This window comes from Microbacterium sp. bgisy207 (genome assembly GCF_965345035.1).
Classification (GTDB): domain Bacteria; phylum Actinomycetota; class Actinomycetes; order Actinomycetales; family Microbacteriaceae; genus Microbacterium.
This window is the reverse complement of the sequence record NZ_CBDRMG010000018.1, coordinates 1-44658: the sequence shown is the minus strand read 5'-3', so window position 1 is coordinate 44658 and position 44658 is coordinate 1. Positions and strand designations below refer to the sequence as shown.

Sequence of the window (44658 nt, the reverse complement as noted above, 5' to 3'; positions counted from 1 at the left end):
AGCCGTTCTTGATCGTCAGTACCGACCCAGTGGGGGTGGTCACCCGGTGGGCGCTCGAGGTCGCGCGCTCCTCTTCAGCGGCTAGAGACGCAGACAGTGACGCGTCTGATACCCGACCCATCTCGGCTCCTACGTTGAGGTTTGTGCTTGCGCTGGCGTTGCGGAGCCGACGGTACCACGGGGATGTTTCTCACTTGAGTCACGTCCGTTCACGGGTCAGGTAGAGCTTGAGCGACTCGTGCCAGTTGGGTGTGGTGAATCCGGTGGTTTCGAGTTTGGTGAGGTTGAGGGTGCTGTGCGCGGGGCGAGGCGCGACGGGCCCGGCGGCGTTCGCGTAGTACTGATCGGTGGTGACGGGGGTGATGCGTGCGGGGTCGTGGCCGGTGTGTTGGTAGACGGCGCGGGCGATGTCGTACCAGGTGGTGGGTTGGCCGGTTCCGGTGATGTTGTAGGTGCCGTGGGGGGCGCGGGTGTCGAGGAGGTGTTGGATGCCGGCGGCGATGGTGGTGGTGAAGGTGGGGCGTCCGGTTTGGTCGGCGACGACGGTGGGGTTGATGCCGCGTTCGGCGAGGGTGGCCATGGTGCGGACGAAGTTGTGGCCGTCGCCGATGACCCAGCTGGTGCGGATGATGTAGTGGCGGGGGACGGTGGCGACGATGGCGTCGCCGGCGGCTTTGGTTTGGCCGTAGACGCCGAGTGGGGCGATGGGGTCGGTCTCGGTGTAGGGGGTGTCGGAGGTGCCGTCGAAAACGTAGTCGCTGGAGATGTGGACGAGGGTGATGCCGTTGTCGGTGGCGATGCGCGCGAGGGCGGTCACGGCGGTGACGTTCGCGGCCCACGCGTCGCGACGGCCGGTGGGGGTTTCGGCGGTGTCGACGGCGGTGTATGCGGCGGCGTTGATGATGGTGCCGTAGTCCCGCCACCGGCGTGCGGTGGCCAGGTCGGGGCTGGTGAGGTCGAGGTTCTCGCGGGTGGCGTACTCGATGTGGTCTGCGTCGCCGAACTGGTCGCGCAGGGCGCGGCCGAGTTGCCCGTTCGCGCCGGTGACGAGGATCCGTTTCGGCCCGATGGGGGTGACGTCTGCGAGGCGGGGGTGGTTCTTGTCTTTCTCGCTGATCTGCACCTGCTCGAGAGGGATGGGCCAGTCGATCGCGGCGGTCTCGTCGGCGAGGTTCAGGAACGAGTACTCGGCGGTGGGGGACCAGTGGTCGTTGACCAGGTAGGTGTAGGCGGTGTCAGGTGCGAGGGTTTGGTACGAGTTCCCGACCCCGCGGGGGACGAAGATCGCTTTGGACGGGTCGAGTTCGGTCGTGTAGACGGCGCCGAATGTGGGGCCCTCGCGCAGGTCGACCCAGGCGCCGAAGATCCGCCCGGTCGCGACCGAGACCCACTTGTCCCACGGTTCGGCGTGGATGCCGCGGGTGGTGCCAACGGCGTCGTTGAACGAGATGTTGTTCTGCACCGGGCCGAAATCGGGAAGACCCAGGCCGGTCATCTTCTCGCGCTGCCAGTTCTCCTTGAACCAGCCCCGCGCGTCGCCATGGACGGGAAGGTCGAACACCACCAGCCCCGGGATCGGCGTCTCGGTCACCGACAACGCCTTGCCGTACTCCGTCACGGTCACTGCCCCTTCGCGGCGTAGAACGCCTCGACACCGTCTTTGGACGGCGCCCACCATGCCTCGTTCGCGCGGTACCAGTCGATGGTCGCGGCAAGACCCGCCTCGAAGTCCTGGAACCTGGGGGTCCACCCCAGCTCGGTGCGCAGCTTGGTGGAATCGATCGCGTACCGCAGGTCGTGACCTGCCCGGTCGGTGACGTGATCGTACGCATCCTGCGGCTGCCCCATCAGGGTGAGGATCAACTCGACCACCGTCTTATTGTTCTTCTCCCCGTCGGCGCCGATCAGGTACGTCTGCCCGATCTCACCCTTCTCGAGGATGGTCAGCACCGCCGAGGAGTGGTCGTCGGCGTGGATCCAGTCCCGCACGTTCTCGCCGGCGCCGTAGAGCTTGGGACGGATCCCGCGGATCACGTTCGTGATCTGCCGAGGGATGAACTTCTCCACATGCTGGAACGGCCCATAGTTGTTCGAACAGTTCGAGATCGTCGCCTGCACCCCGAAACTGCGCACCCACGCCCGCACCAGCAGATCACTCCCGGCCTTCGTCGACGAATACGGCGACGACGGGTTATACGGGGTGCTCTCGGTGAACCGGTCCGGGTCATCAAGCTCCAGATCGCCGTACACCTCATCGGTGGAAATGTGATGAAACCGCGTCCCGTACTTCCGGGCCGCCTCCAACAGCGTGTACGTCCCGACGATGTTCGTATCCAAGAACGGACGCGGATCATGCAGGCTGTTGTCGTTATGAGACTCCGCCGCGTAATGCACGACGGCATCAGCATCCGCCACCAGCGGGTCCACGACGGCGGCGTCAGCGATGTCGCCGACGACCAGCCGCACGCGGTCGGCAGGCAGCCCCTCCAGCGATGCGCGGTTGCCCGCGTACGTCAACTTGTCCAGCACCACCACGGAGTCATCGGTGTGCTCCACCACATGATGCACAAAATTCGACCCGATAAACCCCGCACCACCAGTCACCAGAAGCGTGCGTGCCATTACTTGCCCCTCTGCAGCAGGTCGAGCAGGTAGCTGCCGTATCCGGACTTCTTCAGCGCGTGAGCGCGGGCCTCGAGCTCGGCATCCGTCAAGAAGCCCTGGCGCCAGCCGATCTCTTCAGGCGCGCCGATCTTCATACCCGTGCGCCGTTCGATGGTGCGGACGTACTCGGCAGCGTCAAGCATCTGGTCGAACGTGCCGGTGTCGAGCCACGCCGTGCCGCGCGGAAGGACCTCGACCTGCAATGCGCCGCGTTCCAGGTACACGAGGTTCACATCCGTGATCTCGTACTCACCCCGGGCCGACGGCTTCAAGTCCCGCGCGATCGCGACCACATCATTGTCGTAGAAGTACAACCCTGGAATGGCGTAGTTGCTTTTCGGCTCAACCGGCTTTTCCTCGATCGAGATGGCGCGCCCGGTTGCGTCGAACTCAACCACGCCGTAAGCCTGAGGCTCAGCCACCCAGTACGCGAACACAGCCGCGCCGTCGACGTCCGCGTAGCGAGTCAGCTGCGATCCTAGACCTGGCCCGTAGAGAAGATTGTCGCCCAGAACGAGAGCGACCTTGTCGTCGCCGATGAAGTCGGCACCGATCGTAAACGCCTGAGCGAGCCCGTCAGGCGACGCTTGGATTGCGAAGGTCAGGTTGACGCCGAACTGCGAGCCGTTACCGAGTAGGCGTGCGAAATGCTCTGCATCGTGTGGAGTCGTGATGATGAGGATGTCGCGGACTCCTGCCAGCATCAGTGTGGACAGCGGGTAGTAGACCATCGGCTTGTCATAGACCGGAACGAGCTGCTTGGACACACCCAAAGTGATCGGATGCAGCCGGGTGCCGGAGCCGCCAGCAAGAATGATGCCCTTCACGTCTTCCTCTTCTCGGTTGGGGACGGGGGAGCGCCACCCAAGTTTCTACCTGCTACTGGTTGCTGGCATGTAAACAAGCGGAGGCGATAGATGCCTGCGCAGGGGATCGGGGGCGTGAGGAACGGATCGGTGACAGCTGATCGTTAGTGCCGGGAGGCGCTGGCGGGGAGGATGTCGTCATGCCCGGTCCCTATCCCAGAGAGTTCCGCGAGGATGTCGTCGCGGTCGCTCGTAGCCGTGAGAGCGGCGTCACCATCAAACGGATCGCCGCCGACTTCGGGATCAGCGAAGCGACCCTGCAGAACTGGCTCCGCCAAGCCGATGTCGAGGAGGGCAATCGTCCTGGTCAGACCGCGGCGGACGCCGCGGAGGCGCGGGAGCTGAAGAAGCGGATCCGGTTGCTCGAGCAGGAGAACGAGGTCCTTCGGCGGGCGGCGGCGTATCTGTCGCAGGCGAACCTGAAGCTCGGTGGCTCCCCAAAATGACGTACCCGCTCGTATCTGAGCTCGCCGACGCGGGGATCCCCGTGACGGTGTCGTGCCGGGTTCTCAAGCTCGCCCGCCAGCCCTACTACCGGTGGAGAGGCGACCCGGTCCGCGACGCTGACGTGCTCCGCGCGCATCGGATCAACGCGCTCCACGACGCCCACCACGACGACCCGACCTTCGGATACCGATACCTCGCCGACGAAGCCCGCCGAGCGGGGTGGCGGATGAGCCGTCGAACGGCGTGGAAGCTGTGCTCACAGGCCGGGATCCTCTCGTCCGCGCAACGCCGCCGGCGCGGGAAGGGCAAGAAAGCCGGCCCTCCTGTGTTCGACGACCACGTGCAGCGGGTGTTCCGCGCCGACGCGCCGAACCGGGTCTGGCTCACGGACATCACCGAGCATCGCACTACCGAGGGCAAGCTGTACTGCTGTGCCATCAAAGACGTGTTCTCCAACCGCATCGTCGGGTACTCGATCTCGGACCGGATGACCGCGAAGCTCGCCGTCGACGCCGTCCGAAACGCTGTCGCCCGCCGCGGCGAGGTCGCCGGATGCATCCTGCACGCCGACAGCGGCAGCCAGTTCCGCAGCCGGGCCATGGCCCGCGAGCTGCGCCGCCACGACATGGTCGGATCGATGGGCCGCGTCGGCGCCTCCCTCTTAACCGGCTATTCCATCCTGGATCCCTTGCGGCGACACGCCGAGCGCGATGAGGTGCGTGGGTCTTCTGGGTCGCGGGTGCAACATGTGTCGCATGACGGACAAGGAGGTCCTGCGGCTCGAGCAGCGTGACGGCGAGTGGGTGCTCGCCGGTGAGCACGCACCGCGGTTCGGGTTGGTGGAGGAGTACCTCGCGCATCTGCTGGATCGGAACTACTCGCCGGCGACGGTGAGGTCGTACGGGTATGACCTGCTCGCATTCTGCCGCTGGCTGACCGGGCAGGACCGCCTGCTGGAGGAGGTCACGACCGATGACCTCCTCGGGTTCCTCCGCGCATGTCGCGAGGCGACGCTGCCCGGCAGGCCGGGACCGAACGTCGTGGGGATGGACGGCCGCCCCCTGGATCGTTACGCGGCGACGACGATCAACCGCCGGCTCGCGGCGATCTCAGGGCTGTTCACGTATGCGGGACTGCGGGACCCTGCCAGACGCAACCCGGTCCCGCGGGGCAGGGAAGCGCGTTGGCGGACCAGCGGGGAGCGGTCGGGGATGCTCGCTCACATGGTCCGCCGCCCCGCAGCACGGTCCGCGTTGCGGTTGCGGGAGCCGCGACGGCTGCCGGTCGCGCTGTCGCCGCAGGACGCGGCGACGCTGGTGGGGAGTCTGAGGACTTGGCGGGATCGGGCGATCGCGGGGCTGATGCTGTGGTGCGGGCTGCGGTCGATGGAGGTCCTCGGCCTGCACGTGAAGGACGTCGATATCGGCGGCCGCTGGATCACTGTCACCGGGAAGGGCGCGAAGCAGCGTCGTGTCCCGCTGGATGCGGATGTCGCGTCAGTGATCGATGTCTACCTCCTCGCCGAGCGGCCCGAATCGGGCTCCGAGATCCTGTTCCTGGTCGGGAAGGGCCCGCATCGGGGCGGCCCGTTGACGGCGGCGGGGTTGCGGACGGTGTTCCGCTATCACCGGGGTCTGACCGGGGTGACCGGCGGGCACCCGCACGCGCTGCGTCACACGTTCGGCACCGTCCTCGCCGAGGCCGGTGTCGATCTCGCGGTGATGCAGGCGCTCCTCGGTCACGCGCACGTCGATACCACCGCCCGTTACGTCCACCTCGCTCCTGCTCATGTGAAGGCCCAGTTCGATGCGGCACGCGAACGCATCCGCGCTCAGCAGCGGTGACGCCCCGATCGCGTCGCTGCGAGGCTCCGATCTCCGGGACGCGTATCTGCGTCATCTGACGGCGACGGGCCGAGGAAATCTCCCCTACGAGCGGGCGGCGCGACGGTTCTTCGAGACCTGGTCGGACCCGCAGGACTGGGCCGCGACGCCGCTTGCGGAGCGGTTGTCGGCGGGGTCGGCGACGCGTCCGGTGATCACGTTCCTGATGCTGCACGGCGGGTTGCGGCCAGGCTACGACTATCTGCTGTCACGGAAGCTGTCACCGCTCTGGCGGGAGATCCAGACCAGCCCGCTGCGGGCCGAGATCGACGGGTTCCTTCACGAGGCCGAGCAGCTCGGGTTCACCGCTCGCACCCGGCTCGCGACCGGCTCCCAGGCCCCGATCCGGCTGCTGATCCAGACCGGGAAGCCGATGCGGCAACTCACCACCTTCGACCTGCACGAGTTCGCCGCGGCCTGCCGGGAACGGGAGCTGGCGACGGGGATCTCGCATCGCCACTACTTCTCGGCGATCAGCATGGCGCACATGGTGCTGTTCCACCTCGGTGTCCTCGACTCCCCGCCCCGCACCGGCGGCCCGGTCCCTTACGAGGAGCGGCTCGCCGAGGTCTCCGCGCCGTTGCGAGCGGAGCTGGTCGGCTACCTGGAACGCAAACGCGCGACCTGCGACCGAAAGACGGTATCGGCGACGGCGACCCGGCTGAAGCACTTCGGGGTCTTCCTCACCGACACCGACCCCGCGTTGACTTCCGTGCGGGATCTGGATCGGCGCCGTCACATCGAGCCGTTCCTCGCGTCGCTGGTCGACACGGTCAGCGACAAGGACGGGGCCCCGATCAGCATCGGGGACCGCAACCGGCGGGTCGTCGCGGTCGCGACGTTCCTGCGCGACATCACCGAATGGGGCTGGGACGCCGCGCCACCGCGGAAGGTGCTGTTCCGCGACGACATCCCGAAGCTCCCGCAAGTGCTGCCCCGCTACCTTCCGATCGACGCCGACCGGCGCCTCACCGCCGCTTTGACGGAGCATCCCGATAACGAGCTGGCCGCACTGGCGCTGCGATTGCAGCGGGCCTGCGGGCTGCGGATCGGGGAACTGCTTGATCTCGAGTTGGACTGCGTTCACGAGCTCGACGGGAACGGGGCATGGCTCAAGGTCCCGCTCGGCAAGGTCGCTACCGAACGCATGGTCCCGCTCGATCCCGAGACGCTCGCAGTGATCGACCGGGTCGCCCAGATCCGCTCCCACGGCAGACCACTCCCGCATCCGCGCTACCGGCGGCCCGCGCAGTTCCTGTTCACCTACCTCGGCCGCCGGCTCACACAGCAAGGCGTCCGTCGCGAGCTCGATCACGCCGCCGAGACCGCGGGCCTCGGGCACGTCACCTCCCACCAGCTGCGACACACCTACGCGACCGCGCTGGTCAATGCTGGCGTCTCCCTGCAAGCCCTCATGGCCCTCCTCGGCCACCAGTCCGCGGAGATGAGCCTCCGCTACGGGCGGTTGTTCGACGCGACGGTCCGAACCGAATACGAACGAGCCCTCGACCTCGCGAAACAGAACACCACCGCCGCTGCTGCCGGAGACACGGCCGGGCGCACCCAGTTGCCGCTGACGGTCATCACTGGCGGGCGCGACTGGAAAGACACCCCGCTGCTGAAGTCGCGGATGGCCGGCGGGTTCTGCCTCCGCGCCCCAGCGCAGGGAGCATGCAGCTACGCGAACATCTGCGAGCACTGCCCGTCCTACCGGTCAGAACCCTCATCGCTGCCGATTCTCGCCGCGCAACGCGTCGACGCCGACGCTCTCGCCCGCGACGCGGAACAGCGAGGATGGATCGACGAGGCAGACCGCCACCACAAGCTCATCGCCCGCCTCGACGCGCTCATCGCCGACACGGAGACACAGACCGGATGACCAGTCCCACGCTGAACCAGATCGAACGCGCCTGCGCCGACCTCGCCCGAAACGGGCATCCCATCACAATCGCCAAGGTCGCCGAACACGCCGGGATCTCCAGGTCCACGATCTACCGCAATCCCGAACTCCGCACCATCATCGAACACCACCAGGAAGCCGCCGCTGACGGCAGCATCACCGCGATCACCGACGAACTAACCACCCTCCGCCAAGCCGTCCAGACTCTCGCCGACACCGTCCGCCACCACGACGCGCAACTCCGACGTCTCACCCGAGACTGATCGCGTTACCCGGCCAAACCCAGACCCGAGGCCGATTAGCCGGATAAGCCGGGGACAACGCGGCGATGGAGAGCTTCTGGTCACTTCTTCAAACGAACGTGCTCAACCAGCAGCGCTGGGCCACCAGGCAGGAGCTGCGCCTCGCCATCGTCGTCTGGATCGAACGGAAGTACCACCGCCAGCGAGCACAGGACACCCTCGGCGGCTTGACGCCCATCGAGTTTGAAGCCAAGCTAACCGAGCCGCTCACACTCGCGGCCTAAACCAAACCTGTCACCAGTTCGTTCCTCACGCCCCTCCGCGGAGACCAGTCGTCACCGTAACACCAAGGTCATCGGGACGCGCTAGCATCACGGGCGCAGATCGAAGGGAGAGCTCGTTTGGACGTTGCGGCAGACTGGACGGTGATAACAGTCACCTTTGACAGTAGGGATGACCTACTGGCCAATTGGCCAGCAGATCCGAGATCACGCAATTTTCGATGGATCGTGGTTGACAACGGGTCCACCGATGGAACAGTCGACCTCGCACGGGTGCGCGCCGACCTGGTGATTGCGAACGAGGACAACCGAGGGTTCAGCGCAGGAAACAACTGCGCTCTGCCTCATGTGACCACGAGATTCGTCGCCTTTGCGAACCCCGACGTCAGGATTGATCAGAGTGCATGGGGAGAGCTCACTCGTGTTGCATCCTCCACTGGAGGGCTCGTCGCGCCACAGCTTGTGAACCCCGACGGAAGTCTGCAGCCCAACGCGCGAGGTCTACCCTATCTATCATCGAAGATTCTCAATCGTTTGTCGCCGCGAGGCGCTCGTTCCGCAGGGTATGTCGCCCCTCAGCAACTCGCGGAGCCGACCTATTGTGCGTGGGTTATGGGAGCCGCAGTAGGCGGCCGTACCGAACTACTCCGAGAGCTCGGTGGCTGGGACGAGCGGTACTTTCTCTATTACGAGGATCACGATCTGGGTCTTCGCGCTTGGCGGTGCGGCTACCCAGTTGTGATCGCCCCAGCCGCGCGATGGACCCATGGTTGGGCCCGGGCGACGGCCAGCGCCAACATGAGAGCCTGGGGGTGGGAACTGCGGTCGATGCGCCAGTTCTATTTCACCTATCCCTTCCTTCTCGCGCCGATCTCGCCTTGGAAGTCGAAATGGATGTCAATGATGGCTAGGAGAACCTGGCGGAGAGTCGAAGCAGGATGAAGGTCCGGACGATAGCGTTTTATCTGCCGCAGTACCACAGGATTCCCGAGAATGACGAGTGGTGGGGGGAAGGATTCACCGAATGGACCAACGTTCTCGCGTCGCGGCCACAGTTCGAGGGGCACGTTCAACCCGTTGAACCGGGAGAATTGGGTTTTTATTCGCTTGACGATCAATCCACGCGTGCGCAGCAGTCCAAGCTCGCTCGCGACCACGGCATCGACGGATTCTGTATTTACTTTTATTGGTTCGGTGGCCGTCGACTTCTTGAGCGACCGCTAGAGGATTGGAGGCGCGACGACACCGCTCTTCCCTACTGTCTTTCGTGGGCGAATGAAAGCTGGACCCGCCGCTGGGATGGGAAGAGCCGAGAAGTGCTCATGGAGCAGTCATATGTGGAGGGGTTCGAGGAGGCGCTTTATCGTGATTTGGAGCCACACTTCCTGGCTCCTCACTACATGAAGATGGACGGTCGACCGATTCTGGTCGTGCATCGTGTCGACCTCATCCCGAATCCTGTCCGAACTGCGAATGCGCTGCGCGCCCTCGCTCGGAGCAGTGGTATTGACGACCTCTATCTAATAGCGGCGGAGACACGGCATGGCATTCGACCGGGCGACTACGGGTTTGATGCAGTCGTCGAGTTCCCACCTGTCGGTGCGAACACGCTTGGCTCTGCCCTTATCAAGCCGCTCAAGGGCGTTAGCCCGGAATTCCGAGGGCGACTGATGAGCTATGTTCGCACTGCGAAGAGGTTCATGCGCAGGCGAGACCCTATGTCATTCACGAGGCACCGGGGTGTCATGCCTGCGTGGGATAATACGCCTCGGCGCAAGTCGCGATCCACCATCTACGTTGGATCGAACTCCACTACGTTCGGGGAGTGGTACCGCGCATCCCGACGCGTCGAGGAAGCCCGTGGAGGGAGGGGATTGGTTTTCGTCAACGCATGGAACGAATGGGCTGAGGGGGCACACCTCGAGCCAGACAGCGCGCGAGGGGTCTCCTATCTGCTCGAGTTGGCGGGAGTGTCTGGTGAGAGCGTATCGGACCCGCTGGGCACTCAAGAGTCATATGGTCGCGTCTGGAGCGCGCCGCAGCTGAGAAGTATCGTCATCGCGGCCGCCGGGTCGACATTGGCGGTAACGCGGCGGGCGAAGGACGCAGTCGCCAGAGTGTGGCGCCCTTGAGCCTCCGCGTCGCCGCCCCAGAGATAGGCCGCTTGAGGAGCCGACGTCGGACTCCGAGGCGGCACCTGCCGCCACTCGGAGAGATCATGCGGTCCCCGTTCACAGCTATGGTGGCATGGGTCGTAGTCGCGACCTCGCTCTACGGACTCGGTTGGACCCGCCTGTTTGGACCTCTCCGGGGCGACACCGCGCTTTTCTTGTCCTTCGTGGGGTTGCTGTTTCTTGTACTGGCGACGGCAGTGCCAACGACAAGGTCTGCGGACCCTGCGGCCCCCGTGCGTGCAGTCACAGTATTCGCGATCACGGCTTACTATTTCGTCGCATACGCGGCGAGCGGTGGCGTACCCTTACTTTTGGTAATGAGCGGAGGCGCCTACGATATATATGGGTTTGGCATTGAGGGCTTGCATATATTCGCGCTTTGTCTTACAGGATACTACGCAGTCAGGCTCTTTCGTGCCGCCATCACACGAGGTGGAAAGTGGGTATGGATAGGCTGGATTTGGCTCACTCTACTTGTAACTTCCATAGGCAATCGTAGTGCTCTATCCTTCCTCGTCTTCGCCTGTGCATTCTTGCTTCTGCGGCGGTACAAACTAAACGCAGCGAGCATGGTTTTCGCCTTGGCTTTCGCTATCGCATTCATGCTGTTCTTCGGAGGCTTCGGGGATGTGCGGCTCAGCTTTCAGATTGAGCAGGCCACGTCTCAGCAGGGTTCGTCGAGCGCGATCCTCAACTTATCCGGTGCTACACAGCGCTTCTCAGAGACAGGGTTGCCTCCCTCGTCTCTTTGGCTATATATGTATTTCGTCTCGCCTGTTGCGAACCTAAATCAGGCATTCGCATACGCGGGCGGAGGTCTGTGTGGTCAGAGTTGCGACCTCGCGGGACTCTTGGTGCACGGATTCGTCCCGGACGCGGTCGGTCAGCGATTCGCGGAGTTGTTCAGCGTGCCACGATTCGATAAGTCGGCGTTTCTAATTGCGCCAAATCTGACGGCATCGACGCTTTTCGGTAGCGCGGTAGGTTACGCAGGTCTCTTGGGGGGAGTGCTACTTCTCATGTGGGTCGCGGTCGTCTGTATTCTGGTGATGCGCCTCCTTGCAGGGACGGACGTGTACGAGGAGGGTGTAGCGATTCTCGCAACGGTTGTCTTCTTCTCCTTCTTCGAGAACATGATTGCGTATTCGGCGCTGTCGCTCCAGCTCGTTTTAGTCCTTCTCCGCGGTAGGCTACGGATTCGGTGGTTGTAACGACGATCCAGCGCGGCAGGTTTCGCCGGCAGGAGGCAATGAATTGAGACGGCCATCGAACCTAGGTGTCTCTTTGCTTGGTAGTGCACTGCCAGCCATGATCGGTGCCCTAGCGACGGTCTGGCTGGCGAGGGCATCGGCGCCACAACTTGCGATTTCCGTCCTTGGCATTTGGACGGTTCTCGGGCTGCTAACACTGACGGATTTCGGACTCACACGAACTGCGTCAAAGCTGGCGGCGTCCGGAATCTCTCCATTGGTTGTTTCCCGAACTCTGCGCTCTGCGAGTGTGATTGCAGGCACGGCTACAACGGCTGTGCTCGCGGCGGGTCTCACGCTCGTCGGAGCCGACGCGTTCTTCTGGCTGCTCCTGGTGCTCCCGGTTCTAGCGACGCTGCAGTTCCCGTTAGTGGGGGCGCTTGAAGCGCAAGGAGCTTTCGGTGTTGTCGCAGGTCTGAAGACGCTCAATGCAGTTGTTGTGTACGCCGTACCAACTGCTATTGTCATCCTGATCCCGACTCGGGTCGGCCTTGCGCTCGCGGTTTTGGCGATCATTGTTGGGAGGGTGACGCTGTTCTTGCTGCTGGCAGCCAGTGTCTCCCGGTACCGTCCCGCCACCCAACGCGAGGGTCTGGGGAGACGCGAGCACTTTCGGGTGGACAAGGCCTACTTGTGGATTGCTCTGTCGAGTCTTCTTGGACCCGCGCTCCTCTACGCGGACCGCCTCGCTCTGACCATAGGCGGCGTCCCCGATAATGTTTGGATTTCCTACGTTGCCTTATCTGAGTTGCTGATGAAGACCTACATTTTGCCGAGCTCGGTGATGGCGGTGGTATTCCCCTGGCTAGTTAGGAACATGCAGACAGAGATTCGGCGCATTCGTTCTTGGTATGCTTGGCGGCTTCCGGCAGTCACCCTAGCTTTTGCGGTGCCGGTAGCTTGTTTGACTGTGCTACTCCCAGACGCACTCTTTGACATTCTCGGGATCGACGCCTTTGCTGGAGACCTGCGGGCTGTGGCGCTCGCGCTTGGTGCGTCGACTGTCATCAACTGGTCTTCCCAGGCGTACATCGGCCTACTGCAAGCAACTCATTTCGAGTTTGCTCCCGCACTTGTGCAATTCGCGCTCGCTGTCCCCTACGCCATTGTCCTTGTCGCTGCCGCGGCGTCGGGGAGCGTGGTGCTGGTGGCGTTCGCGGTCTTCGCTCGAGTATTGGTGACGTGGGCGACTTTGGTGCTCGTAGCGGCTCGGGTGCTACGCGGTTCGGCCCCGTGAAGCCGAGGTCACCGCGACCGACGCATGCCGCTTCGCCGGGAAGTTCCGGTTGGAGAACCTCCCACAGGGACCGCGCTGGACGACTTCGTACTCGACGCCGCCAGCGGCATCGACAAGTCACTGCTCGCTGAGCTCGGCACCTGCCGATTCCAAAGGGGGGATCGCGCGGTCGGCTTCTCGCCAGAACGCCGCGCCGATGAGAAGCGCGGCGGATCGCCCGACGGGTGCTTCTCGTCGCGCGACGGCGGCGAAGGTGTTGGATAGCAACTGGGGTGTGATATGACCTTTGCTGAAAAGGTCTAGTTGTTCGTTGCTTACTCCGAGCCGATGGCGTGCCCATGTCGCCATCGTTACGCGCCAGTTCCAACGGTGGGTAGCGAGATGCCTTGGACCGACGCGGCGCCGAACGTTGCCCAGAAGTCGGCCGAGCAGGCTTCGTCGCCCATGTTCTCCGAGCACGTTGGAGTCGTGCTGCACGTAGTCCTGCATGCGCTCATCCAGCATCTCAATTGATCCCAGCACCAGGGCTAGCACCGCGAGCCAGTGATCGTGATAGGCGGCATCGGTCGGAGGCGGAAACGGAACGCTGGCGGATATCACTTCACCGGCGACTACAGCCAGGCTTCCCGTCAATTGATTGTCAATCATCGTTCCCCGTAGCCCGGTTGATCGTCGAGTCGTGCTCGCCAGCTCGCGCCCAGATTCGTCAATCACACGCGCTTGTGCCGATACCGCCAGCACGCCTCCGCGACCTAGCCGGGAAACAAGCGTCGAGAGCTTGTCGGGATACCAGTAATCGTCCTGATCGGCCAAGGCCACCCAGCTCGCGCCCACTGCCATCGCCACGATCCGCTCGAAATTTCGGTAGAAGCCGACGTTATGCTCAAACTCAATGAGCTTGAACCGCTTATCCTCCCGAACGAACTCTTGGAGCAGCCTGAAGACGGTTGGATCGCGACCGTCGATCCCAACGATGCAAGTCCAGTCCTGGAGGGTCTGTGACTGGAGGGATTGAAGTTGACGTCTAAGCAGCGAGGGGTCTGGCCGGTACACAGCCATGCAGATCACGCCTTGCGTCAACTCGGCACTTCCTCGGACTCGTGAGATTCGCGCAGCACGTCGGCGAAGATTGGAAGCAGCGGGAGCGAGGCAATCCGTCGCAAAGTGGGCACCCGCCCATCGAGAATTTTCCTCCAATGATCGCGGTTCGTCACGGCGTCTTCCAAGGCTCTGGTGATCCCATCGGATGACGCCACGTTCACGGAGAGGGCGAGAGGAAGTAGGCCTAGGTAACTTGCCGCTTCGCTCATCTTGTTTTCGTAGGCGAGACTGATACAGGGGACCTTCTCGAGGCCGGCCAGCACGAGGCCGTGATAACGCATGGACACTACGGCCAGAGAACGAGCAATGACTCCCCGGTAGTCACCTAGCGACTCAATAGAGGCGATCTCGGAGTTGCAGCCTGCCTCCGTCAAACCCGAATGGAACCTAAGCAAGAAGGGCTCCTCCGAATGACGGCCATAAAGATGCGGGAGTATCTTCACTGGGATACCTTGCTCATTGGAGAACCGAGCGATCCCGGTTATGATCTCGTCGAGATAGCTGGCGCGCTTGTCGGCCTGGAAGTCTCTGTGCCAGTTGCTCAGTTGCGTTGGAACTACGGCTACGTACTTTTCCTCGTTGGTCGTGAAGTTGTGCGCTTCGGGGAGGAGGAACGCAGTGTCCACCCCGAGCACGGACGTGATGCCTTTCGACGCGAGATATTCTTGGGACCTCTGCTCTCGGACGAAGACGAGCGATCGCTTCAGGACATACCTTGCGAGAGCATTGAACAGGCGGGAGTTGCTGGGCCCGACCGTATTCTGGACGAATATCGGCCGGGTACCATCTAGCACCAGGATCAGTAGTACGAACAGGTACATCCAGTCTTTGTAGATACCGAGGTTCGACCCCGCGGGAGAGACAAGCACCGCCTCAGCGGAGCGCGTCTTCTCGAGCAGTAGGTCAACCTCGCGTGAGGGGGCGAGTCGAGCGAAACGACGGAAGACCTGCCACGCGAGGTGGCGGCGGGTATCGCTGATCCCCGAAGTCACGTCAGGCGCGTGGTTGGCTTGGATCGCCAAGTACTTCGGAAGCGTCTTGCTATTCGCGTGCCAAATATAGAACACGTCTATCTTGCTCGGGTTGAGTGCGGCTAGTCCCTCGATCAGGGCTCGGCCAGCTGCGTCATCACCGAAATTGTTCGTGTGCTGGTTGACGATCACAATCGATGGGCCGGATGTCATGAGGCCTCCAGATCCTGCGGTGTGACGGTTGGTGGTAATCCTGGGGCAGGAGTCATCCTGTAGCTTTCTGAGCTCGGAACCGCGTGATTTGGCCGTTTGGCCAAGCGCACGATGACATGCGATCACTCAAGTTGTGACTCATTGATTCCTTCCGTATCCATATCCGTATCCGTATCCGTATCCGTACATGTAAGAGTCCGGTCCTTTCGTCGGCGCCATCGTCATTACGAGGCCCGCGACCTTCGCACCCACGGTCTCGAGCGCCTCGAGAGCGCCGTCGAGCTGGTGGGTGGTCGTGCGGCCGGCGGCGGTGACGACGATTGCGCCGGCGGTGAGGCGCGACAGCACTGCAGCATCCGTCACGGGAAGCAGCGGCGGTGCATCGCAGATCACCACGTCGAAGGTCTTCGCGAAGTCGTCGAGGAGCGCCTTCATCTGCGACGACCCCAGCAGCTCGGACGGGTTCGGCGGCACCTTGCCGGCGGGGAGCACGTAGAGCGGGCGACGACCCCACGGGAGCATGACGTCGGTGATGTTTGCCCGTCCGATGAGAACGTCCGTGAGCCCCACCGCACCTTCGATGCCGAGGTAGTCGGCGACCTTGGGCTTGCGCAGGTCGGTGTCGATGAGGGCGACGCGCTTGCCGGCATCCGCCAGGGCGATCGCAAGGTTCACCGCCGTTGTCGACTTGCCCTCGCTCGGGATGCTCGAGGTCATCACGAAGCTCGTGCCGCCATCCATCTCGATGAACTGCAGGTTTGTGCGCAAGGCTCGGAAGGACTCCGCGCGTTGGTTCGTCGGGTCGGCCTCGAGGATGATCGGCCGCTCTGCCGCCTTCGGGTCGAAGGGGATCACACCGATCAGTGGGCGATCCGAGAGCTGTGCGATATCGCGCGCGGTGCGGACCTTCGTGTCGAGCACCGTGCGCAGGATCGCGATCGCCACACCAAGCGCCAGACCGATCAGGCCGCCGAGCGCGAGGTTCAGAGGAACATTCGGGCTTACTGGAACCATCGCGGGCAGGGCCGGACGAATTACCGTGGTCTTCACCGGACTTGCGGTGAGCCCCGCTGTTGTCTCGATATCTTCGACAGCGTCGCCGAGGCTTGCTGCGGTGGCGTTAGCGACGTCTGCCGCAAGCTGAGGGTCGGCATCCTGCACGGAGATGTTGATAGCCGTGGTGTTGAGCGGCGCAGAGACCGTCGTGATCTCGGCCAGTTCTTCGGCTGTCATGTCCAGGCCGAGCTCGTTGATGACGGGGTCGAGGACGAGAGGTGACTCTGCGACGACGACGTACGTCGCAACGCGCGCCTGCGTAAACGAGGAGCCCTGCTGCAGCTCCTGGATCGCCCCGGACGTCTGGGTCGACACTGCTACGGTGCTCGTCGACTCATACAGCGGCGTGCGTGTGAGGGAATATGCGGCGGCGGCACCGACACCGACCAGTGTCAGCGCAAGAATGATGAGCCAGTTCTTGCGCAGGATGTGCAGGTAGTCGCGGAGCTCCATGGTGCCTCTCGGTTGGGGTTCCTGCCGACTATCCTCACACACCCGGTATTTCGTGCTGGTATCCAGTCGGTATCGGGGAGGAGAGGGGCTCGCTCAACGGGTGGGTGGTGGGGGCGTTTCGACTCGACTTGCTCGGGAGGCGATCGAGGCGCTGTCAAGGCGTGCTGCGCCGTCCCCGTACCCCGCGTAGGGCAGCCGTCGAGAGCTCAGTCCTCGTCCTGGAGTCGGATCGTCGCGGACGGGCACAGCTCTTCGGCCTCCCGCGCGGCGGCCCATTCGGTCTCCGGGGGATTCTCGTTGAGAACGCTGACGAATCCGCCGTCCTCGTCGCGGTTCGCGGACACCCTCGGCGCCAGACGCCCACAGGTGCCGGAGGCGATGCACGTGGTCGGGTTGATCGTGACCTTCATGGGCTCTCCTGGGTGTGGCGCGGCTCAGCCGCGGTACTGCCGGACGAGGGGGCAGGTGTACGGGTCGCGATTCTTGAGCCCGACCTGGTTGAGGTAGGCGATGATCGTTCGGCACGCCTCGCCAAGCGTCGTCTCGGCGTAAGGGATCCCGTGCTCGGCGCAGTGCGCTCGCACCAGCTTCTGGAGGGCGGGGAGGTTCGGGCGCGGCGCCCGAGGGAAGAGGTGATGCTCGATCTGGTACTCGAGACCCCCCATGAGGACATGCACGTGAGGTCCTCCCCGGACGTTGCGCGACATGTACACCTGGCGTCGCAGGAAGTCGATATCGGCGTCGTGCGGAACGGTCGGCATCCCGATGTGATTCGGTGAGAACGCCCCGCCGAGCAGAAGGCCGAACACGGCGACCTGCACCAGCACGAACGAGATGGCCATCAGCGGCGGGAGCACGACGAACAGCAGCGCCAGGTAGCCGAACACGCGGATGCCGACGAAAAGGATCTCCGTCCAGCGGAACCTCACGTTCTTGCCGGTGAGGATCGTCCGGAACGAGTCCGCGTGCAGGGTGAGGCCCTCGAAAAGGAGAAGCGGCAGGAAGTAGTAGCCCTGATAACGGCCGAGCGTGGCCGCGAGTCCGGTGCGCTGGTCGGTGCCTCCCGGGGTGAATGACAGGACGCCGGGCTCGGCATCCGGGTCCGCCCGCTCCTTATTGGGGTTGGCGTGATGACGGCTGTGCTTGTCGACCCACCAGCCGTAGCTGAGGCCGGTGAACAGTCCGGCCAGCACGCGGGATACCCATTCGTTCCGGCCCCGGGAGATGAAGATCTGCTGGTGCGCGGCCTCGTGGCCCAGGAACCCCAACTGCGCCATCACGATCCCGAGCAGCGCGGCCAGGATCAGCTGAAACCAGGTTGCGCCGAGCAGGACGACGCCGACCAGGATTGCGACGGTGGCCGTCGTGCACACGAGCAGCATCGTCCAGTAGAAGCCGTACCTGCGACGCATCAGCCCGGCATCGCGTGCCTTCATCGAGAGCTGACGAAACGCCTCCACATAGCGATCACCACCCACTGCCGTCTCCCATCCGATCTCGCTGGGCCGCTGGTCGTGACACTACGAGGTCGCTCGGCATCGCCCCGAGGGTCTTGTGCGAAGCGCGTGTGCTCGTTAGGGCACGTGGATGGGCGACGCCGGGCTGGCGGTCATCAGCGCGGCCGAACGCGGCTTAGTCGAGGATTCGCGATCGCCAACTCGCGGATTCGCGATCGCCAACTCGCGGATTCGCGCTCGCATGAGCCGTGCGGAAGATCGCGTCGGCGCTCTTCGTTGGGGAGGGGGACAAGTGGCTCAGATCGCGGCGGCGATGTCGGTCTGCGCGAAATCCTCACCCTTGAACAGCAGTGCGGCGTTCAGGCTCCGCGCGAGAGCATAGGAGTAGCAGTCGCCCATGTTCAGCGAGGCGGCGTGGCGACCCTTGCCGAATCGTCGCCACGCTGCCGTGGCGATCGCGGACTGTGTGGCGTCGAAGGGCGCGACCGTGACGCGAGCACGAGAAATGAGTGCTTCGAGGTCCTGCGTAGCCGCCGGCCCCTGACGCGATTCGGCCACGATCGTCGCCTCCACGAATGTCGCTGCGCTCACGTGCAGATCGCCGGCATTCGCGGCGATTACGCGGGCGAAATGTGACGCATCCTCTTCGCCGAGGACGATCGCCATCAACGCCGAGGTGTCGAGGGCGATCGTCATCGTGGAAGCCCTGCCTCGTCGTAGCCGATGATCTCGTCGGCAGAGCGCGCATCCAGCGTCGTCCGATCGCGCCCTCGGGAGATGATCGCCTCGAGGTCGGCCTGCACGTCAGGTGTCGTGCTCTGTGCCCTGACTCGATCGAGGCGCTCTGCGAACGCCCGTCGCGCGGCAACCGTAATGCTCTCCCCTGTTGCGGCGGCGAGAGCCCGCACGAGGCGATCCGCTTCGGGGTCCTTAATGTTCAGCGCCATAGGCGGATTCTACCAAGTGAGGAAGAAAGGAAGATAGTTAGGAATACCGAGCCAGGCGATCCGCGCTTCTCCTTCTCGGTCGATTCTTGATTCCACTAGTAGGTAGATTCTTGATTCCACCAGTGAGTAGAATCAGCGGGGAAGGAAAGTGATGCGCGAAACGGATGCCGTCTGGCGGACCTTGGTTGATGCTGCCCTCGCCGGGCGGAGGCAATGGAAGAACGCCGGTGATCTCGCGTGGGAAGCCGGCGTCGGGGAAAAGATCACCTACAAGGCACTGTCTCGTCCGGCTGCGATCGGTGCAGTGACGAAACACCCCGGTGGAGGCTTCAGTGTGTCGGATCCGGAACGGGTTCTCATGCTGCTCGCGGCAGCTCGAACACTCGCGGGCACACGCGGAACCGGGTTCGCCGCGGCCCAAGACCTCGTCGCGCGTACGCCTGAATATGCGATTGGGGGTACTCGTGCAGCGGCTCATCACCTCGGTGGTCGCAATCTCATCGCGAATCACGGAATCGCAATGGTCTACGTGCCCTTCAATACGGATCTCGATGGACTTCCTCCCGGCGACGATGCGCTCGTGATCACGGTCGACCAGCACACGCTTGCGAGGTGGAACGACGGGTTCACCAGTCCTGCACAGACCTACGCGGATCTCTTCGCCCAGCCGGGATGGCAGGCCAGCGAGTTCCGTCGTGCCCTGTGGCGTGAATGGTTCGCGATTGACGATTGGGCGCGGGCGGAGGAACGCGTTGGCTGAGGTGCCTCTCGATGACGAGGGACATCTGAGGTTCGTCCTCGACTACCTGGGCCACGAACTCGAGCCGTCGATCCTTATCGGAGGGTGGGCGACGTTCGCTCGCGTCGGCGGTGACATCAGCCGTGACATCGACCTGATCATCGGCTCACATGAGGTGCGGGAGAAGGTCAGAGGCGCCTTGTCGGAGCTGTCGGAGTCCAGCCATCTGCAAGGAACAAAGTGGCGCGGTGAAGTCGAGGGTGTCCACGTCGATGTGTACATTCCACACCAGTCCGAGCTCGGCGGAAAGCTCCGTCTACGGGTTGAGGTTCTCGCTGACCACACGGAAGACCTCGGCCAAGGCAAATGGCGACTGCTCACGATCGACGCTCACACGGTCTCGAAGATGGCCGCACTGCTGGATAGGCCCGACACCGAAAAGGGATTCAAGGATGCAAGGGAGATCCTGCGCCTTCTCGAGACAGGCGTCGACGCGTCGTTGGCGTGTCGCATACTCGCGCGTGCGTCGGCCAGCCCAAAGTTGGAGCTCGTGAGCCACGTCGACGCGGCTTTCGATCTGCTGGGCGCCCGCTCTGGTGCGAACAAGGCACAACGCGAACGCATTCGTCGCTGGCGCAGGGAATGGGTGGCTGCCATCGCGAGAGAAGTGGAGTCCGCCCCGCAGCGTGGCAGGCCGGCCCTCGACTGAGCGCCCGACGCCCGCGAAGGCCGCGATCGCCGCAGGCATCCTGGCTGCGGAACCGATGGACGTTCCTGATCCAGAGACCTGCGCGCCGAACTCGAACTCATCCGCGGATATGCGCCCTTCTCTGGCGCACACTGGAGAACATGGAGGTCGGCGTGGGGATGGACACACTTGCCGTGATCGTCGCGCTCGCAGTTGGCATCGTGGGCCTCGCGACAACCGTAGCGGCGTCTGCGCGACGCACCCGCGTCGAGTTGAAAGCCGAGTTCGCGACGGAGATTTCTCGCCTCGGCGACCGCCTCTCGCGGCTTGACGACCGGGTGTCTCGGTTGGATGACCGTATCTACGCACTCGCGGCGGGTCTCGCACCGCGTCTTGCTCCCGCGGGTGACGCTCCGCACGACGAGTAATCGGCGTTCGTCGCTCCCATCAACAGGATGTCGGTGGCGGCGGCAATCTCGGGGTGTCGCGACCGGGCTGTGCGACATAGATCGCGAGAGCGGCGGCGGCGTCGGCTTGCCGGTAGTCATAGGTGACGACCGCGCGAAGATCATCGCCGAGCTCCAAAGCGGACGCGAGATGCACGGCATCCAATGATCGAAGAGCAGCCGGCTGGAGGGTTGCCGCGCGCTCGAAGATCGCGGTGCTCAGCTGCAGCACCGTGAGCGAGTCCAGCACCTCCCGCGCCCGCACGATGCGCTCGGGCGCGCCACCGCGCACTGCGCGCAGCAGTTCGGTGCGGCAGAGGTCACTTGTCACGGGCACGCGATCCGGTGCCTGAAGCCATGTCAGCAACGCCGCCGACTCGGTCTCAGCGACCACGAGCTTGACCACTGCCGAGGTGTCGAGGTAGCACGCCATCTCAGAAGCGCTCGTCGTCGCGCGTGTCCGCCAGGTCTGCGGACAGGGGTTCGCCGGGAGCCGGCGGCTGCAGGGCGCTGAGGGAGCGGCTCGGAACGCGCGCCCTGCCCGCGTTGATCAGACGCTGCAGCCCCGACTCTGGGATCGGTGAAAGCTGAGCTACCGGACGACCGCGATCGGTGATCCACAGCGTCTCGCCCGCCGCCGCTGCCGCGACCACGGCCGACGCATTCTGCTTGAGTGCTCGAATCCCCACCTCGTCCACGTGCTTCATTGTAGAACGTTGGGCGGTCGGTTGGTGGGTCGCCGGGCATCCCCACGGCGGCGATGCAGCGATGTCGGTGGAGTCTGCGACGATGGACGCATGGACTACTGGCATGAGGTTGCTCGCGCGGTCGGGGGAGCAAACTACGATCGCGCCTGGAGTCTGAATGCGGCCGGTCGGGTCACGCTCGTCGAGCTGGATGCAGGCAGCGCCGAGACCTCGGTCGACGCGGTCGTGCGCGATCTTACGTCGCACGGGGATGACGTGCTGGTGGTCTCGCTCGAGATCGAGCCGGCTCGCGGAACGCTGAGCGCCTACTGCAGCTGTGAGCACGCTCCCGGGTGCACGCATGTCTGCGCCGTGCTGCTGGCGCTTTCGGATGCCGACCCCGGCACGAGCACGGGGGCCTTCGGGCCTGCGGCGGGCGGGCGCGGGGGATCCGGGCCCCGTCAGACCGTGCCGCCGTGGCAGCGCGCCCTCGACGGTTTGCTGCCGGCATCCGACGAGAACGCCGTCGAGCTCTGCGTCTTCATCACGGTCCAGACGCCGCCGACGACGCGCTGGAACAGAACGCCCCCCAGCCCGAGCCTGGTCGCCCGGCCCGGGATGCGCGGCACGCGGGGTGCCTGGATCAAGGGCCAGGCGCGCTGGGGGCACCTCGACGGGCTGCGAGCAGATCCCGGTGCGCTCGCGCTGCTGCGCGAACTCGACATGCTCGACGCCGACTCCTACTCGTGGGGCTACAACTACCGCGATCAGGAGTGGATGCACCTCGACCGGCTTCCCTCACGGACCCTGTGGTCGCTGCTGACCGATCTGCAGGCCGCCGGCGTTGCGCTCGTGTCGCCGGGCAAGGCGCAGCATCCGGTCCGCCTCGACGGTGAGCCCATGACCCCGCGCATCACGGTCGCCGAGAACCGCAAGCGCCTCTCGGTGCGCGGCGAGCTGGTGGGTGCGGGCGGTGCCGACGGCGAGTCAGGTGCTGGTGGTGCGGAGGGTGAGTCGGGTTCGGGAGGCGAGTCGGGTGCGGGCGGTACGGATGCCGACACCTCGGGCGGCGAGCTGCTGTTCGTCGGTGCGCCACCGATCGCCATCGCTCGCGTCGCCGGGGCCGGAACTGCGGGCGAACGCATCGTGCTGCATCCGATCGACCCGCCGCTGTCGGAGCCGATGCGCGAGCTGCTGACCGCCGCGAAGCCCATCTCGATCGACACCGACGGCCGGGATCGGTTCGAGAGCGACTACCTCCCGCGGCTGCACGCGATCGCACCGGTCACCTCGCCCGACGGCAGCTACGCCGTACCCGCGCCGCCGCGTGCCGTGCTCGAACTTCGCGTCGACCACGGCGACGGCCAGGCGCACCTCACCTGGCGCTGGGACAGGCTGGGCGGCAGCATCCGCCCCGATCCGATTCGCGAGTCCGGCATCCTCGAGGCCGTGCGACGCGCGGCCGGCGCGCACGCCGAGACCGTCGTGCAGGCCGCGGGCACGGATGCCTCCCGCTCCGCCGCCCCGCCCGACCAGACTCTACGCGGCGCTGCCGCCGTGCTCTTCGTCGCCGAAGTGCTGCCGGGACTCCGCACGCTCGACGGGCTGCACGTCATCGAAGACGTCGAGGCCCCGAGCTTCCGAGCCGCAGCGCAGGCGCCGGATGTCTCGGTCACCGCCCAGCCCGGCACCAACGACTGGTTCGACCTCAGCGTGCAGGTGAGCATCGAGGGCGAAGAGGTCGACTTTGCGACACTGTTCCGCGCGCTCAGCGACAACGAGCCGATCCTCGTGCTGCCCAGCGGCACCTACTTTCCCCTCGACACCCCCGAACTGCAGCGGCTGCGCGATATCATCGCCGAAGCGAGCGCGCTCTCGGATCGCCCCATCACCTCGGCGCGCGTCAGCCGCTACCAGGCAGACCTCTGGGAAGAGCTCGTCGAACTCGGCGTCGTCGCCAGGCAAGAGATCGAATGGTGGATGCGGGTGCGTGGCCTCAACAACCACGACCAGCTCACCGCCATCGAGCCGCCCCACACCCTTCGCGCGGATCTGCGCGACTATCAGCGCACCGGACTGTCGTGGCTGCACTTCCTGCGTACGCACCAGCTCGGCGGGGTCCTCGCCGACGACATGGGCCTCGGCAAGACCCTGCAGACTATCGCGATGATCGAGAAAGCCCGCGTCGATGCGCTCGAGACGGGCGACGCGCAGCATCCGCCGTTTCTCATCGTCGCCCCCACCAGCGTCGTCGGCAACTGGGCTGCCGAATGCGCCCGCTTCGCCCCCGACCTGCGCGTCGCCACGATCACCGCGACGGGAAACAAGCGCGGCGCGGCGCTTGGCGACGAGGTCGCCGGAGCGCATGTCGTCGTCACGAGCTACGCCCTCTTCCGACTCGAATTCGACGCCTACGCCGCGCTCGACTGGCAGGGACTCATCCTCGACGAGGCGCAGCAGATCAAGAACCCGTCATCCCAGGGCTACAAGTGCGCGCGGATGCTCGACGCACCCTTCACGCTCGTCATCACCGGGACACCGCTCGAAAACAACCTCCTCGAACTCTGGGCGCTCGTCTCGCTCGCGTGCCCGGGACTTCTCGGCGGCCGTCGCACCTTCACCGAACACTTCCGCACCCCCATCGAGCGGGAGCGCGACAATGAACGGCTGCGGACGCTGCAGCGCCGCATCCGTCCCTTCCTGCTGCGCCGCACAAAGGAGCTCGTCGTCGCCGAACTCCCGCCCAAGCAGGAACAGGAACTCGTGCTCGACCTGCACCCCACCCATCGGCGACTCTACGATCGGCGGCTCGCTCGCGAACGCCAGAAAGTGCTCGGGCTGGTCGACGACGTCGAGGCGAACCGGTTCCAGATCTTCCGCTCGCTCACCCTGCTTCGTCAACTTTCGCTCGCCCCCGACCTCGTCGACGAGGGCGACGCCCCATCCGCGAAGCTCGACGCGCTCGTGGGTCTGCTGCGCGAAGCATCCGCCGAAGGGCACCGGGCGCTCGTGCTCAGCCAGTTCACCCGCTTCCTCACTCGCGCGCGGGATGCCGCGACGGATGCCGGCATCGCCTCGCTCTACCTCGACGGGTCGACCACCAACCGTCCGGCGGTCATCGACCAGTTCCGCACCGGCGACGCGCCAGCCTTCTTCGTCTCACTCAAAGCCGGAGGCGTCGGACTCAACCTCGTCGAGGCCGACTACGTCATCCTGCTCGACCCGTGGTGGAACCCGGCCGTCGAGGCGCAGGCCATCGACCGCTCACACCGCATCGGTCAGACACGGCCCGTCATCGTGTACCGGCTCATTTCCAAAGGCACGATCGAAGAGAAGGTCATGGCGCTCAAGACCAGCAAAGCCCAGCTGTTCGACCGGGTGCTCGACACCGACGGCGACGCCATCGGCGGCGGGCTCTCTGCTGACGACATCCGCAGCCTCGTCGACTAACCCGCGGGCCGCCAATCGCCGTCTCGTGGTCAGGAGAGCGCGGCACGGATGACGCGGGCTACCTCTTCCACGGCCGGGAGCAGTTGGCTCATCGAGGTCTCGTAGGTGCTCCAGCTGCGGCCCGCGGGATCGAGGACGTCGTCCTCTGCCGGATCGCCGGGGGCATCCACGGTGCCGCGCACGCTCAGCACGCGGGCCAGGGCGGCACGGAAGCGGGCCTGGGGATCGTCACCGGCATCCGTCGCGGCGTCGCGGATCTCGGCATCCGTCACGTGACGGGACAGGCGAGTGAACTCGAGGATGGTGAAGGTCTTGCGCAGCAGCGACGGATCGAGTTCGACGACGGCCTTGCGGTGTGCGCGGGTCATCGCGAGCACCAGGTCACGACCGGCGAGCACCGGCTCGGTGACCCGCTGTGCCGCATGGGCGTCGACCTGCGCCGCCGGGATGCCGAGCTCAGTCGCGATCTCGCATGCCTGCTCGGTCATCGCCTCGCCGGGGCGCGGCTGGGTTCCGGCGCTCGCGACCTCGACCGGGAGGTCGGCCAGCAGCAGACGCAGGTACAGCTCCGAGAGCGGGGAGCGGACGATGTTGCCGGTGCAGACGGTGAGGATCTCGATCGGCATGAGGTGAGGATACCTGGGGTGTCGTTTCCTCCCCAGGCGAGCATCCTGGCCGAGTGCATGAGTCGTATATTTGTACTTATCTCAATGTCGGAGGGTGGTTATAGTGTCGTATACATGAACGATCCGCTGGTCACTCTTCTCGACGCCATCGCCGGCGTCGGCGACGCGTGGCCGGTCTCTGCGAGCGGGCAGCGCCTGGCGGTGGAGTCGCTCGACCAGGCGCAGTTGGTGGCGGCGAACGAGAGCCTTGGTCGTCTGCGTCGACACCTGGATGCCGTGCATTCCCGTGTCGCATCCGAGATCGCCCGGCAATCGCGCCCCGAGCTTGGACCCGACGGGCTCGCGAAGAAGCACGGCTATCGCAATCCGATCGCGCTCGTCGCTGCCACCACGGGAACCACGAACGGGGATGCTGCGCGCCTGGTTGCGGTCGGGGAGGCCACGACGCCCCGGCGGACCTTCAGTGGCGAGGACGCGCCGGCTCGGCATCCGCATGTTGCCGCGGGGCTCGCCTCCGGCAGCATCGGAATGCCCGCTGCGTCGGCGATCATCGCGATGCTCGACCGGGTCGCGTTCCGGTGCGACCGCGAGACGCTGGATGCCGCCGAGCAGACCCTCGTGCAGCAGGCCGCTGGACTCACCCTCGACCAGCTCGCGAAGGTCATCGCGCGCGCTGAGGCGCACCTCGACCCTGACGGGCTCGAGCCCAAGGAGTCCGAACTCCGCGCCGACCGATCGGTGCACATGTTCGAACGCGCCGGGATGCTCCACCTGCGCGCGACCCTCGACCCCGAAACCGCCGCCCCGGTGAAGACCGCCATCGAAGCACTCGTGTCGGCGGAGTTTCGCGCGCAGACCGACGCGCAGCGCGGGAGTGGCGCCGGGGCCCGTGCAGCGGGCGCGGGGGTCGGTACAGCGGGCGAAGGCGCAGGGCCTGGCGGCCAGTCAGCGCTCGCTCCCACCGACCCGGATGCGCCGCGGCGTACGGTGCCGCAGATGCAGGCCGACGCGCTCGCGCTGATCGCGTCCCACTTCCTCGGATGCGACACTAACGACGCGCCCGTCCACGGGGCCACCGTCATCGTGCGCATGACCCTTGACCAGCTCACCACCGGTGCGGGGGCGGCGCTCATCGATGGAATCGACCAGCCCGTCACCGTCGCCACCGCCCGGCGGATGGCAGCGGGCGGGGGAATCATCCCCTGCGTCCTCGGCTCCCGCGGCGAGATCCTCGATTGGGGTCGCGAGAAGCGGCTCTTCACCAGAGCGCAGAAGCTCGCGCTCGCCGAACGCGACGGGGGATGCGCTGGATGCGGACTCCCACCAGGAATGACCAAGGTCCATCACATCCGATGGTGGGCCAGAGACGCCGGGCCCACCGATCTCGACAACGGGGTCCTGCTCTGCGACAGCTGCCACCATCGCATCCATGACAACGGCTGGGATATCCGGATCGACGGCACCGGCATCACGGCGCGGGTTTGGTTCATCCCGCCCGCACACGTTGACCCCTGCCGCGCGCCCAGACTGGGCGGCCGAGCGCGCTACGACTACGCCGCATGACGGCCGGACTACGCGGCATGAAGGCCGCACGAAGGCCGCGCGTACGCCGCACGAAGGCCGCGGGTGCGCCGCACGAAGGCCGCGGGCACGCGTCGGTGCCAGGGAGCTAGCTCTCTGCGTGGGTGGCTTTGCTCAGCGGGACGGGACCATCTGACTGACCAGATCGGCGTAGGCCACAAGCGCATCCAACGCGGGGACCATTTCGTCGACCGCGCGGGCGTAGTGAGCACGGCGGCGGGACAGTTCGGGGTCGAACACGTCATCTGCCGTAGGGTCACCCGGCGGGTTCGTCGTCCCGCGGATCTCGCGCACCTGCTCGATCGCGGCGCGGACACGCGCATCCGTATCGTCGCCGGCCCGCGCGAGCGCGTTCGCGAGAGACCCGGCATCCACCGCGGCCGAAAGCCTCGCGAACTCGCGCATCGTGAACGACCGCCCCAACGCGCTCAGATCGAGCCGCACACACGCGCTGCGGTGCACACGGGAGGCCCCGAGGATGATGTCAGCCTGCTCGACGAGCTCGCGCGTGAGCCGCTGCGGTCGGTGCGCCTCGGCATCCGTCATCGACAGACCGAGGTCTCGCGCGGCGTCGCGGGCTCGCCGGGTCATGCCATCGCCAGGGCCCGGATGCGTGCCGGCGCTGCGGACGGTGACGGGCAGGTGCGCGAGCCTGTCGCGCAGGTACAACTCAGCCAGGGGCGACCGGATCATATTCGCGGTGCACACCACAAGGACATCGACCATTGATTCCCAGATCTCTTTGGTCAACTAACTTCGGGTATCGACGTCCCCGTCCCCACGCGTGTCGACAGAACTAACACTAGGGGGTGAAATGTGAACGGTGGGTTTCGTGGCCGGTGTCGAGGTGCGTCACCCGTTCGAGTGGTCCCGCTCAGCGGGCCGGGGTGAAGGCGTCGCCTGCCCACACCCACGGCACGCCGTCACCGTCGAGGGTGATCGCGACAGCGGCATCGGTCGGCAGGCCCGGGACGCAGGATGCGGCATCCGGCTCCGCGACGACCAGCCCGTCACAGGATGCGGCATCCGCTCGCGCGGTCGTGATCTGGCCATCGCCGGCGACGGTCAGCGCGAGCACGCCCGGCTGATCAAGAGGCGACCATGTCGTGGCATCCGTCGACTGGGAGGCAGCCGACCCGCAGATCACCGCCGTCGTGTCGCCGCCCGCGCGCACACCGGTCGGGGTCGCGCAGGGGGCGTCGAGCGTTCCCGCGGGGGTCACGACCGCGACGGGATTCGCGGGGTCCACATACGTCGACGAGGCGAGGATTTCATCGTTGGGTTCCCAGAACTGCCCGTCGGTGAAGGTGCGCATGCCCTGCAGGGTGCAGTCCGCGCCCATCAGGGCGACCATCTGCGCCTGATCGCCCGTGTACGGCGAGAGCGAGAGCACCTGACCGATGCCCAGATACCGCGGCGTCACATCCGACCACGTCGCACCGGCATCCGTCGAACGCTCCAGCAGCGGCTCGACCGACCCGCATGCCCCCGCGGTCGCGCGCCACAAGACGCCCTCGGATGTCGCCAGGAACCGTTCGGCGGCGCCGGCCGCGGCCTCCACCGTCGGCGTCGGCGTCGGGGTGGGCGTCGCACTCGGGGTCGTCACACCCATCGTCGGGGTGATGCGTGGCGCCTCCGTCGGGGGAGGGGTCTGCGTGCGCGTGATCGCGAGCCAGCTGAGCCCGCCGACCGCGATGATCAGCACCGCGACGATCGCGACCGACACCCAGGTGGGCACACTGCCCCGTGAGCGGCGTCTCGGCGTGCTCGAGCGGTAGGCCACGGCGGTCCTCGCGTGTCGGCTGATGCGGCGGGCGAAACAGGATCCGCTCGCGTCGGCAAAGCGGATGGAAGCGTGTGGTTCCGGCGCCGAACCGGCGAGGACGTCCCCCGACAGGTACCCTGGCGCCTATGACGGAGTCTAGCGCGGGGACGATACGTTCGCGGGATCGCAGCTCGTCGCGGGGGTCTTCCGGGGGCGCATCCCGGGGGTCCGAGCGGCGCTCCTCCCGGGGCTCGGGGCGGCGCGAGAGCGCCCGTCACACCTGGCGGTCGGGCGGGTCATCCGTCGCCCGCTGGGACTGGGAACTCGTCGGCTGGGCAGTGCTGCTGCTGGGCGCCGGCATCCTGCTGTCGACCCTCGCCGACCGGCTCCTGGGCGGGACGCTCGGCTCCGGGCTCTCCCTCGCCGCACTCTGGGGCGGGATGCTTGCCGCGATCATGCTCGCCTTCGTGCGCTCGCGGCCCCGGACGCTGCTGCGCTTCCACCCGTTCGACCTGCTGTACGGACTGGTTCTGGGTGTCCTCCTGCGTCTCGTGCAGGGCTTCTTGGAGATCGCCGGCACCGGAACGGCGGCGTGGCCCTCGATCGCCACGGTCGATGGCCGGCTCCCGGCATCCTTCTGGTTCGACGGTGTGCTCGCGCCGATCGTGATCTCGCCCCTGCTCGAGGAGTTCTTCTTCCGGGCGGTGCTGCTGGTGGCGATCTTCACGGCAGTGAGACGGATGACGGACTCGCGCTCCTGGGCCGGGTTCGCTGCGATCGCCGCGACGACCGTGCTGTTCGTCGGCCTGCACCTCGTGTTCGAGGTCTACGCGTGGTGGTCCCTCGTCTCGATCGCGCTCGTCGGTCTCGTCTGCGGCGGACTCGTCATTGCGACCTCCCGCATCTGGGGCGCCGTGCTCACGCACGTCGTCTTCAACGCCGTGTTCGTCGGCATGCTCGTCATCGGAACCGTCGGCGCCTAGCCGCCTCTCCTCGCTCACGCGCGGTGCCCCTCACGCGTCCACAATCGCCTCGAGACGCCTGTGCTACACGTGCTACAGATGATAGATTCGGCGTATGCCGACGATCAGCCACCGCGAGATGCGCAACAACAGCGCCAGCGTGCTGCGCGGCGTGCAAGACGGCGAGACGTACGTCGTCACCAATGACGGGGTGGCCGTCGCCGCTATTGTGCCCAGCGGCGAGCACGTTGCCGAACTGCCCGTCGTCCGCCGTGCGACAGCCTCGCGCGACATTCGGTTGCTCGCGCGTCACGGCATCCGAGGTGACGTTCGCGAGACCCTCGACCAGCTGAGATCCGAGCGGTGACCCGCGCATACCTCGACACCTCCGCTGCCGCGAAGCTCATGATCGAGGAGCCCGAGTCAGCTGCGCTTGCTTCCTGGGTCGACGAGGGCGCGGTGGAACTCGTTGCCGGGCTGTTGCTCGAGACCGAATTGCGCCGTGTTGCGGTGCGCCACGATATCCCCCAGCTGGACATCTCCGCCCTGCTCGATCATGTCACTCTCTACGGACTCACCCCCACGGTCTACCGGGACGCAGGTCTGCTGCTCGGCACGGCGCTGCGCACGCTCGATGCTCTCCATCTGGCATGCGCACTCCGCCTCGGCGTCGACACCGTCGTCACGTATGACGAGAGGTTCGCGGACGCGGCGAGGGGTGTGGGCATCCCGGTCGTCGCGCCCGCGTAGCAGACCGTCTCCCCGCGGTGTGCGGCTAGAGCGCCGGGGGGAGCGAGACGAGGCCGAGCCGGGTCGCCTCCGCGATCGCCTCGTGACGCGAGGAGACCCCCATGCGCCGGTAGAGCGAACGCACCTGCGACTTCACCGTGTTCACCGACACGTGCAGGCGCCGCGCGATCTGCGCGAGTGACTCCGTACCCGTCAGCGCCGCCAGCACCTCCCGCTCGCGCGGGGTCAGCACGACCGCAGGCGGCGGGGTCGGGACCACAGCCTGACCGACATGCGGCGGGAGGGTGAGGGGCAGCTCGTCGCGCACGGATGCCGGCACCACGGCAAGCGGCCGCCACAGCCCCTCGTCGCGTGCCAGAGCCGCCGCTGCGGCACCGACCCGGTCGTCTGCGGGAAGTCCCGCCCGCTGGAGCGCCAGAGAGGTCAGCAACAGCGCCTCCAGTCGCACCGACGGCCCGACACCGCGCCGGTGCGCGAGGAAGCGCGCCGCGTGCACCGCCACGAGCGGGTCGGCCCGGGTGATCAGTGCGCGCACCGCTCCGAGTGCGCACAGCCACGGGAGAGAGTCCGGGTCGCGGACCGCTTGCGCCGGGGGCATCCCGAGCGTCTCGCCCGCCTGCTCGCGCAGGAACGTCGCGACGCACAGCCCGAGCGACCCCTCCGGGAGCGGGCGGCTCTCGGTGGCGGCGTCGACGAGATCGAGCACGCCCGCCGGGTTCCCGGACGCGAGACGCCAGCGGCCCTCCGCGAGCAGCACGAGCGGCCAGTACTCGAAGAGCAGGTCGCGATCGAGGCTCGCGAGCAGGTCGGGCGCGCGCTCGTCCATCCGCTCGACGGCGACGAGAGCACGAGCGAGACGGATGCGGGCCCGGATGCGCTCCGCATACGCGTTGTTGGGCAGCCGATGGGTGTCAGCGCGCGTCAGCATCGTCTCGGCCTCGCGCAGCCTGCCCTCCATCGCGAGAACGCACGCCTGCTTGACCAGTGCGTCGCGGCGGATGCCGAGATCTTCGTCACCGTCGGCCGCTGCCAGTGCCCGGCGGTAGTGGGACAGCGCCGCTGCCGTGTCACCGGCGAGCAGCTCCGTCGTGCCCATCTGCGAGTACGCGGCGGCGAGGAACTGGGGAAGCTGCGCAGGTTCCCGCGCGGCCTCGGTCTCAATGTGCTGACGCAGTCGCTGGGCCACATCGCGTGCCTCGTCGAACTCCCCGCGCAGGCGGTGAGCGAGCATGCGCTGCGCGATACGCCATCCCTGGTCGGCGTGGGTATCGAGGCTCGCGGCGGGTGCGGCATCCAAGGGACGGGTGCTGAGCAGGCGGATGCGTTCTGGGCTATCGAGCACGGGGAGAGCGAATCGTTTGGCCAACAGGAGGGCCGGTGGTGCGGCATCCTCGGGCACGGGGATGAGCAGTCGACGCAGCTCGCTCGGACGGTCGAGAAACAGCGGCCACAGCCCGACCGTCAGCAGCCGGATCGCGGTCGCGGCGTCGTCACGTGCCCACGCGGCATCCACCTGGTCGATCAGTGCCGTCAGCACTTCGGGGGCGGTGGTCGGCGGGGCCTGCCCCGCTGCCGGGGGAGCGAGGCTCGCGGCGACCACCTCCGTCGAGGGGATCTCGTAGGGCACCTCTGTCGAGGGGATTTCGGGGGGCACCTCTGTGCCGCGCAGGGCATCGGCCGACGGCGCGGCGCCAGTCGAGTGGGGACCGTGGGTCTGTCGGTTCGGCATGAACATCGAAATCCTTCCCGTCACCACCACAGATGGCGGGGAGAGGAAATCGTGACGCGGAATCGAAGAATCCCGTGCGGCTCCCGGGCGCGTGCCCACCTCGGCGCGACCGAACGGTGCGGTGCGGTGGCGCGCTACCCGGCGGTGAACGTCACGAACGACGCGACGCCGTGGCGACCTGTCGCCGGGTCGATGTAGCGGATGCCGATCGTCACCGTCGTGTCGGAGGCGGGCAGCGTGAACTCCTGCGCATACGAGCCGGAGGCATCCAGCACCATCGGTGTCGGTCGGCAGGGCGAGGGATCGGGAAGCTTGATGCGCTGGACGGATGCGGTCGGCGTCCCCGTGATCGACAGCAGGAATCCCGAGCGCGACACGACCTCGCCCTCACCCGGCGAGACGAAGGCGGGCGGTTCGGTCACGGATACTGTCACGCCGGTCGACAGCGGAGACGTGCGGCCATCGATGGTCTGCCGGGCGGTGAGCACATGATCACCCGCGGGGAGATAGGCCGACGCATCCGTCGTGCATGCGCCGCCCGACAGATCCGTCACCGTCCACGCACCCGCATCGTCGGCGATCACCGTTGCGCGGACGACATCCGCCTCATCGAGCACCTCGACGGTCGCACCGGGTTCGGCATCCGTTCCCGACAGCTCGGGATACACGTGCGTTCCCGCGCTCGCGTCGACGACGAACTGGGGCGCCGGCAACGGCGGGTCGGTCGGCGTGGGACTGGGCGTCGGGGTCGGGGTGGCCGTCGGAGTGGGACTGGGCGTCGGGGTCGGGCTGGGAGTGGGGTGTGCGGTCGGCGAGGCGCTGGGGCTCGGTGCGGGGAGGGGAGGCACGACCGCACCCGGGTGCGCGGAGGTCACGGGCGCCGGTGTCCGTTCCGGGCGGGCAGGTCGGGGCGGTCCGTTCTCGTCAGCGCCCGCATCGTCGGCCTCGGGCGCGGGAGGCTCCATCGACGGCGCGGGGGCATCGGGGATGTCGACGCCCCCTGCCTGGTCGTCGGCCGACGGCGGGGGAGCGGCGTCCGCGGCAGGCGGATGCGCGGCTGTCGGTGCGCCGAGCCCCGTGCCCACCGCGGCCCACACACCCGCGCCCAGCGCGAGGGCGGCGATCGCTGCCGCCGCCACGACTCCCGCCTGCGCCGAGCGGGACAGGCGGGAGGTGCGCGGCCGCACCCTCGTGGCGGTCGCACCGGCTGCGGTCGTGCCGGCCGCGATCGTGGCTACGCCGGCGGCAGCGCTGGACTGCAACCAGGCACCGTAGGCAGCGGCAGCGGGAACACCGACGACGACCGGCAGCAGGGCGAGGGCGAGCCGGCTCGAGACCTGCTGCGCTTCCTCCCACGCCAGCGCGCACCTCGCGCACGTCGCGATATGCGCCTCGGCGGTCCGGGCGTCCCGGCTGCTCAGGGCTCCGCGGGTGTGCGCGCCGAGCATCGACAGCACCCCGCGGCACTCGTCGCTGTCGGCGGCGAGCAGTTGCCCGTTCACCCACGCATCACGAAAGCCGCGGCGGGCACGGATGACCAGAGCCGACGCGGCGTTGGCGGCAAGCCCCAGCAGCGGCGCGAACTGACGAGGCTTCAGGCCCTCGACATCGCTGTACCACAGCGCCTCCTGCCACCTGGTGGGCAGGGAGCGGAAGGCCGATACCGTCACCCCTGCTTCCAGCGAGGCCTCCACCGCGCGGGCGGTGTCGATCTCGGCGGGCAGCTCCGCGACATCCGTGCTCGAGGTCTCCGCCGCGCGGGAGCCCCACTCCCGCGCAACGTTCTTGACCGCCGTCAGCAGGTAGGGACGAAACCCCATGGTCGGGCCGCCGCCCGCCTTGATGCGGGCGAACACCCGTGTGAAGGCTTCGGAGACGACATCGTCGGCATCCAACGTCGTGAACGCGCGCGCCACCGCAAGCGCGGCGGCGCTGTGACGCAGCCACAGCTCGGCATAGGCCGCTGAGCCATTCCGGCGCGACAGTGCGACGAGATCATCGTCGCTGAGCGTCGTCAGACCACTGCGGGACACGGTCAACTCGCCTTTCGAGGGGACAAGGAGGAGAGCCGTTCCCAGATACGACTGTCTTCCAGATTGGGCGGCAACGCCGCATCGCGCAACAGTGCACTTTCTGTGAACAGCTGCACGAGGCGGCTCAGCTGGGCGAAGTCCGTGGTCGTCAGCCCGGCGCAGTCGAACACGACGGTGCGCACGTGCGGGGTATCGGTGGCTCCGTCCGGCTCGCCCGGGAGGCTCCGTGCACACGGCGACACGAGCAGCATCCGGGCGGGAAGCGCCCGTGTCCACGGTGCCCGGCGAGGCGACGCGCACGTGATCTCTGCGGTACCCCTCTGCCAGCGCCGCAGCCGGGATGCGTCCTCGACTTCGAGCCACGGTCCGCGCAGGGTGGCCTCGATCAGACGCGGCACACCGGTGCGGGCCGGGATCACGGCCAGGCGCCAGCGGCGGGCCGTGAACCTGATCGCCCACGGCCCTCCCGACGATTCGCGGTCGGGAGGGCCATGGCCGTGGTGGCTCGCAGGAGTGCTCACGCTCCTACAGATGCCGGGTGGTGTGTTTCATGACGCGGTTTCGCTCACGCATCCGTTCGCCGACGCGATGCCGCGAAGAATCCGCCACCGGCGATCAGAAGGATCAGTGTCGCCATGATCAGCCACCACGGCAGCGTTCCTCCCGTGCCCGCCAGCGGGTCGGCCGCCACCGGGGTGGTCGTCGACGCCGTGAGCGTCGACCCGGGCAGCTGCTCGGTCGGGGTGGTGACGGTGGCCGTGTTGGTCACCTCGGGGTAGGCGCCGTTCGCCACGCTCACCACGAGCGTCATCGACGCCGTCTGTCCCACGCCGAGCGGATCGGTGAGGGTGCAGGTCACCGTCTGACCGGAGGCGTCGCACGTCGCGCCGGTGCCCGAGGCCGACACGATGCTCAGCCCGCGCGGCAGCACGTCGGTCACCACGATCGGACCGGGGTCCTCGGTGGGCCCGTTGTTGGTCACGGCGATCACGTAGGTGCCCTTCGACCCGACCTGCAGCCCGCCCAGTGCCGTCTTGGTGACCACGAGGGTCGACTGCGGCGGCACCGTCACGGGGTCATCGCTGGTGTTGTCGGTCGGGTCGGTTTCGGGCTGGTCGGCCGCGACGACACCGACGTTCACGACCTCGTCGTAGGCCGCCGCCGTCACGGTCACCGTGAGCGAGAGGGTCGGGGCGTCGGTCGCCGGCGCCAGATCGCCCGTGAGCGTCGCGGTCACCGTCGTCGTCCCATCGGCGGCCACGGGGTCCGCCACGACGGTCCACGCGGGGTCACTGCCGGCGGCATCCACGTACTCCAGGCCCGCGGGGATCGTGTCCACGACGGTCACACCGGTCGCGGTCGAAGGACCGTCGTTGCGGACCGCGAGGTCGAACGGCAGGTCATCGCCGATGCGCACGTCGTTCGCGTCGTGGGTCTTCACGATCGACAGGTTCACCGCCTGGGCGATCTGCAGATCCGCCGTGTCGGTGTTCTCGTGCGGGTCGGGTGCGGGCTCGGGAGTTCCCGAGCTCACCGTGGCGCTGTTGGTCAGCACCGTCGTGCCGGTGACCGGGTCGACCGGAATCGACGGGTCGAGCTGCACGATGAGCGTCACCGCCGGGGCATCCGTTCCCGCCGCAAGCCCCGTGCCCGAGGGCAGGCGGGTGAGCGTGACGGTCTGGGTACCACTGACCGGATCGACCGGATCGGCAACGGCCGACCAGTCGGTCCCATCGACGAGCCCGACGAACGTGATGCCCTCGGGCAGTGTGTCCACGATCGTCACGGGAGCGACGGCGTTGGAGGGCCCGTAGTTGTGCACCTCGAGGAGGTACCGGGCGTGCTCGCCCGCGATCGCGTCGGTGACCGGGTCGCCCGCGTCATCGACAGCGGTCTTCACGATGCCGAGATCGGCGAGAGTGTCGACCCGGATCGTCGCGTCATCCGTGTTGTCGGAGGTGGAGGTCTCCGGTGTCGAGGTCGCCACCGTCGCCGTGTTCGTCAGGTCGGTGCCGGTCAGCACGGATGCCGACAGTGCCGCCGTCACCGAGATCGTGGTCGTCCCCACGGGCAGATCGGCGATCTCGCACGCCGCCGGCGTCACGGTGACATCGCATGTCCAGCGGCTGCCCGACATGGCGGTGACGGTCATCCCGACCGGTGCGGCATCGGTGACCACGACGTCGCGCGCCACCGACGGACCCTGGTTCTCGATCGTGAGCGTGTAGCCCACGTCCGTGCCGGCGATGTAGGGCCCAGCATCCGGCGTCTTGGTGATCACGAGGTTCGTGAGCGTGTCGAGGGCCGTCGGATCGTCGGCGTGGTCGTTGCTCGGGTTGTCGTCGTCGGGGCCGTCCACATCCGCCTCGTTGGTGTACGAGCCGGGTGTGAGGTCGGCATCCGTCGTCGCCGAGAAGACGATCACGATCGTCGCGGCGTTGGCGAGGCTCGAGGAGGCATCCCCGACCGTCCAGGTGAGGGTCTGGCCCGACACGGCCGGCTCGGTCGCCACGGCCGCGCCGCCCGCGACGCTCACCGTCGCGCTGCCGGTCTCGTAGCCGAAGCCGGCGGGCACCGTGTCGGTGATCACGATCGGACCCGAGGATGCCGAGGGGCCGTTGTTGGTGACCGTGACCGTGTACTGGATCGGATCGCCCGCGTGCACGGTGCCGGTGTGGGTCTTCGCGATCGACAGATCCGCCGAACGCTCCGAATCGGAGGTCGAGTCGGTGTCGTCGGGGTCGTTGGTCGCGTTGTCGGCGTGCGCGATGACCGTGTTCTCGACCGTCGCGCCGGTCTCGACCGTCGCGTCGAGCACCAGAGTCACCCGGAAGGACGCGGACCCGCCCGCGACCAGGTCGCCGGTGAGGGCGAACGTCTGGTCGTCGCCGGGTGCCGAGGCCGAGGAGGTGCGCGTCCAGGTGCCCGTGACCGACTCGAACGACTGGTACGTGAAGTAGTCGGCGACCTCGTCGTCGACCGTCACCGCGCGCGCATCGGCCGTGCCGGTGTTGGTCACGTCGACGAGGTAGGTCACGGGGGCGCCCGGCACCACCGGATTCGCCGCCGTGGCGGGCACCCACGCGGAGCCGTCGAAGACGACCCGGGTCTTGTTGATCCCGAGCGTCGTATCGATCCCCGGAGTCACGGTATCCGTGTCGCTGTTGTCGGGGTCCGGATCGGGAGTCTCGCCGGGGGTCACGGTGCCGGTGTTCGAGATGCCGGTGCCCGCGGGCCACGACGACTCGATCGTGCCGGTCAGCGTGAAGGTGGTGACCTGACCGGCCGTCAGCCGCTCCCCGTCTGCGAGGGTGAGGGTCACCGTGTCACCGGCGGCGAACGGGCCCGGAGCCGACGCGGTCCAGCCGGCGGGGAGCGTGCCCAGCGTCGTGTTCAGCATCCCGGCGGGGATCGTGTCGGTCACGGTGATCGGGTTCGCGCTCGTCGAGACCGAGTCGGACGGTCCGTCGTTCGTGACGGTGAGGGTCCAGGTCACCGATCCGCCCGCGTTCACGGAGCTCGAGCCGGTCTTGTCGATCACGAGGTCGGCGGACGCGGTGACGGGAACCTCGGCGTCGTCGGTGTTGTTCGACGGGTCCGGGTCGTGGGTCGCGCCGGTCACGGTCGCCGTGTTGTCGACGGGCGAGTCAGCCGGGTCGAAGGATGCCGCAGCCTGCGCCGTGACCGTGATGACCGGGAAGCTCGCTCCCGAAGCCAGGGTGTCGGCGCTGTTCGTGCGGGCGCAGTCGAAGCCGGTCGTCGACACGAGAGCGCAGTCCCACCCGTCGCCCGAAACCCCGGTCACGCTGAAGCCGTCCGGCAGTGCGCCGGCATCTCCCCAGGTGTCGCTGACGGTGAAGGGGCCGACGGCGTCGTCGGGACCGGTGTTGGTCACCGTGATCGTCCACGCCGTACCGGCGGCGCCGCCTGCGATCAGGCCCGTACCCGGGTCCTTCTGCAGTTGCAGGTCGGCGGAGTGGATGAAGGCATCCGCGGTCGCGTCCGGGCCGGTGTAGTCGCCGTCGGCGTCTTCGGTCGCTCCGGAGGTGTCGGTCGTCGTGCCCGCCACGGCGTTCGTGTGCGGCGGGCGGACGATCGGCGGACCGGCCTGTGTGACGCCCGCGTCGACGAGTGCCGCGGCGCGCGGGATCGTCGTGAAGACGATCATGATCGACTGGCCCGGCTGCAGCACGGGAGCGGTGGGTGCCGCGGTCCCGAACGACCACGCGAGCTGCTGGGGGTCGCCGGGGTCGCCGCTGCCGGTGACCGTCGTCGTCGGCGAGACTGTCGAGCCGGCCACCGTCGCGCTCGTGATGGTCTGGAACTCCCAGTTCACCGGCAGCGTGTCGACCAGCTCCACCGTCTGGGCGGGGCCGTCACCGTTGTTGGTCGCGGTGATCGTCCAGCTGAACGGCGTGCCCGCGTAGGCGAGATCACCCGCGGTGACGGTCTTGGCCAATGCCACGTCCGGCAGCGCCGGGTCGACGGTCGCGGTGTCCTCGACATCCGTCGGGTCGTACTCCCGACCGTCGTCGGGGAACGACTCGTAGTGGTCGACGGACGCGGTGTTGGTGAAGGTGTCACCGTCGTGCAGGTTCGCGCTCGCGGTCAGCGTCGCCGAGTACGTGAACTGCACGGTGTTGCCGGGCGCGGCGTTGCTCAGCGGACCCGGCAGGTCGGTCTGATCCCACGTGATCGTGCCGCCGCCGAGCACCGGGTCGGCGCCCGTGAGCGCTCCGCCGCCGGTGATCGTGGCGGGGTCGACGACGACACCCGCGGGGATGACGTCGCTCACGACCATGTTGTAGGCGGGAGTCTCGCCGGTGTTGGTCACCGTCACGGTGTAGTCGAAGCTCTCGCCCGGGTTCGGGGTGGCATCCGAGACCGTCTTGGCGATCCCCAGCAGCGGATCCAGGACGTCGACGTTCGCGTCGTCGTCGATCGTGGTGCGGGTCGACGGGTCGTCGTTGGTCGTGTTCCACGCGAACACGGCGGTGTTGGGCAGGTCGTCGATGTTCGCGGCGACCGCCCCGCCGTCGAGCAGCACCTCGTAGGTGAGGGTCAGCACCCGGTCGACCGGCTGGGACAGGATGTCGTTCCCGGCGCCGTCGTCGTAGGTCCAGGTGGCGGTGTTCGTGCCGGCATCCAGCGTGTAGTCCCACGTTCCGCTGACCCCGGTCGACGGACTCGCGGTCGGGCCCGTGATCGTCGCGTCCTGCAGCACGACTCCGGCGGGAAGATCATCGGAGATCACCGGGTCGTAGTAGTTGATGTTCGCTTCGAGGGTGACCTCCACCTGGTATTCGACGGTCTCGCCGAGCGGCTCGGAGACGCCGCTCGTGAACGCATCCGTCGTGCCCGTCGTCCGCACGCCCTTGGCGATCTCGGCGGTCACGGCCCTCACTGTCGCGTCATCGGTCGAGGTGCGGGTGCCGCGACGGCTCGTGACGTCGCCGCCGAGGCTCGACGGAAGGGTGTAGCCGGTCTCGGCGGCAGTGTTCGTGTAGCTCTCGCCACCGCCGGTGGAGGGATCGATGCTCGCCTCGTACGTGATCGAGGCGGTCGGGGGGATCTCGGCGACGTTCCAGGTGATGGTGCCGCCCGCCCCGGTGGTCACGCCGACGTCGTACGCGGTGGGCGCGACGGAGGCCGAGCCGATGTCGACGATCAGGCCTGCCGGCACGGTGTCGACGATCACGTTGTCGTAGGAGATCGGGCGATTCGAGGTGTTCGCGACACTCAGCGTGTACGTGATCGTGTCGCTGGTCGTCAGATCGGATGCCGGCGACGCCGACTTGGTGATCTGCGGGTTCGGCTCGATGTAGGTGACGGAGGCGTCGTGCTGCCCGTCCCAGGTATCGCTCGTGAACAACGCGCGGTTGGTCAGTGTCGCGTTCGTACTGCCCGCGTCGCCGACGAAGAGAGTCAGCGTCACCGTGAACACCTGCGGGTCATCCGAGGTGTTCGAGTAGGAGCCGGGGAAGCTCAGTTCGCCCGTCGCAGAGAGCGAGAAGTCACCCGCGGTCGCGCCCGTCAGCGCCGTGGCTGCCCAGGTCGGCGTGCCGTGCACCGTGTACGGCACGGTCGTGCTGCCCCGCAGGAGCGTTCCGCGATCGCGCAGCACCGCATTCGTGACCGTCGTGTGCGCGGGGACCGAGACCGAATACTCGAAGGTGATGAGCTCGCCCTGCACGGCCTGGCTCGAGCCGTTGTTCGGGTCGAGGTTCTGTTCACCCAGACCGGTGTTCGGGCCGACCTCGGTCGAGAGGAGTTCCTTGTCCACAGCGGGGTCGGGTGTGTAGACCGACGAGTCGTCCCGCGTGTTCGCGCCGGGTACGGTCTGGTCGACGGGGCGGGTCGTGTCATCGAGGGAATCGGTCGGGTAGAGCGTCTGGGTGTCGCCGGTGTTCAACTCGACGTCGTACTGCGTGATCGACGCCGTGTTGTCATAGTCGACGTTCACGCGCGCGTCGGCGGGAATCGTGACGTCGTAGGTGAGGGTCGCCGTACCCGGCGCCGCCGCGACCGCGACACCTGTCCACACGATGACCGAGCGGCCGCTGGAGGAGGACTCGAGATCGGTGGGGTAACCCGGGTCGCCCGGATCCAGCGCGGTGCCGCCATTGCTGATCGCCGACACGTCGCCCTTGTCGATCCCGCTCGGCAGGGCATCCCACACCGTCAGATCGGCGTCGAAGTCACCGCCCGAGAGGTCCACGCGGTAGGTGACGACGTCGCCCGCAGCGACCTGGATGCCGTCGCGGTTCGAATCGAACACGGTCCCGTCCGCGTCGTTCTGACTCTGCGCGGGAAGGGTAGCGTCACCGTCCACGTCCCGGACGCCCTTGAGGAGGGTCGGACCCTGACCGAGCTGGATCTCGGACGCGTCGCGCAGGAAGAACAGGTCACCCAGCACGTTCTCCTGCTGGTACTTCATGAGGTTCTGCGGCTTGTCGAGTGCCGAGCTGTCGGACGGTGTGTTGGAGGTCACCTGACCCAGCACGTGCAGAACAAGCGTCGAGTTCAGCGGAACGTAGCGGTCACCGCCCGCGCCGACGGCGCCGACCCGCCAGTCCAGTCGCTGACCGCTCTGCGAGAAACTGTCGATCGTGACACCGCCGGTGGTGCCGCCCGGTCCGCTGTAGATCGCGGAGTCGAGGTAGGTGACGCCCGTGGGAAGGAAGTCGGTGACCAGGGGGTTTCGAACGTCGATCTCGTTCGCGAACTCGACAGTGAGCTCGTAGCAGACGACATCCCCGGCGTGGAAGGCGGGGTCCGCGGCATCCGTCTGGTTCTGCGCCCACGGAGCGCCCGGGGCGACATCGCACGAGGTCGCGGCAGTCGGGGCCACTCCCGGCGTCGGGACCACGGCGTCGCGGGGGAGCACCTGCTTCGAGATGGCCGAGAACGCCGAATCCAGCGTCGCCTCGGAGTCGTCCCACACGTCCTCGGTGCCGTCGGCGGGGACGCCGGCGCCGTTGGTCACGCCGGTCAGGGCCGGGATCGCGTCTGTCCAGCCCGTGATGGTGACCGTGTTGCCCAGACTGTCGCCCGAGGTGGTGGGCCCGACCCAGGGATCATCCGTGTCGTACGTGCTGCGCATGAGCGCCGTGTAGCTCACGTCATGGTCGTCGTTCGCGCTGAGCGCCGCCGGATCGATGAGGTAGCTCACCTCGAACGTGCCGGTGGCGGCGTCGTAGTCGATCGCGGTCGCCGTTGCGCCGGTGAGGGTCGCGCCGGCATCCGTCGACGGATAGGGGCAGTCGGCCGGGAGCGGGTCGCCCGTGATACTCGCGGTCGCAGGCCCCGGCAGGACGGGGCACAGGCCGTTGGCGAACGTGTCGACCAGCTCGATCGGATCCGGATCGCTCGGGTCGCCGGCGCTCGTGTATTCGCTGGTCGCGATGTCGAGCGAGTAGGTGGCCAGGCCGCCCGTGACGAAGTCGCCGCCCGCGGCAGTCGTGACGCTCTTGAGCACCCGCAGGTCCATCGCCTGGATCTGCTCGAGATCCGTGTCGCTCGCCGCCGCCGGCGTGGACGGAGCGAGAGGGCCCGCATAGGTGCCGGCGACGGTCGCGAGGTTCTCGTACAGGATGCCGTCGCCGAAGCCCGCGCCCTGGCCCTGGCGGGTCGAGGCGCCGGCGTTGTTGTTGAGGTTCGACGCCTGCCCGAGCCCTGCAGGGTCGGGCGTGCCCGTGCCGGCCGCCGTGACGAAGTCCATCGTGTTCTCGAACAGCGGCACCGCGGCGACGTAGCGGATGACGTACGTGCCGGCCACACCCGCGGCGCTGAGGTCGGTCGCCTGCGCCGTGCCTCCGGTGAGATCGGGCAGACTCCAGGTCACCTTCGTGTACACGCCCGCATCGAGCCCCGCGGGGATACCCGAGTCCACGGTCTCGACGCTCACCGGCGCCAGGCAGTCGGCGGGGGAGGTTCCCGTGAGGGGGCCGGCAGCCGGGTACTCCAGGGATCCGCCGAGGCTCCCGCCCGCGTCGTACAGCAGGGGCGAGTCGGCGGTGTTGTCGACGCTCGCGCACGCGAGGAACTCGAGCCCCGCGGGGAGGAAGTCGACGATGGTGACGGCATCCGTGTCGCCCTGCGGCGTGTTCTCGACCGTGAGGGTGTACACGGTCTGGTGGTCGTGCACTCCGCGCAACAGCTCGATCTCGGGGCTCGGCTCGGACTTGGTGAGCCGCAGTGCCTGAACCGGCATGTCCGTCGTGCTGGTGCCACCCGAGGTCTCCGCCGCGGCTGCGGTGCCGCCGACCCCTGTCGAGCCGTCGAAGACGGGGAGGAGGGCCGCGTCGGCGGAGATGTAGCCGGCCAGGGTGATGTCGGGCTCTGCTCCCACCGGGAAAAGGTCGGCGTCGGGTCGGACGGTCACGGACGAGGGATACGTCGCCGTGCCCGGCAGGTCTGCCACATCCTGGAACACCCACAGCTGCATGCCCGCCGGCACTGTCGCGAGCGGGTCGCCGGCCTGCGTCTTCGCGCTGTTGGGGAGCGAGGCGCCACTCGGATACACGACGGGGCTACCCATCCCCCCCGAAGAGACGAAATCGATCCCGCTCGGCAGCAGGACGGTCAGCGACGCGTTGTAGCCGTTGGTGGTCGAGGTGTTCGTGATCGATACGTCGAACGTCGCATCCTCGCCCGCCAGGATGAACGGCTTGGTGTCGGCATCGCCGAACGCGCCGCCGGTCTGCACCAGTCCGATCGAGGTCGTCGGATCGGGCAGGGCAGCAGCGGACGCCGCCGTCGTCGCGCCCCAGATGCCAAGACCCACGGTGCTCGCGATCACCGCGGGCGTGAGTGCGAGGGAGACCCGGCGCATCCAACCCCGGCGCCTGCGCTCACGGGACGCGCGGCGGGTCGCGGGAGCAGCGGATACGGAGGGCGCAGGGGCGTTCATCGGATGACCGTCTTCTGTCGGGTCGCACCGGTCAGGAGCGAGGGAGGGCAGCACACAGTGCCCGCGCAGGCGCAGGCGCGGAGACCGCCAGTCCCGCTCGGGCCGCGAGCTGGCTACTCCTCAGCCCGAGTATTGAGGTGTGGGCTAGCGCAAAACGGTTCTGCCGCCCGAATTCACCCGGTTCTTCACCCCTGTGCTGTGATGCTTCACACTCACTGTGCTGCCACGGACCGGCGCACGATTCCGCCGCGTCTCACACGTGGAGCCGGCCTCTGTGGCCTAGAGCAGACCGAGGCGGTGAGCCGTGAGCAGCGCCTGGACGCGGGTGGTGGCCCCGAGCTTGCGAAAGAGCGTCCGCTGCTGCGACTTCACCGTGTTCTCCGACACGAACAGGGCCTCGGCGATCTGTGCGCGTGTGAGGTCGGTGGCCAGGAGCTCGAGCACCGCGCGCTCGCGGGGCGTCAGGACCGGCGCGGGCGAGCCGCGCAATAACCTGTTGCCGAAGCCTTCAGGCCAGCCCTCGACAGTCGCGTGTGCGAATCGAGCCACAACCCCCGGAACGTACACGCGTTCGACATCGTCGAGGCCCCCTGACCGCGCGACCAGGCCGCGCAGCAGCTCGGTCGCGTCATCCGTACTGCCTTGGCTA

37 protein-coding genes and 1 pseudogene are annotated in these 44658 nt (G+C 67.1%); 18 read left to right on the top strand and 20 right to left on the bottom strand.

The window, feature by feature from the left end:
• Positions 1-199 precede the first annotated feature (199 nt).
• The 3 genes from rfbD to rfbA are packed head-to-tail and all read right to left on the bottom strand — an operon-like array spanning position 200 to position 3491.
• Positions 200-1624 carry a dTDP-4-dehydrorhamnose reductase gene (rfbD, locus tag ACSGC5_RS14175; RefSeq protein ID WP_434971249.1) on the bottom strand — a complete coding sequence of 475 codons (1425 nt, stop codon included), beginning with the start codon at positions 1622-1624 and terminating at the stop codon, positions 200-202.
• Complete coding sequence (gene rfbB / locus ACSGC5_RS14170; RefSeq protein WP_434971248.1) at positions 1621-2622, bottom strand: dTDP-glucose 4,6-dehydratase; 1002 nt, start codon at positions 2620-2622, stop codon at positions 1621-1623. The genes rfbD and rfbB overlap by 4 nt, the downstream gene beginning before the upstream one ends.
• A complete protein-coding gene (gene rfbA / locus ACSGC5_RS14165) occupies positions 2622-3491 on the bottom strand; it encodes a glucose-1-phosphate thymidylyltransferase RfbA (protein WP_434971247.1) in 870 nt (289 codons plus the stop codon). The genes rfbB and rfbA overlap by 1 nt, the downstream gene beginning before the upstream one ends.
• A gap of 179 nt (positions 3492-3670) precedes the next feature.
• Here rfbA and ACSGC5_RS14160 point away from each other — a divergent pair, with 179 nt between their 5' ends.
• From ACSGC5_RS14160 to ACSGC5_RS14115, 10 genes and pseudogenes are all read left to right on the top strand, one after another.
• On the top strand, positions 3671-3976 hold the full coding sequence (locus ACSGC5_RS14160; protein WP_434971246.1) for a transposase: 306 nt from the start codon (positions 3671-3673) through the stop codon (positions 3974-3976).
• Positions 3973-4770: an IS3 family transposase gene (locus ACSGC5_RS14155; protein ID WP_434971245.1), complete on the top strand. Its 798-nt coding sequence runs from the start codon at positions 3973-3975 to the stop codon at positions 4768-4770. The genes ACSGC5_RS14160 and ACSGC5_RS14155 overlap by 4 nt, the downstream gene beginning before the upstream one ends.
• Complete coding sequence (locus tag ACSGC5_RS14150; protein WP_434971244.1) at positions 4733-5821, top strand: tyrosine-type recombinase/integrase; 1089 nt, start codon at positions 4733-4735, stop codon at positions 5819-5821. Before ACSGC5_RS14155 ends, ACSGC5_RS14150 begins: the two co-directional genes overlap by 38 nt.
• Entirely contained in the window at positions 5784-7739 is a 1956-nt protein-coding gene (locus ACSGC5_RS14145; protein ID WP_434971243.1) for a tyrosine-type recombinase/integrase, read from the top strand. Before ACSGC5_RS14150 ends, ACSGC5_RS14145 begins: the two co-directional genes overlap by 38 nt.
• A complete protein-coding gene (locus ACSGC5_RS14140) occupies positions 7736-8023 on the top strand; it encodes a DUF6262 family protein (RefSeq protein WP_434971242.1) in 288 nt (95 codons plus the stop codon). Before ACSGC5_RS14145 ends, ACSGC5_RS14140 begins: the two co-directional genes overlap by 4 nt.
• Before the next feature lie 50 nt (positions 8024-8073).
• Positions 8074-8286 (top strand): annotated as a pseudogene (locus tag ACSGC5_RS14135) (IS3 family transposase); the annotation flags it as partial.
• A gap of 141 nt (positions 8287-8427) precedes the next feature.
• On the top strand, positions 8428-9225 hold the full coding sequence (locus ACSGC5_RS14130; RefSeq protein ID WP_434971241.1) for a glycosyltransferase: 798 nt from the start codon (positions 8428-8430) through the stop codon (positions 9223-9225).
• The gene (locus ACSGC5_RS14125; RefSeq protein ID WP_434971240.1) at positions 9222-10415 is read left to right on the top strand and encodes a glycosyltransferase WbsX family protein; all 1194 of its coding nucleotides are present in this window, start codon (positions 9222-9224) and stop codon (positions 10413-10415) included. Before ACSGC5_RS14130 ends, ACSGC5_RS14125 begins: the two co-directional genes overlap by 4 nt.
• Positions 10416-10501: 86 nt before the next feature.
• Positions 10502-11668: a hypothetical protein gene (locus ACSGC5_RS14120; protein WP_434971239.1), complete on the top strand. Its 1167-nt coding sequence runs from the start codon at positions 10502-10504 to the stop codon at positions 11666-11668.
• A 97-nt stretch (positions 11669-11765) separates the two neighbouring features.
• Positions 11766-12944 (top strand): hypothetical protein, encoded by a 1179-nt coding sequence (locus ACSGC5_RS14115; protein WP_434971238.1) that lies wholly within the window; start codon positions 11766-11768, stop codon positions 12942-12944.
• A gap of 117 nt (positions 12945-13061) precedes the next feature.
• Here the strand turns inward: ACSGC5_RS14115 and ACSGC5_RS14110 are convergent, their stop codons facing one another.
• The 7 genes from ACSGC5_RS14110 to ACSGC5_RS14080 form a co-directional block, all read right to left on the bottom strand.
• A complete protein-coding gene (locus ACSGC5_RS14110; RefSeq protein ID WP_434971237.1) occupies positions 13062-14003 on the bottom strand; it encodes a glycosyltransferase in 942 nt (313 codons plus the stop codon).
• A gap of 17 nt (positions 14004-14020) precedes the next feature.
• Entirely contained in the window at positions 14021-15229 is a 1209-nt protein-coding gene (locus ACSGC5_RS14105; RefSeq protein WP_434971236.1) for a polysaccharide pyruvyl transferase family protein, read from the bottom strand.
• A gap of 138 nt (positions 15230-15367) precedes the next feature.
• Positions 15368-16738: a polysaccharide biosynthesis tyrosine autokinase gene (locus ACSGC5_RS14100; RefSeq protein ID WP_434971235.1), complete on the bottom strand. Its 1371-nt coding sequence runs from the start codon at positions 16736-16738 to the stop codon at positions 15368-15370.
• Positions 16739-16944: 206 nt separating this feature from the next.
• Positions 16945-17148, bottom strand: coding sequence for a ferredoxin (locus ACSGC5_RS14095; RefSeq protein WP_434971234.1), 204 nt, complete (start codon positions 17146-17148; stop codon positions 16945-16947).
• Positions 17149-17172: 24 nt separating this feature from the next.
• Positions 17173-18216, bottom strand: coding sequence for a fatty acid desaturase family protein (locus ACSGC5_RS14090; RefSeq protein WP_434971233.1), 1044 nt, complete (start codon positions 18214-18216; stop codon positions 17173-17175).
• Positions 18217-18492: 276 nt separating this feature from the next.
• A complete protein-coding gene (locus ACSGC5_RS14085) occupies positions 18493-18891 on the bottom strand; it encodes a type II toxin-antitoxin system VapC family toxin (protein ID WP_434971232.1) in 399 nt (132 codons plus the stop codon).
• Positions 18888-19142: a type II toxin-antitoxin system VapB family antitoxin gene (locus ACSGC5_RS14080; RefSeq protein WP_434971231.1), complete on the bottom strand. Its 255-nt coding sequence runs from the start codon at positions 19140-19142 to the stop codon at positions 18888-18890. Before ACSGC5_RS14080 ends, ACSGC5_RS14085 begins: the two co-directional genes overlap by 4 nt.
• A 151-nt stretch (positions 19143-19293) precedes the next feature.
• Between ACSGC5_RS14080 and ACSGC5_RS14075 the strand changes: the two genes are divergently transcribed.
• The 3 genes from ACSGC5_RS14075 to ACSGC5_RS14065 all read left to right on the top strand — a co-directional run bounded on the left by ACSGC5_RS14075 (position 19294) and on the right by ACSGC5_RS14065 (position 20997).
• Positions 19294-19902: a hypothetical protein gene (locus tag ACSGC5_RS14075; protein WP_434971230.1), complete on the top strand. Its 609-nt coding sequence runs from the start codon at positions 19294-19296 to the stop codon at positions 19900-19902.
• 1 nt (position 19903) lies between these two features.
• Positions 19904-20590: a nucleotidyl transferase AbiEii/AbiGii toxin family protein gene (locus ACSGC5_RS14070; protein ID WP_434971250.1), complete on the top strand. Its 687-nt coding sequence runs from the start codon at positions 19904-19906 to the stop codon at positions 20588-20590.
• A 140-nt stretch (positions 20591-20730) separates the two neighbouring features.
• The gene (locus ACSGC5_RS14065; protein WP_434971229.1) at positions 20731-20997 is read left to right on the top strand and encodes a hypothetical protein; all 267 of its coding nucleotides are present in this window, start codon (positions 20731-20733) and stop codon (positions 20995-20997) included.
• Positions 20998-21016: 19 nt separating this feature from the next.
• Here the strand turns inward: ACSGC5_RS14065 and ACSGC5_RS14060 are convergent, their stop codons facing one another.
• The gene (locus ACSGC5_RS14060; RefSeq protein ID WP_434971228.1) at positions 21017-21448 is read right to left on the bottom strand and encodes a type II toxin-antitoxin system VapC family toxin; all 432 of its coding nucleotides are present in this window, start codon (positions 21446-21448) and stop codon (positions 21017-21019) included.
• A gap of 1 nt (position 21449) precedes the next feature.
• On the bottom strand, positions 21450-21722 hold the full coding sequence (locus tag ACSGC5_RS14055) for a type II toxin-antitoxin system Phd/YefM family antitoxin (protein ID WP_434971227.1): 273 nt from the start codon (positions 21720-21722) through the stop codon (positions 21450-21452).
• A 90-nt stretch (positions 21723-21812) separates the two neighbouring features.
• On the opposite strand from ACSGC5_RS14055, the gene ACSGC5_RS14050 reads away from it, so the two are divergent.
• On the top strand, positions 21813-25151 hold the full coding sequence (locus ACSGC5_RS14050) for an SNF2-related protein (protein ID WP_434971226.1): 3339 nt from the start codon (positions 21813-21815) through the stop codon (positions 25149-25151).
• Positions 25152-25180: 29 nt separating this feature from the next.
• Here the strand turns inward: ACSGC5_RS14050 and ACSGC5_RS14045 are convergent, their stop codons facing one another.
• Positions 25181-25777 (bottom strand): low molecular weight phosphatase family protein, encoded by a 597-nt coding sequence (locus tag ACSGC5_RS14045; RefSeq protein ID WP_434971225.1) that lies wholly within the window; start codon positions 25775-25777, stop codon positions 25181-25183.
• 114 nt (positions 25778-25891) lie between these two features.
• On the opposite strand from ACSGC5_RS14045, the gene ACSGC5_RS14040 reads away from it, so the two are divergent.
• Positions 25892-27340, top strand: coding sequence for a DUF222 domain-containing protein (locus ACSGC5_RS14040; RefSeq protein ID WP_434971224.1), 1449 nt, complete (start codon positions 25892-25894; stop codon positions 27338-27340).
• A 132-nt stretch (positions 27341-27472) separates the two neighbouring features.
• Here the strand turns inward: ACSGC5_RS14040 and ACSGC5_RS14035 are convergent, their stop codons facing one another.
• Positions 27473-28084: a low molecular weight phosphatase family protein gene (locus ACSGC5_RS14035; RefSeq protein ID WP_434971223.1), complete on the bottom strand. Its 612-nt coding sequence runs from the start codon at positions 28082-28084 to the stop codon at positions 27473-27475.
• 148 nt (positions 28085-28232) lie between these two features.
• Entirely contained in the window at positions 28233-29096 is an 864-nt protein-coding gene (locus ACSGC5_RS14030) for a hypothetical protein (RefSeq protein WP_434971222.1), read from the bottom strand.
• Between the two features lie 173 nt (positions 29097-29269).
• Here ACSGC5_RS14030 and ACSGC5_RS14025 point away from each other — a divergent pair, with 173 nt between their 5' ends.
• The 3 genes from ACSGC5_RS14025 (at position 29270) to ACSGC5_RS14015 (ending at position 30835) form a co-directional block, all read left to right on the top strand.
• A complete protein-coding gene (locus tag ACSGC5_RS14025; RefSeq protein WP_434971221.1) occupies positions 29270-30106 on the top strand; it encodes a CPBP family intramembrane glutamic endopeptidase in 837 nt (278 codons plus the stop codon).
• Between the two features lie 94 nt (positions 30107-30200).
• Positions 30201-30452 (top strand): type II toxin-antitoxin system Phd/YefM family antitoxin, encoded by a 252-nt coding sequence (locus tag ACSGC5_RS14020; RefSeq protein ID WP_434971220.1) that lies wholly within the window; start codon positions 30201-30203, stop codon positions 30450-30452.
• Positions 30449-30835: a type II toxin-antitoxin system VapC family toxin gene (locus ACSGC5_RS14015; RefSeq protein ID WP_434971219.1), complete on the top strand. Its 387-nt coding sequence runs from the start codon at positions 30449-30451 to the stop codon at positions 30833-30835. Before ACSGC5_RS14020 ends, ACSGC5_RS14015 begins: the two co-directional genes overlap by 4 nt.
• 25 nt (positions 30836-30860) lie before the next feature.
• Here ACSGC5_RS14015 and ACSGC5_RS14010 read toward each other — a convergent pair whose 3' ends face one another.
• From ACSGC5_RS14010 to ACSGC5_RS13990, 5 genes are all read right to left on the bottom strand, one after another.
• Positions 30861-32570 carry a LuxR C-terminal-related transcriptional regulator gene (locus ACSGC5_RS14010; RefSeq protein WP_434971218.1) on the bottom strand — a complete coding sequence of 570 codons (1710 nt, stop codon included), beginning with the start codon at positions 32568-32570 and terminating at the stop codon, positions 30861-30863.
• Positions 32571-32698: 128 nt separating this feature from the next.
• Positions 32699-34597, bottom strand: a complete 1899-nt coding sequence (locus ACSGC5_RS14005) for a zf-HC2 domain-containing protein (RefSeq protein ID WP_434971217.1) — start codon at positions 34595-34597, stop codon at positions 32699-32701.
• Positions 34598-34599: 2 nt separating this feature from the next.
• Positions 34600-35118: a hypothetical protein gene (locus ACSGC5_RS14000; RefSeq protein ID WP_434971216.1), complete on the bottom strand. Its 519-nt coding sequence runs from the start codon at positions 35116-35118 to the stop codon at positions 34600-34602.
• Between the two features lie 44 nt (positions 35119-35162).
• The gene (locus ACSGC5_RS13995) at positions 35163-44009 is read right to left on the bottom strand and encodes an isopeptide-forming domain-containing fimbrial protein (protein WP_434971215.1); all 8847 of its coding nucleotides are present in this window, start codon (positions 44007-44009) and stop codon (positions 35163-35165) included.
• Positions 44010-44288: 279 nt separating this feature from the next.
• Positions 44289-44658, bottom strand: a 370-nt coding sequence (locus tag ACSGC5_RS13990; RefSeq protein ID WP_434971214.1) for a helix-turn-helix domain-containing protein, incomplete at its 5' end; no start/stop codon positions are given.

What these genes read in the sequence shown, in the direction of transcription:
- rfbB (WP_434971248.1), bottom strand. Translation starts at nt 2,622, where the DNA reads ATGGCACGCACGCTTCTGGTGACTGGTGGTGCGGGGTTTATCGGGTCG.
- ACSGC5_RS14160 (WP_434971246.1), top strand. Translation starts at nt 3,671, where the DNA reads ATGCCCGGTCCCTATCCCAGAGAGTTCCGCGAGGATGTCGTCGCGGTC.
- ACSGC5_RS14155 (WP_434971245.1), top strand. Translation starts at nt 3,973, where the DNA reads ATGACGTACCCGCTCGTATCTGAGCTCGCCGACGCGGGGATCCCCGTG.
- ACSGC5_RS14150 (WP_434971244.1), top strand. Translation starts at nt 4,733, where the DNA reads ATGACGGACAAGGAGGTCCTGCGGCTCGAGCAGCGTGACGGCGAGTGG.
- ACSGC5_RS14145 (WP_434971243.1), top strand. Translation starts at nt 5,784, where the DNA reads ATGCGGCACGCGAACGCATCCGCGCTCAGCAGCGGTGACGCCCCGATC.
- ACSGC5_RS14140 (WP_434971242.1), top strand. Translation starts at nt 7,736, where the DNA reads ATGACCAGTCCCACGCTGAACCAGATCGAACGCGCCTGCGCCGACCTC.
- ACSGC5_RS14125 (WP_434971240.1), top strand. Translation starts at nt 9,222, where the DNA reads ATGAAGGTCCGGACGATAGCGTTTTATCTGCCGCAGTACCACAGGATT.
- ACSGC5_RS14120 (WP_434971239.1), top strand. Translation starts at nt 10,502, where the DNA reads ATGCGGTCCCCGTTCACAGCTATGGTGGCATGGGTCGTAGTCGCGACC.
- ACSGC5_RS14115 (WP_434971238.1), top strand. Translation starts at nt 11,766, where the DNA reads ATGATCGGTGCCCTAGCGACGGTCTGGCTGGCGAGGGCATCGGCGCCA.
- ACSGC5_RS14110 (WP_434971237.1), bottom strand. Translation starts at nt 14,003, where the DNA reads ATGGCTGTGTACCGGCCAGACCCCTCGCTGCTTAGACGTCAACTTCAA.
- ACSGC5_RS14105 (WP_434971236.1), bottom strand. Translation starts at nt 15,229, where the DNA reads ATGACATCCGGCCCATCGATTGTGATCGTCAACCAGCACACGAACAAT.
- ACSGC5_RS14100 (WP_434971235.1), bottom strand. Translation starts at nt 16,738, where the DNA reads ATGGAGCTCCGCGACTACCTGCACATCCTGCGCAAGAACTGGCTCATC.
- ACSGC5_RS14095 (WP_434971234.1), bottom strand. Translation starts at nt 17,148, where the DNA reads ATGAAGGTCACGATCAACCCGACCACGTGCATCGCCTCCGGCACCTGT.
- ACSGC5_RS14085 (WP_434971232.1), bottom strand. Translation starts at nt 18,891, where the DNA reads ATGACGATCGCCCTCGACACCTCGGCGTTGATGGCGATCGTCCTCGGC.
- ACSGC5_RS14080 (WP_434971231.1), bottom strand. Translation starts at nt 19,142, where the DNA reads ATGGCGCTGAACATTAAGGACCCCGAAGCGGATCGCCTCGTGCGGGCT.
- ACSGC5_RS14075 (WP_434971230.1), top strand. Translation starts at nt 19,294, where the DNA reads ATGCGCGAAACGGATGCCGTCTGGCGGACCTTGGTTGATGCTGCCCTC.
- ACSGC5_RS14065 (WP_434971229.1), top strand. Translation starts at nt 20,731, where the DNA reads ATGGAGGTCGGCGTGGGGATGGACACACTTGCCGTGATCGTCGCGCTC.
- ACSGC5_RS14060 (WP_434971228.1), bottom strand. Translation starts at nt 21,448, where the DNA reads ATGGCGTGCTACCTCGACACCTCGGCAGTGGTCAAGCTCGTGGTCGCT.
- ACSGC5_RS14055 (WP_434971227.1), bottom strand. Translation starts at nt 21,722, where the DNA reads ATGAAGCACGTGGACGAGGTGGGGATTCGAGCACTCAAGCAGAATGCG.
- ACSGC5_RS14050 (WP_434971226.1), top strand. Translation starts at nt 21,813, where the DNA reads ATGGACTACTGGCATGAGGTTGCTCGCGCGGTCGGGGGAGCAAACTAC.
- ACSGC5_RS14045 (WP_434971225.1), bottom strand. Translation starts at nt 25,777, where the DNA reads ATGCCGATCGAGATCCTCACCGTCTGCACCGGCAACATCGTCCGCTCC.
- ACSGC5_RS14040 (WP_434971224.1), top strand. Translation starts at nt 25,892, where the DNA reads ATGAACGATCCGCTGGTCACTCTTCTCGACGCCATCGCCGGCGTCGGC.
- ACSGC5_RS14035 (WP_434971223.1), bottom strand. Translation starts at nt 28,084, where the DNA reads ATGGTCGATGTCCTTGTGGTGTGCACCGCGAATATGATCCGGTCGCCC.
- ACSGC5_RS14025 (WP_434971221.1), top strand. Translation starts at nt 29,270, where the DNA reads ATGACGGAGTCTAGCGCGGGGACGATACGTTCGCGGGATCGCAGCTCG.
- ACSGC5_RS14020 (WP_434971220.1), top strand. Translation starts at nt 30,201, where the DNA reads ATGCCGACGATCAGCCACCGCGAGATGCGCAACAACAGCGCCAGCGTG.
- ACSGC5_RS14010 (WP_434971218.1), bottom strand. Translation starts at nt 32,570, where the DNA reads ATGTTCATGCCGAACCGACAGACCCACGGTCCCCACTCGACTGGCGCC.
- ACSGC5_RS13995 (WP_434971215.1), bottom strand. Translation starts at nt 44,009, where the DNA reads ATGAACGCCCCTGCGCCCTCCGTATCCGCTGCTCCCGCGACCCGCCGC.